Annotated in this window: 55 protein-coding genes and 1 riboswitch (1 of these 56 running past the window's edge); of the genes, 29 read left to right on the forward strand and 26 right to left on the reverse strand. The window is 71.2% G+C overall.

The window, feature by feature from the left end:
* Positions 1-339: biotin/lipoyl-containing protein (locus ACWCPW_RS25575; protein WP_449763937.1), on the reverse strand; the 339-nt coding region annotated here is incomplete at its 3' end.
* A 72-nt stretch (positions 340-411) separates the two neighbouring features.
* Entirely contained in the window at positions 412-1,800 is a 1,389-nt protein-coding gene (gene lpdA / locus ACWCPW_RS25580; RefSeq protein ID WP_449763938.1) for a dihydrolipoyl dehydrogenase, read from the reverse strand.
* Between the two features lie 275 nt (positions 1,801-2,075).
* On the opposite strand from lpdA, the gene ACWCPW_RS25585 reads away from it, so the two are divergent.
* A complete protein-coding gene (locus tag ACWCPW_RS25585) occupies positions 2,076-2,399 on the forward strand; it encodes a hypothetical protein (protein WP_449763939.1) in 324 nt (107 codons plus the stop codon).
* A 137-nt stretch (positions 2,400-2,536) separates the two neighbouring features.
* On the opposite strand, the gene ACWCPW_RS25590 is transcribed toward ACWCPW_RS25585, so the two are convergent.
* From ACWCPW_RS25590 to ACWCPW_RS25605, 4 genes are all read right to left on the reverse strand, one after another.
* Positions 2,537-4,042 carry a leucyl aminopeptidase gene (locus ACWCPW_RS25590; protein ID WP_449763940.1) on the reverse strand — a complete coding sequence of 502 codons (1,506 nt, stop codon included), beginning with the start codon at positions 4,040-4,042 and terminating at the stop codon, positions 2,537-2,539.
* 157 nt (positions 4,043-4,199) lie between these two features.
* Positions 4,200-4,982 carry an adenosylcobinamide-GDP ribazoletransferase gene (locus tag ACWCPW_RS25595; RefSeq protein WP_449763941.1) on the reverse strand — a complete coding sequence of 261 codons (783 nt, stop codon included), beginning with the start codon at positions 4,980-4,982 and terminating at the stop codon, positions 4,200-4,202.
* Entirely contained in the window at positions 4,979-6,019 is a 1,041-nt protein-coding gene (locus ACWCPW_RS25600; protein ID WP_449763942.1) for a nicotinate-nucleotide--dimethylbenzimidazole phosphoribosyltransferase, read from the reverse strand. The genes ACWCPW_RS25595 and ACWCPW_RS25600 overlap by 4 nt, the downstream gene beginning before the upstream one ends.
* 63 nt (positions 6,020-6,082) lie before the next feature.
* Positions 6,083-7,396 carry a bifunctional adenosylcobinamide kinase/adenosylcobinamide-phosphate guanylyltransferase gene (locus ACWCPW_RS25605; RefSeq protein WP_449763943.1) on the reverse strand — a complete coding sequence of 438 codons (1,314 nt, stop codon included), beginning with the start codon at positions 7,394-7,396 and terminating at the stop codon, positions 6,083-6,085.
* A gap of 93 nt (positions 7,397-7,489) precedes the next feature.
* Here ACWCPW_RS25605 and ACWCPW_RS25610 point away from each other — a divergent pair, with 93 nt between their 5' ends.
* Entirely contained in the window at positions 7,490-7,696 is a 207-nt protein-coding gene (locus ACWCPW_RS25610; RefSeq protein WP_406295881.1) for a hypothetical protein, read from the forward strand.
* 65 nt (positions 7,697-7,761) lie between these two features.
* Here the strand turns inward: ACWCPW_RS25610 and ACWCPW_RS25615 are convergent, their stop codons facing one another.
* From ACWCPW_RS25615 to ACWCPW_RS25625, 3 genes are all read right to left on the reverse strand, one after another.
* Positions 7,762-8,760, reverse strand: a complete 999-nt coding sequence (locus tag ACWCPW_RS25615) for an aldo/keto reductase family protein (protein WP_449763944.1) — start codon at positions 8,758-8,760, stop codon at positions 7,762-7,764.
* Positions 8,761-8,844: 84 nt separating this feature from the next.
* Complete coding sequence (locus tag ACWCPW_RS25620) at positions 8,845-9,615, reverse strand: class I SAM-dependent methyltransferase (RefSeq protein ID WP_449763945.1); 771 nt, start codon at positions 9,613-9,615, stop codon at positions 8,845-8,847.
* Positions 9,612-10,217 (reverse strand): DUF3043 domain-containing protein, encoded by a 606-nt coding sequence (locus ACWCPW_RS25625; RefSeq protein ID WP_449763946.1) that lies wholly within the window; start codon positions 10,215-10,217, stop codon positions 9,612-9,614. Before ACWCPW_RS25625 ends, ACWCPW_RS25620 begins: the two co-directional genes overlap by 4 nt.
* 187 nt (positions 10,218-10,404) lie before the next feature.
* Between ACWCPW_RS25625 and ACWCPW_RS25630 the strand changes: the two genes are divergently transcribed.
* A complete protein-coding gene (locus ACWCPW_RS25630; RefSeq protein WP_079026675.1) occupies positions 10,405-11,178 on the forward strand; it encodes a PspA/IM30 family protein in 774 nt (257 codons plus the stop codon).
* Positions 11,175-11,453 (forward strand): PspA-associated protein PspAA, encoded by a 279-nt coding sequence (pspAA, locus tag ACWCPW_RS25635; protein ID WP_395862286.1) that lies wholly within the window; start codon positions 11,175-11,177, stop codon positions 11,451-11,453. Before ACWCPW_RS25630 ends, pspAA begins: the two co-directional genes overlap by 4 nt.
* Positions 11,454-11,528: 75 nt before the next feature.
* Here pspAA and nadA read toward each other — a convergent pair whose 3' ends face one another.
* Complete coding sequence (gene nadA / locus ACWCPW_RS25640) at positions 11,529-12,764, reverse strand: quinolinate synthase NadA (RefSeq protein ID WP_449763947.1); 1,236 nt, start codon at positions 12,762-12,764, stop codon at positions 11,529-11,531.
* Positions 12,765-12,908: 144 nt separating this feature from the next.
* On the opposite strand from nadA, the gene ACWCPW_RS25645 reads away from it, so the two are divergent.
* Entirely contained in the window at positions 12,909-13,262 is a 354-nt protein-coding gene (locus ACWCPW_RS25645) for a HesB/IscA family protein (protein WP_395862290.1), read from the forward strand.
* A gap of 109 nt (positions 13,263-13,371) precedes the next feature.
* Here the strand turns inward: ACWCPW_RS25645 and ACWCPW_RS25650 are convergent, their stop codons facing one another.
* Positions 13,372-14,058 carry a hypothetical protein gene (locus ACWCPW_RS25650; protein WP_449763948.1) on the reverse strand — a complete coding sequence of 229 codons (687 nt, stop codon included), beginning with the start codon at positions 14,056-14,058 and terminating at the stop codon, positions 13,372-13,374.
* Positions 14,059-14,103: 45 nt separating this feature from the next.
* Positions 14,104-14,316, reverse strand: coding sequence for a hypothetical protein (locus ACWCPW_RS25655; protein WP_449763949.1), 213 nt, complete (start codon positions 14,314-14,316; stop codon positions 14,104-14,106).
* A gap of 181 nt (positions 14,317-14,497) precedes the next feature.
* Between ACWCPW_RS25655 and ACWCPW_RS25660 the strand changes: the two genes are divergently transcribed.
* The gene (locus ACWCPW_RS25660; protein ID WP_449763950.1) at positions 14,498-15,475 is read left to right on the forward strand and encodes a carbohydrate kinase family protein; all 978 of its coding nucleotides are present in this window, start codon (positions 14,498-14,500) and stop codon (positions 15,473-15,475) included.
* Positions 15,476-15,575: 100 nt separating this feature from the next.
* On the opposite strand, the gene ACWCPW_RS25665 is transcribed toward ACWCPW_RS25660, so the two are convergent.
* Entirely contained in the window at positions 15,576-16,970 is a 1,395-nt protein-coding gene (locus ACWCPW_RS25665; RefSeq protein WP_449763951.1) for an aminotransferase class V-fold PLP-dependent enzyme, read from the reverse strand.
* A 235-nt stretch (positions 16,971-17,205) separates the two neighbouring features.
* On the opposite strand from ACWCPW_RS25665, the gene ctaC reads away from it, so the two are divergent.
* The 5 genes from ctaC to ACWCPW_RS25690 all read left to right on the forward strand — a co-directional run bounded on the left by ctaC (position 17,206) and on the right by ACWCPW_RS25690 (position 23,100).
* Positions 17,206-18,069 carry an aa3-type cytochrome oxidase subunit II gene (ctaC, locus tag ACWCPW_RS25670; protein ID WP_449763952.1) on the forward strand — a complete coding sequence of 288 codons (864 nt, stop codon included), beginning with the start codon at positions 17,206-17,208 and terminating at the stop codon, positions 18,067-18,069.
* A 3-nt stretch (positions 18,070-18,072) separates the two neighbouring features.
* On the forward strand, positions 18,073-19,791 hold the full coding sequence (gene ctaD / locus ACWCPW_RS25675; RefSeq protein ID WP_449763953.1) for an aa3-type cytochrome oxidase subunit I: 1,719 nt from the start codon (positions 18,073-18,075) through the stop codon (positions 19,789-19,791).
* Entirely contained in the window at positions 19,788-20,186 is a 399-nt protein-coding gene (locus ACWCPW_RS25680) for a cytochrome c oxidase subunit 4 (protein WP_395862304.1), read from the forward strand. Before ctaD ends, ACWCPW_RS25680 begins: the two co-directional genes overlap by 4 nt.
* A 208-nt stretch (positions 20,187-20,394) precedes the next feature.
* A complete protein-coding gene (locus ACWCPW_RS25685; protein ID WP_449763954.1) occupies positions 20,395-21,678 on the forward strand; it encodes an Ig-like domain-containing protein in 1,284 nt (427 codons plus the stop codon).
* 195 nt (positions 21,679-21,873) lie between these two features.
* Positions 21,874-23,100, forward strand: coding sequence for an Ig-like domain-containing protein (locus ACWCPW_RS25690; protein ID WP_449763955.1), 1,227 nt, complete (start codon positions 21,874-21,876; stop codon positions 23,098-23,100).
* Positions 23,101-23,283: 183 nt separating this feature from the next.
* Here ACWCPW_RS25690 and qcrB read toward each other — a convergent pair whose 3' ends face one another.
* From qcrB to ctaE, 4 genes are read right to left on the reverse strand one after another with little or no spacing between them, the layout of a single operon-like run.
* Complete coding sequence (qcrB, locus tag ACWCPW_RS25695; RefSeq protein WP_449763956.1) at positions 23,284-24,927, reverse strand: cytochrome bc1 complex cytochrome b subunit; 1,644 nt, start codon at positions 24,925-24,927, stop codon at positions 23,284-23,286.
* The gene (qcrA, locus tag ACWCPW_RS25700; RefSeq protein WP_449763957.1) at positions 24,927-26,012 is read right to left on the reverse strand and encodes a cytochrome bc1 complex Rieske iron-sulfur subunit; all 1,086 of its coding nucleotides are present in this window, start codon (positions 26,010-26,012) and stop codon (positions 24,927-24,929) included. The genes qcrB and qcrA overlap by 1 nt, the downstream gene beginning before the upstream one ends.
* Positions 26,009-26,809, reverse strand: coding sequence for a cytochrome bc1 complex diheme cytochrome c subunit (qcrC, locus tag ACWCPW_RS25705; protein ID WP_395862313.1), 801 nt, complete (start codon positions 26,807-26,809; stop codon positions 26,009-26,011). Before qcrC ends, qcrA begins: the two co-directional genes overlap by 4 nt.
* Positions 26,810-26,855: 46 nt before the next feature.
* The gene (gene ctaE / locus ACWCPW_RS25710; protein WP_360304941.1) at positions 26,856-27,485 is read right to left on the reverse strand and encodes an aa3-type cytochrome oxidase subunit III; all 630 of its coding nucleotides are present in this window, start codon (positions 27,483-27,485) and stop codon (positions 26,856-26,858) included.
* 75 nt (positions 27,486-27,560) lie between these two features.
* Between ctaE and ACWCPW_RS25715 the strand changes: the two genes are divergently transcribed.
* From ACWCPW_RS25715 to ACWCPW_RS25735, 5 genes are all read left to right on the forward strand, one after another.
* A complete protein-coding gene (locus ACWCPW_RS25715; protein ID WP_449763958.1) occupies positions 27,561-28,676 on the forward strand; it encodes a cytochrome c oxidase assembly protein in 1,116 nt (371 codons plus the stop codon).
* 9 nt (positions 28,677-28,685) lie between these two features.
* On the forward strand, positions 28,686-29,096 hold the full coding sequence (locus ACWCPW_RS25720; RefSeq protein WP_406295853.1) for a hypothetical protein: 411 nt from the start codon (positions 28,686-28,688) through the stop codon (positions 29,094-29,096).
* A 204-nt stretch (positions 29,097-29,300) separates the two neighbouring features.
* Complete coding sequence (locus ACWCPW_RS25725; protein WP_020552994.1) at positions 29,301-29,714, forward strand: response regulator; 414 nt, start codon at positions 29,301-29,303, stop codon at positions 29,712-29,714.
* 64 nt (positions 29,715-29,778) lie between these two features.
* Positions 29,779-30,882, forward strand: coding sequence for an anthranilate phosphoribosyltransferase (trpD, locus tag ACWCPW_RS25730; RefSeq protein ID WP_449763959.1), 1,104 nt, complete (start codon positions 29,779-29,781; stop codon positions 30,880-30,882).
* A gap of 128 nt (positions 30,883-31,010) precedes the next feature.
* Positions 31,011-31,127, forward strand: a riboswitch (SAM riboswitch).
* 234 nt (positions 31,128-31,361) lie between these two features.
* Positions 31,362-32,765: an aminotransferase class V-fold PLP-dependent enzyme gene (locus ACWCPW_RS25735; protein WP_449763960.1), complete on the forward strand. Its 1,404-nt coding sequence runs from the start codon at positions 31,362-31,364 to the stop codon at positions 32,763-32,765.
* Between the two features lie 257 nt (positions 32,766-33,022).
* On the opposite strand, the gene ACWCPW_RS25740 is transcribed toward ACWCPW_RS25735, so the two are convergent.
* The gene (locus tag ACWCPW_RS25740; protein ID WP_078977541.1) at positions 33,023-33,301 is read right to left on the reverse strand and encodes an Lrp/AsnC ligand binding domain-containing protein; all 279 of its coding nucleotides are present in this window, start codon (positions 33,299-33,301) and stop codon (positions 33,023-33,025) included.
* Between the two features lie 86 nt (positions 33,302-33,387).
* On the reverse strand, positions 33,388-34,026 hold the full coding sequence (locus ACWCPW_RS25745) for an exonuclease domain-containing protein (protein WP_395862323.1): 639 nt from the start codon (positions 34,024-34,026) through the stop codon (positions 33,388-33,390).
* A gap of 255 nt (positions 34,027-34,281) precedes the next feature.
* Here ACWCPW_RS25745 and ACWCPW_RS25750 point away from each other — a divergent pair, with 255 nt between their 5' ends.
* The 6 genes from ACWCPW_RS25750 to ACWCPW_RS25775 all read left to right on the forward strand — a co-directional run bounded on the left by ACWCPW_RS25750 (position 34,282) and on the right by ACWCPW_RS25775 (position 40,818).
* A complete protein-coding gene (locus ACWCPW_RS25750; RefSeq protein ID WP_020552989.1) occupies positions 34,282-34,518 on the forward strand; it encodes a hypothetical protein in 237 nt (78 codons plus the stop codon).
* Between the two features lie 575 nt (positions 34,519-35,093).
* Complete coding sequence (locus ACWCPW_RS25755) at positions 35,094-36,395, forward strand: NYN domain-containing protein (RefSeq protein WP_449764060.1); 1,302 nt, start codon at positions 35,094-35,096, stop codon at positions 36,393-36,395.
* Between the two features lie 87 nt (positions 36,396-36,482).
* The gene (locus ACWCPW_RS25760; protein ID WP_395862326.1) at positions 36,483-36,806 is read left to right on the forward strand and encodes a hypothetical protein; all 324 of its coding nucleotides are present in this window, start codon (positions 36,483-36,485) and stop codon (positions 36,804-36,806) included.
* A 165-nt stretch (positions 36,807-36,971) separates the two neighbouring features.
* Entirely contained in the window at positions 36,972-38,054 is a 1,083-nt protein-coding gene (locus ACWCPW_RS25765) for an NlpC/P60 family protein (RefSeq protein WP_449763961.1), read from the forward strand.
* A gap of 90 nt (positions 38,055-38,144) precedes the next feature.
* Positions 38,145-39,533 carry a hypothetical protein gene (locus ACWCPW_RS25770; protein WP_449763962.1) on the forward strand — a complete coding sequence of 463 codons (1,389 nt, stop codon included), beginning with the start codon at positions 38,145-38,147 and terminating at the stop codon, positions 39,531-39,533.
* A gap of 16 nt (positions 39,534-39,549) precedes the next feature.
* Positions 39,550-40,818, forward strand: coding sequence for a M48 family metallopeptidase (locus ACWCPW_RS25775; protein WP_449763963.1), 1,269 nt, complete (start codon positions 39,550-39,552; stop codon positions 40,816-40,818).
* Between the two features lie 62 nt (positions 40,819-40,880).
* Here the strand turns inward: ACWCPW_RS25775 and ACWCPW_RS25780 are convergent, their stop codons facing one another.
* The 3 genes from ACWCPW_RS25780 to ACWCPW_RS25790 form a co-directional block, all read right to left on the reverse strand.
* Positions 40,881-42,065, reverse strand: a complete 1,185-nt coding sequence (locus ACWCPW_RS25780) for an ArsA family ATPase (RefSeq protein WP_449763964.1) — start codon at positions 42,063-42,065, stop codon at positions 40,881-40,883.
* A gap of 7 nt (positions 42,066-42,072) precedes the next feature.
* The gene (locus ACWCPW_RS25785; protein WP_449763965.1) at positions 42,073-42,507 is read right to left on the reverse strand and encodes an SRPBCC family protein; all 435 of its coding nucleotides are present in this window, start codon (positions 42,505-42,507) and stop codon (positions 42,073-42,075) included.
* Positions 42,508-42,633: 126 nt separating this feature from the next.
* Positions 42,634-43,401 (reverse strand): metallophosphoesterase family protein, encoded by a 768-nt coding sequence (locus ACWCPW_RS25790; protein ID WP_395862334.1) that lies wholly within the window; start codon positions 43,399-43,401, stop codon positions 42,634-42,636.
* A gap of 416 nt (positions 43,402-43,817) precedes the next feature.
* Between ACWCPW_RS25790 and ACWCPW_RS25795 the strand changes: the two genes are divergently transcribed.
* The gene (locus tag ACWCPW_RS25795) at positions 43,818-45,623 is read left to right on the forward strand and encodes an AMP-dependent synthetase/ligase (RefSeq protein WP_449763966.1); all 1,806 of its coding nucleotides are present in this window, start codon (positions 43,818-43,820) and stop codon (positions 45,621-45,623) included.
* 97 nt (positions 45,624-45,720) lie between these two features.
* Here ACWCPW_RS25795 and ACWCPW_RS25800 read toward each other — a convergent pair whose 3' ends face one another.
* Positions 45,721-46,869: a glycosyltransferase family 4 protein gene (locus ACWCPW_RS25800; RefSeq protein WP_449763967.1), complete on the reverse strand. Its 1,149-nt coding sequence runs from the start codon at positions 46,867-46,869 to the stop codon at positions 45,721-45,723.
* 262 nt (positions 46,870-47,131) lie between these two features.
* On the opposite strand from ACWCPW_RS25800, the gene ACWCPW_RS25805 reads away from it, so the two are divergent.
* From ACWCPW_RS25805 to ACWCPW_RS25820, 4 genes are all read left to right on the forward strand, one after another.
* Entirely contained in the window at positions 47,132-48,433 is a 1,302-nt protein-coding gene (locus ACWCPW_RS25805; RefSeq protein WP_449763968.1) for a glycosyltransferase 87 family protein, read from the forward strand.
* Positions 48,434-48,630: 197 nt separating this feature from the next.
* Positions 48,631-49,089, forward strand: a complete 459-nt coding sequence (locus ACWCPW_RS25810; protein ID WP_449763969.1) for a DUF5304 family protein — start codon at positions 48,631-48,633, stop codon at positions 49,087-49,089.
* A 165-nt stretch (positions 49,090-49,254) separates the two neighbouring features.
* Positions 49,255-50,193, forward strand: a complete 939-nt coding sequence (locus tag ACWCPW_RS25815) for an ROK family glucokinase (RefSeq protein WP_449763970.1) — start codon at positions 49,255-49,257, stop codon at positions 50,191-50,193.
* A gap of 132 nt (positions 50,194-50,325) precedes the next feature.
* On the forward strand, positions 50,326-51,036 hold the full coding sequence (locus ACWCPW_RS25820; protein WP_449763971.1) for an endonuclease/exonuclease/phosphatase family protein: 711 nt from the start codon (positions 50,326-50,328) through the stop codon (positions 51,034-51,036).
* A gap of 63 nt (positions 51,037-51,099) precedes the next feature.
* Here the strand turns inward: ACWCPW_RS25820 and ACWCPW_RS25825 are convergent, their stop codons facing one another.
* The 3 genes from ACWCPW_RS25825 to ACWCPW_RS25835 form a co-directional block, all read right to left on the reverse strand.
* Entirely contained in the window at positions 51,100-52,917 is a 1,818-nt protein-coding gene (locus ACWCPW_RS25825) for a serine/threonine-protein kinase (RefSeq protein ID WP_449763972.1), read from the reverse strand.
* A gap of 84 nt (positions 52,918-53,001) precedes the next feature.
* The gene (locus tag ACWCPW_RS25830) at positions 53,002-53,844 is read right to left on the reverse strand and encodes a hypothetical protein (RefSeq protein WP_449763973.1); all 843 of its coding nucleotides are present in this window, start codon (positions 53,842-53,844) and stop codon (positions 53,002-53,004) included.
* Positions 53,845-53,851: 7 nt separating this feature from the next.
* Entirely contained in the window at positions 53,852-54,631 is a 780-nt protein-coding gene (locus ACWCPW_RS25835) for an alpha/beta hydrolase (RefSeq protein WP_449763974.1), read from the reverse strand.
* Positions 54,632-55,003: 372 nt separating this feature from the next.
* On the opposite strand from ACWCPW_RS25835, the gene ACWCPW_RS25840 reads away from it, so the two are divergent.
* Positions 55,004-55,813 (forward strand): lysophospholipid acyltransferase family protein, encoded by an 810-nt coding sequence (locus ACWCPW_RS25840; protein ID WP_449763975.1) that lies wholly within the window; start codon positions 55,004-55,006, stop codon positions 55,811-55,813.
* Between the two features lie 32 nt (positions 55,814-55,845).
* Positions 55,846-55,961, forward strand: the beginning of a protein-coding gene (gene macS / locus ACWCPW_RS25845) for a MacS family sensor histidine kinase (RefSeq protein WP_449763976.1). Its footprint extends 1,033 nt past the window's final position; the window shows 116 of its 1,149 coding nt (coding positions 1-116); it begins with the start codon at positions 55,846-55,848; its stop codon lies off the right edge, out of view.

Here is a 55,961-nt window from a genome sequence, read left to right on the forward strand (position 1 = left end):
GACGTGTGCTCTCCCGATCTCCGGCGCGGCGTGGGGGGGGGCGCCCGCCGCCGCCGCCTCCTGCGCCGGCGCGGCGGCCGGAGCCGGCGCCGCGGCACCGGTGCCGTCGTCGATCACGGCCAGCTCGGCGCCGACGTCGACCGTGTCGTCTTCCTGGGCCTTGATGGACACCAGAATGCCGGCGGCGGGGGAGGGGATCTCGGTGTCGACCTTGTCGGTCGAGACCTCGAGCAGGGGCTCGTCCAGCTCGACGCGCTCACCCTCCTGCTTGAGCCAGCGGGTGATGGTGCCCTCCTGCACGCTCTCGCCGAGCGCGGGCAGTGTTACGGAGACCGGCATGGGTCAATGACTCCTTCTCAACGCTTCAAGGCGTGTGTCTTGGATGACGGGGCGCGATTTCGGGGCGCGTCGTCAGTCGTGGACGTGCAGGGGCTTGCCCGCCAACGCGAGGTGGGCCTCGCCAAGCGCCTCGGACTGCGTCGGGTGCGGGTGGATGAGCTGGGCGACCTCGGCCGGCAGGGCCTCCCAGTTGTAGATCAGCTGGGCTTCCGAGGTCAGTTCGCCCATGCGGGCGCCGACCATGTGGATGCCGACGACCGGGCCGTCCTTGACCGAGACGACCTTGACCTGGCCGGTCGTCTTGAGGATCTGGCTCTTGCCGTTGCCGCCGAGGCTGTAGCTGATCGTGGCGAGCTTGTCCGAGCCGTAGCGCTCGACCGCCTGCGCCTCGGTGAGGCCGACCGAGGCCACCTCCGGGTCGCAGTAGGTCACGCGCGGCACGCCCGCGTAGTCGATCGGCACCGGGTTCAGCCCGGCGATCCGCTCGGCGACCAGAATGCCCTCGCCGAAACCGACGTGGGCGAGCTGAAGGGTGGGGATGAGGTCGCCCACGGCGGAGATGGTCGGCACGTTGGTGGCGCAGTACTCGTCCACCAGGACGTAACCGCGATCCATCGCGACGCCGGCCTCCTCGTAGCCCAGACCCGCCGAGACCGGGCCGCGACCGACGGCGACGAGCAGCAGCTCGGCCTCGATCTGCTTGCCGTTCTCCAGCGAGACCCGCACGCCCGCGTCGGTGTACTCGACACCGGCGAAGCGCGCGCCGAGCTCGAACTTGATGCCGCGGCGGCGGAAGGCACGCTCCAGGAGCTTGCTGCTCGCCTCGTCCTCCAGCGCCACCAGGTGCGGCAGCGCCTCGACGATGGTCACGTCCACGCCGAAGGACTTCCAGGCGCTGGCGAACTCGACGCCGATCACACCGCCGCCCAGGACCACCGCGGACCGCGGGACCCGGTCGAGCACGAGCGCGTGGTCGCTGTTGATCACGCGGTTGCCGTCGATCTCCAGGCCCGGCAGCGACTTGGGCACCGAGCCGGTCGCGAGTACCACGTGTCGACCCTCGTAGCGCTGCCCGTTCACCTCGACCGCGGTCGGCGACACGAGCTTGCCGGCGCCTTCGACGACGGTGATGTTGCGGCTCTTGATCAGTCCGGTCAAGCCCTTGAACAGGCGCGAGATGACGCCGTCCTTGTAAGCGTGCACGGCCGCGATGTCGATGCCGTCGAACGTCGACTTGACGCCGAACTGCTCGCTCTCACGAGTCTGGTCCGCGACCTCGCCCGCGTGCAGCAGGGCCTTGGTCGGGATGCAGCCGTTGTGCAGACACGTGCCGCCGAGCTTGCCCTTTTCGATGAGGACGACCCGCATACCGAGTTCGGCCGCGCGGAGGGCGCACGCATAGCCGCCGCTCCCGCCTCCGAGAATGACTACATCGAAAACGGCTCCGGCGTCGTTCGCCACGTCACGTCCTCCTGTGATTGCGATGCCCACCCGCGCGGGACGCGGCGGGGAGCACCCCCTTCTTGTGGAAGGTCTCAAGTGCCGGTACAACATCCTCCCACTTGTCGGGAGCGGCCGAGCACTCCGCCCCGGTGTTGCCTGTCCCACAAGGGCGGGGCGGAAATGGCGGACCGGGGGCACAACGTGCCGTTGCGACTCGTTGTTCCGACACGAACGCGACCGCCGCACCCCGGACGGACGCGATGACACGCGCGTACGACAGGAAGGAAATCCCCGTGGGGTTGTTCCGACGCAAACGCGGTGCCGGCGTGGACGCGCCCGACCGCAAGCAGGCCGCGGCAGCGGCCGCGCACCTGAGCGAGTTCGCGCGCGGCCGCAAGGGAGTCGAGGCGTACATCGAACCGGTGACCACCCTGAGCGGGACGACGGTGGTGTTCATCGCCGACACCGGGGAGTGGACCCGACGCCGGGTCGTCGACGCCGGCGCCGCGCGCACGCTCGCGCGCAAGCTCGGCATCCCGGTGTACGAGGCGGCGCTGGTGGGCTACCCGAAGCGGATGCGCGAGTGGACCCGCCGGCAGTCCGGCGAGGGATCCTGAGCGATCGGGGTCCGAGCGATCCGGGTCCACCCGGATCGGGTTCGGCCGGGGCGCCTGCGTGCCCCGGCCGAACCGGTCGAACCGGGATCGAGCCGGATCGAACCCACCGGACCGAACCATCCCCGGTGGGCGCGGAATCAGATCCGGTTGTCCGCGACGTCCTGCGCGACCTGGAGCAGCGAGCGCACCGCGACACCGGTGCCGCCCTTGGGCCGGTAGCCGCCGGCCTCGCCCTCGTGGAACGCGGGCCCGGCGATGTCCAGGTGCGCCCAACTGACGCCCTCGGCCACGAACTCCTGGAGGAAGAGACCGGCCACCAGGCCGCCGCCCATCCGCGAGCCCATGTTCTTGATGTCGGCGATCGGGGAGTCCATCGACTTGCGCAGCTCGGTCGGCAGCGGCATCGGCCAGGCCGGCTCGCCCGCGCGCGTCGCGGCGTCGTGCACGGCGCCGCGGAACGTGTCGTCGTTCGACATGATCCCGTACATGTCGTTGCCCAGCGCGACCATCATCGCGCCGGTCAGCGTCGCGACGTCGATCAGCATCTGCGGCGACTCCTCGCACGCGCGCGTGATCGCGTCGGCGAGCACCAGGCGGCCCTCGGCGTCGGTGTTGAGCACCTCGACCGTGCGACCGCCGTACATGCGCAGCACGTCGCCGGGACGGGTCGCGGTGCCGGAGGGCATGTTCTCGGCCAGCGCGAGCCAGCCGGTCACGTTGACCTCCAGGCCCAGCCGGGCCACCGCCGCGACCGCGCCCAGCACGGCCGCCGCGCCGCCCATGTCCATCTTCATGGTCTCGTTGGCGCCGGCCGGCTTGAGCGAGATGCCGCCCGAGTCGTAGGTGATGCCCTTGCCGACCAGCGCGATGGTGCGCTTGGCCTTGGGGTGCGTGTAGCCCATGCGGACCAGGCGCGGCTTGCTGGCCGAGCCCTGACCGACGCCCAGGATGCCGCCGAAGCCGCCCTTGGCGAGCGCCTTGTCGTCGAGCACCTCGACCTTGAAGCCGGCGTTCTTGCCGGTGTCCACCGCGATCGCGGCGAAGTCCTTCGGGTTGAGGTCGTTCGGCGGGGTGTTCACCAGGTCACGGGCCTGGTTGACGCTCTGCGCGGTGATCGCGGCGCGCTCGACGGCGGCCTTGGCGGCCTTGTCCCGGCCCTTGACGCCGAGCAGCACGACGTCCTTGACCGCGTCCTTGCGGCCCTCGCGGGACTTCTCCCGGTAGGTCTCGAACGAGTAGGCGCCGAGCAGCACGCCCTCCCCGAACGCACCGATCGCCTCCGCACCGGCGAGCGGCAGGGCGACGCCCGCCTTCTTGACGCCGGCGAGCGCCCGGGCGACGTTGCCGCCGGCGCGGCGCAGCGCGTCGTGGGTGAAACCGTCGGCGGGCTGCTCGCCCAGGCCGACCACGAGCACCAGCGGGGCCTTGGCCGCGCCGAAGGTCGGTACGCGGTGTAGTTCGCCCTCGGCGCCGGTGGCGTCGAGCGCGGACAGGGTGTCGGTGAGCCGGCCGTCGAAAGCCGCGGCGACGCTTTCGGCGCCCGCGGCGAGGACGGCGCCGTCCTCGCCCTTGACGGTGCCGATCACGAGCACGTCGGCGCGCAGGGAAAGGGCCGCGGTGGAGCCGATACTCAGTGTGGTCACGAGGATCCTGTCTCTCATCTCTCGGGGGTGCTGAGTGCCCGCACGATCGGTGGGGCACCGACGCGGCGATCCTTGCTCGGGATGCCTCGTCGAGCGGTGACGAGCCGTATGGAAGATACGTTCGCCTTCAGCATTTCACGCCTTCCCGGCAAACATCTCAGCCAGTGGACACGACCACCAGGACGACGCACCCGCAGACCTCCACGACCGCGCCCAGGACATCGCCGGTGATCCCGCCGAATCGGCGGGTGGTGTGCCGCAACAGCAGTGCGCCGGCGGCGAGTCCGGCGGCCGCCGCGCCGAACGCGCGCAGCCCCTCGAGCGGGCCCTGGAGCACGCCGTACGACCCGGCCGCGCCGAGCAGGACCAGCGACCACGCGAGCAGCACCCCGCGCCCGACCGTGCCCGCGACCATCGCGCCGAGCCCCTCCGGCCGCGCGGACGGTACGCCGGGGCCGCACGCGATGGACAGCGCCACGCGGCCGGTCACCGCGGCCAGCACCAGACCGGCCGCGGCCGGCCCGGGGCCGTGGTGCTGGAGGCGGACCAGCGCGCCGGTCTCGACGAGCACCAGGAACAGCAGGCTCAGTACGCCGAAGGGGCCGATGTCGGACGCCTTCATGATCCGCAGCGCGTCCGGCGCGGGCTTGGCCGAGCCGAGGCCGTCGGCGGTGTCGGCCAGGCCGTCCAGGTGCAGGCCGCGGGTGAGCAGCGCCAGGGTGCCGACCGCGAGCGCCGCCGCGGTGAGCGCACCGGTGCCCGCCCGTTCGGCGAGCACCAGCACGCCCGCCGCGAGGCCGCCCAGGACCAGGCCGACCAGCGGCGCGCACGCCATCGCGCGGCCCGCCACCGGGCCGTCCACCCGCTCCACCCGGACCGGGATCACCGACAACATGCCGAACGCCAGGCGCAGTCCGGCCGAGGTGGTGCCCGGGCTCACGGGGTGGGGTGCACCCGGGCCACCAGGTCGACCGCCGCGCGCAGCACCGGCAGCGCGAGCAGTGCGCCGACCGCCTCGCCGCCGCGCACCCGGTAGTCCAGCACCGGTTCCAGCGCGAGCCGGTCCAGCGCCTTGACGTGGCCCGGCTCGGGGGTGACGTGGCCGGCCAGCCACCAGTCGGGGGAGCGGTACGAGATCCGCTGGGCGACCAGCGCGGACGCGGCGGTGGCCACGTCGTCCAGCAGCACGGGAGTGCGCCGGATCGAGCACTGGAGCAGGAACCCGGTCATCGCCGCGAAGTCGGCCCCGCCGGACACGCCGAGCAGCCGCATCGGGTCGCCCAGCACCGGCCGCGCCCGACGCAGCGCGTCGCGGATCGTGGCGCACTTGCGGATCCAGGTCGCGTCGTCGATGCCGGAGCCGCGACCGATCACGGCCGCGGCGTCCATGCCGGTCAGCGCGCCGATCAGGACCGCCGCCGGAGTGGAGGCGGCGGCGCCCAACGAGCCGAGCAGCACCATGTCGGCGCCCGAGTCGATCTCCGCGTCGGCGGTGGCCATGCCGACCGCGAACGCGCGCTCGACCTCGCCGGGGGCGAGCGCGTCGGCGGTGTCCACGGGCGCGGACGCCCGGCGGATCCGGTCCCGCGAGACCTGCTCGGGGAACGCGTCGGGCTCGGCGTCGACGGCGATGTCGACGATCCGGATAGGCGCGTCCAGGCCGGCCGCGAACGTGGCCGCGGTCGAGGTGCCCTCCAACGTGGCCCGGACCTGGCGCGCGGTCCAGCCGGGGCGGCGCACCGACACGTCGTGGGCGGCGACGCCGTGGTCGGCGGCGAAGAGCACGACCCGGGGGGCGGCGATCGGCGCGGTGGTCTTGCCGCCTCGGACCGAGGCGAACCAGATCGCGAGGTCTTCGAGTCGGCCGTAGGCGTTCGGCGCGCCCGCGACGGCGACGAGGTGTTCGCGTACGCGGGCGCGGGCGTCGTCGTCGGGGCGCTCCACCTGTGCGGCCAGGGAGTCGAGGTCGATTGTCACCAGGTCAGGGTAGTTGTGCGGGCCCGGGCCCGTGGCGCGGGCGGGCCCGGTGGCCTCGGCCGGTCAGGACGCCGCGTGCCTCGCGCGGCGCGGGAGGCCGCGCAGGGTGAGCACCTGGCCGGCCACCACGAGCAGGACCTCGTCGGATTCGCCGGCGACGACGGCGTTGAGTCGGCCCAGTTCGTCCCGGAAGCGGCGGCCGGCCGGGGTGGGCGGGACCACGCCGCTGCCGACCTCGTTGCTGACGCCGACCACCGGGACGCGGCACGCGCGCCACGCGGCGGCCAGCGCGGCGACGTCGGCGCGCACCGCCTCGCGCGCGCCCGCCGCCCACCGGGCGTCGTCCCACGCGTCGTGCGCGTCCATCACGGCGGTCAACCACAGCGACAGGCAGTCCACCAGCAGCGGCTGCCGGGCCTCGGCGAGCAGCCGGGTCAGCTCGACCGACTCGGCGGTGCGCCAGGTGTCCGGGCGTCGTTCGCGGTGCAGGGCGACCCGTTCGGCCCATTCGGCGTCACCCTCGCGGGTACCGCCGGTGGCCACGTAGAGCACGTCCGGGCAGGCCGCCAGGCGCCGTTCGGCCTCGGCCGACTTGCCCGACCGGGCGCCGCCCAGGACCAGCGTGCGATGCGGGCGCGGGGTCGGTGAGGGATCCGCGCCGACCCGGACCAGACCGCCGTCCGGCACCGCGCGAGCCCCCCACGCGGCGAGCCGGCGGTGCAACTCCTCGCCGGGCGGCGACTCGTGCGACAGGTGCACCGCGAGCACGTCGGTGTCCTCGGTGACCGCGCCGTCGCGGCGCAGCGTGGCCAGCCGCTCCGGCCACGAGACCACGTCCAGGAGCACCACGTCGTAGTGCCCGCCCTCGCGTGTCCAGGCCCGGGTGGCCTCCGCCTCGGGCGGCAGCGTCGAGGGCGGCGCGTACAGCAGTCGCGTCCCGTCCGCGCCGGTCACCTCGTACGCGACCCGCCCGGGGGTGCCGCCGGGAAGGACGCGTATTCGGTGTCCGTCCAGCTCGAAGGCGTCCCCCTCGGCCACCTGTCGCCAGTGCGGTCCGCCCGCCGACGGCGCGGGCAGCCAGGCCGGCGGCGCGGACGGCGCGGCCACCTCGGCCAGCCCGGCGGCGGGCAGCCAGGCCAGCGGCGCGGACTCGGCCGGTCCGCTCAACAGCAGCCGGCGCACCCCGGTGAGCGGGTGTCCGGCCCGGGCGGCCGCGTGCGCGGGCTCGGGGCCGCAGTCCAGCAGCAGCGTGCCGTCCAGCAGCACGCACGCCGGTCCGCGCACCACGGGACCGGTGCAGCCCAGACACGAGGCACAGGTGCAGAACGGCTGGGGCCAGCCCTTGGGACCGGCCGTGCCGAGCAGCGTCAGCTCCATGGGTGTCGTCGTGCTCCTGGCTATGAGGTGGTCGGGCTTGATCTACTGTGCAGGTCTTTTGACGGTCCGAGATCCCGAGGTGAGGAGCCCGACATGTCGTGGGTGTGGCGGTATGAGGACGCGGACGGTGCCCCGGTCGACGGACCACAGGCGGAGGACTTCACCAACCAGTCGGACGCGGAGAGCTGGCTCGGCGAGATCTGGAAGGACCTGCTGGCGGCGGGCATCGAACAGGTGAGCCTGCTCGAGGACGATGCCGTCGTGTACGAGCACATGAGCCTGCGCGCCGCCGAGGGCTGAGCCGGCGCGGTCGAACGGATCGGGGGCGCGGCCGACGCCGCGCCCCCGATCGTGGCGAGCGGGTGCTACGGACGCGTCGCCGGGCTCACGGTGAGCGCCGGATCGCGGCTGACCACCGGGTCCAGGATCACGTCGATCCTGGTCAGCAGACCCTCGTCCAGGGTGACGCCGGCCGCCTTGACGTTCTCGTGCACCTGCTCCGGCCGGGACGCGCCGATGATCGCGGCGGACACGTTCGGGTTCTGCAGCACCCACGCGACGGCGAGCTGGGCGAGCGACAGGCCCGCCTCGTCGGCCAGCGGGCGCAGTTGCTGCACCCGGGTGAGCACGTCGTCGGTGAGCATCCGGGAGACGAAGTCCTGGCCGCCCTTGTCGTCGGTGGCGCGCGACCCGGCCGGCGGCGGCTGCCCCGGCAGGTACTTGCCGGTGAGCACGCCCTGGGCGATCGGCGACCAGACGATCTGGCCGAGCCCGAGCTCCTCGGAGGTCGGCACCACCTCGGCCTCGATCACCCGCCACAACATCGAGTACTGCGGCTGGTTCGAGATCAGCGGCACACGCAGCTCACGGGCGAGTTCGGCACCCGCGCGGATCTGCTCGGCGTTCCACTCCGAGACGCCGATGTACAGCGCCTTGCCGGCCCGGACCACGTCCGCGAAGGCCAGCATCGTCTCTTCCAGCGGCGTCTCGTGGTCGAACCGGTGCGCCTGGTACAGGTCGACGTAGTCGGTGCCCAGCCGGGACAGCGAACCGTCGATCGACTCCATGATGTGCTTGCGCGACAGACCCCGGTCGTTGCGGCCGGGGCCGGTGGGCCAGTACACCTTGGTGAAGATCTCCAGGCCCTCGCGGCGCTCACCCTCGAGTGCGCGACCCAGCACCGACTCCGCACGCGTCTCCGCGTACACGTCGGCGGTGTCGAACGTGGTGATCCCGCAGTCGAGCGCGGCCCGCACACACGCGAGCGCGGCGTCCTCTTCCACCTGGGAGCCGTGGGTGAGCCAGTTGCCGTACGCGATCTCGCTGATGACGAGACCGCTGCGGCCGAGGTGTCGGAAGTCCATGCGAACACCCTATGTCGGACACCCGCACGATGATCGGCCGCACCACCGCCCCCATCGGCCACAGGTGTCCGGGGCGTGCTCGCCCTAGCGCACCGTCTTCTCGCCGACCAGGTGCAGGACCGGCGCGATCAGCCGGTACGGGTCGCGCCGGGACGCGTCCTCCTCGCAGGCCAGCAGGTTCGTCCAGGCCTTCTGGCCGCGCGGCGGCTCGGCGTCGTCGGGCTGGAGGCCGCTGAAGACGCCCACGCCGTACCAGTCGAGCACCGGCGCGCCCAGGTCCGCGAGCACCGTGCACAGGCCCTCGACGGTGTCCGCGCGCAACGTGCCGCCGGCGGGGTTGGGGTACGTGGTCGCGGACAGGCCCTTGAGCGTCGCCGTCCACTGGGCCGCCGCGCCCGCGCGCATCGCCAGCGAGCCGGCGTTGCGCGAGGTGACCGAGATCAGACCGCCCTGGGTCATCATCCGGGCCAGCGCGGCGAGCATGCCGTCCGGCTCGGGCTGCGCCTCCAGCACGTCGTGGCACAGCGCCAGGTCGAAGCTGCCCGGCGGGAAGTGCCGGCCGGCCTCGGCGCCGTCGCCCTCCACCAGCCGGATCCGCCCCTGCACGTCGGCCGACTCCTGGGCCAGGTCCTCGTGCAGTCTGGTGAGCACATCGGTGTCGGTGTTCACCGAGGTGACGATGTGTCCGGCGCGGGCGAGCAGTATGCCGGGCGACGCGGGCCCGCAGCCGACGTCGAGCACCCGCAGCGGGCCCCGGTCGCGCAGCCGTGTCATGTGCTCGGCCAGTTGGCGGGCCACCAATTCGCGACGCACCTGCGTGTGCAGGTCGCCGGTCAGCCCGGTGATCGTGGTCATGCCACCTTCTCGCCTCGTTTGACCTGCGGCTTGGGCAGCCGCAGCCGACGGAGCTGGAGAGAGCGCATCAGCGCGTAGGGCGTGAGGCCCTTGAGGTTCTCCTTGGGGAACTTCGCCCGCAGCGCCTTCTTCATGCCCAGGTTGACTCGGATGGAGTCGAGGATGATCAGCAGGATCACCGCGATCCACAGGAACAGGGAGAAGTTCTTCACCGCCAGGCTGGGCAGGATGCTCAGGATCAGGATGATCACGGCCGAGGGCAGGAAGAACTCGCCGACCGTGTAGCGCGCGTCGACGTAGTCACGGGCGAACCGGCGCAGCGGTCCGCGGTCCCGGGCGGGCAGCGCCCGCTCGTCGCCGGTCAGCAGCGCCTGGCGCTGGGCCTCGCGTTCCTCGCGCATCCGCATCCGGGCCTGCTTGCGGGCCTGCTTGGGGTCCTTGGCGATGGACACCTTGGTCTTGCGGTTGGCCTGGGCGTCGCTGCGCTTGGGCGTGGGCCGGCCCTTGGGCGCCTGGGGGTCACGGACGGCCTGCTCACCCTGGGAACGCTCCAGGGACTGCTCGGCGGTCTCGGGCTCTGCGTGGGAACGTCGTCGGAACACCCTCAAAGCCTACGTGTTCGGGGTCGCCGGCATTTCAAGGCTCCCCGGATCCGGTGCGACGGGGATGCGGAACTCTCGCGGGCGGGAACACGTCAAGTGAGGCAAAGCCCTGCTGCCACAAGGTCGCTTGGGCATTTAGGCTTCAGGGAGCAGCACGGGTTGCCTACGAAGGGGGCACGCGAGGCCCATGAGCGGTGTAATGAAGCGAATGGCGATGATCTTCCGCGCGAAGGCCAACAAGGCCCTCGACAAGGCCGAGGATCCACGCGAGATGCTCGACTACTCGTACCAGAAACAACTTGAGCTGTTGCAGAAGGTACGTCGGGGCGTGGCCGATGTGGCGACCTCCCGCAAGCGGCTCGAGTTGCAGATGACCGGTCTGCAGCAGCAGTCGGGCAAGCTCGAGGACCAGGGCCGCAAGGCGCTGGCACTCGGTCGCGAGGATCTGGCCCGCGAGGCGCTCATGCGCCGCTCGGGTGTGCAGCAGCAGATCTCGGACCTCGGTACCCAGCACCAGAACCTCCAGGCGGAGGAGGAGAAGCTCGTCCTGGCCTCGCAGCGGCTGCAGGCCAAGGTGGACGCGTTCCGTACCCGCAAGGAGACGATCAAGGCGACCTACACGGCCGCCGAGGCCCAGGCGCGGATCGGTGGCGCGGTCGCGGGCATCTCCGAGGAGATGGGCGACGTCGGGCTCGCGATCCAGCGGGCCGAGGACAAGACCGCGCAGATGCAGGCCCGGGCGGGCGCGATCGACGAGCTGCTCGCCTCGGGCGCGCTCGACGACCCGACCGGGATGGCGAAGGACGACATCACCGCGGAGCTGGAGCGTTTGTCCAGCACGTCGGACGTGGAACTGGAGCTGGAGCGGATGAAGGCCGAGCTCTCCGGTGGCACCCCGCCGCCGGCGATCGGCCCCGGACAGCCCCGGCCGCGTTTCGACAAGCAGGGAGACGGCACATGATCGTTCGGATCGTGGGTGAGGGCCAGCTCGACGTCGCGGCGGAGCACCTGGATGTGCTCAATCGCTTCGACGACGAGCTTCAGGCCGCGATCGACGGCGGCGACGACGCCGCCTTCCGCGCGGCGCTGACGGCGCTCCTGTCCAAGGTCCGAGAGGTCGGCACCGCGGTGCCGGATGACGAGATCGTGCCCTCGGACCTGCTGTTGCCGGCCGAGGACGCCCATGTGGACGAGGTCAGGAAGATGCTGAGCGCGGACGGTCTGATCCCGGGCTGACGCGACTACCGCTCCTTCGTGCTGCGTGTGGGCGGTGTGCCCCGGGGACTCCCGGGCACACCGCCCGCTCACGTGTTACGGCAGTGCCAGCATGCGGTCGAGCGCGACCTTCGCGAACTTCTCGGTCTCCGCGTCCACCCGGATCCGGTTGACCACGTTGCCCTCGACCAGCGACTCCAGGGTCCACACCAGGTGGGGCAGGTCGATCCGGTTCATCGTCGAGCAGAAGCACACCGTCTTGTCCAGGAAGACGACCTGCTTGTCGGGATGCGCCGCGGCCACCCGGCGGACCAGGTTGAGCTCGGTCCCGATCGCCCACGCCGAACCCGGCTCGGCCGCGTCCAGCGTGTTGATGATGTATTCGGTCGAGCCGACGTAGTCGGCCGCGGTCACCACCTCGTGCCGGCACTCCGGGTGCACGAGCACGTTGACCCCGGGGATCCGGGCCCGTACGTCCTCGACCGAGCCCACGTCGAACCGCCCGTGCACCGAGCAGTGCCCGCGCCACAGGATCATCTTGGCCGCGCGCAGCTGCTCGCGGGTCAGGCCGCCGTTGGGCTTGTGCGGGTTGTACAGCACGCAGTCCTCGAGGCTCAGCCCCAGCTCCAGCACCGCGGTGTTGCGGCCCAGGTGCTGGTCGGGCAGGAACAGCACCTTCTCGCCCTGTTCGAAGGCCCAGTCCAGGGCGCGCCGGGCGTTGGAGGACGTGCATATCGTGCCGCCGTTGCGGCCGGTGAACGCCTTGATGTCGGCCGACGAGTTCATGTACGAGACCGGCACGGTCACATCCGCGATGCCCGCGTCGGCGAGCACGTCCCAGCACTCCTCGACCTGCTCCGACGTGGCCATGTCGGCCATCGAGCAGCCCGCGGCCAGGTCCGGCAGGATCACCTGCTGCTCGTCGGAGGTGAGGATGTCCGCGCTCTCGGCCATGAAGTGCACACCGCAGAAGACGATGTACGGCGCGTCCGGACGGGCCGCGGCCTCACGCGCGAGCTTGAACGAGTCGCCGGTCACGTCGGCGAACTCGATCACCTCGTCGCGCTGGTAGTGGTGGCCCAGGATGAACACCCGGTCGCCGAGCCGCTCCTTGGCCGCGCGGGCCCTGGCCACCAGGTTCGGGTCGGACGGCGACGGCAGGTCGCCGGGACACTCGACGCCCCGTTCGCTGCGCGGGTCGGCGGCGCGCCCGAGCATGAGCAGCGCGAGCGGCGTCGGCTGCACCCCCGGCGGCAGGTCCAGATCGTGTGTCGCGGTCACGGCGCGCACCTCTTCTCGTCTACTTGACACTAATAATCCTATCCTGTTCATGTCAGGTTGACGAGAGTGGGGGTGTGCGACCATGAATAAAACGCGAGGCCCCGAAGCATGATGTGGGAATAGGGCCGAGCCACCATCGGTTGCCGACGGTGGAAGTGGCGTACGAATGTCGAACCACCACGTGGGAGCTTGCAGATGACTGTCCAGGACGAGACCACCAAGACCGGTGGCATCCTCCTCAGCGATGAGGCGGCGGCCAAGGTCAAGACTCTGCTGGAGCAAGAGGGTCGCGACGATCTCGCGCTGCGCGTGGCCGTCCAGCCCGGCGGTTGTTCCGGCATGCGGTACCAGCTGTTCTTCGACGAGCGCTCGCTCGACGGCGACGTGGTGGCCGACTTCGGCGGCGTCTCGGTCGTCACCGACCGGATGAGCTCGCCGTACCTGAGCGGCGCGACCATCGACTTCGTCGACACGATCGAGAAGCAGGGCTTCACGATCGACAACCCGAACGCGGCCGGCTCCTGCGCGTGCGGCGACTCGTTCCACTGACGCCTCGCGACTGATCGGTCGCGACGCACTCCGCATACGACGACGCCGCGTCGACCCCTTCCGGGTCGGCGCGGCGTCGTCGTGTGCGGGGGGCGGAGGGGGTCTCGGGTCAGCCGGTGGAGAAGGGCTTGCCACCCGGCGTGACGGGCGCGCCGGTCTCGGCGTCGACGAGCGTGCGGGTGCCCAGCGGTGTGGGAAGGGTCACGTTCGCCTTGATCTCCACGGCCATCTCCGTGCAGACGTCGCCGGTGCGGGTGGTCTCCATGCGAACGGCGACCTGTGTCGCCGACTCGCTCGCGACCACGAGGCGGTTGGTCTCGCACTGGCCGCCCCACGACCACGCGGTCAGCGTGCGGCCGTCCGGGGCCACCGTGTAGCGGCTGAACCGGGTGTTGTCCTGGGCGGGGTAGTAGGTGTGCGGGGCGCCCGTGGGCAGGTTGGGCGAGGACGTGGAGGTGTCCGGGCCGGCGGCGTTGTCGCCGGCGGCGGGGGCGCCCGGTCGGGCCTGTGCGGCTCCGCCGGGTTGTACGGCTCCGCCGGGCTGTGTGGCCCCGCCCGGTTGTTGCGCGGCCGCGCCCGGATGGGTGGCTCCGCCGGTCGGGGCGCCGGGCTCGATCGGCGCGGCGGCGCCGGAGTCGGCGGTGGTCGAGCGGGGCGACTCCTCGCCGCCGAGTACCGCCCAGGTGCCGCCGCCTACGCCGAGCACCGCGACGATCGCGAGCCCGACGATCAACGGCCGCCGGCGTTCGGTGGGTTCGGGTCGAATTCCTTCGTCGTGCTCACCGTGGATAGGCATGGCGATTCGACGCGGCCGGCGCCGGGGCGGTTCCCCGGCCGGCGGTCAGTCGCCGTATTCGGACATGCCCGCGACCAGCGTCGCGCCGTGCGCGGGGACGTCGGTGGCGGGAGCGTGCGAACCGGCGGGCGCGGCCTTGATCGGCGTGCGCTCCGGGCCCGGGGTGGTCCACGACGCGTCGATGTGACGGCAGTCACCGCGCAGGTCATCGAGCGTCTCGGGCTCGGCCTGCGACGGCATCACGGGCATCGGGGACATTTCACGACTCCTTGTGCTGGGGATCCCCAGAGTAGGTCGCACGGAGCGTGACGGCACGGTGTACCGACCGGTAGTTTTCACAGGGCCGCCAGAGCGCGGTGGGATAACGTGTGCGAGTTTCCCCCCTCTCGTACACCCCGTACGTCACCCCTCCCCGTACTCCACCTAGGAGACACGCGCCATGCGCATTGCCGTGACCGGGTCGATCGCCACCGACCATCTGATGACGTTCCCGGGTCGGTTCTCCGACCAGCTCGTCTCGGACAAGCTGCACGTGGTCTCGCTGTCCTTCCTCGTCGACAAGCTGGACATCCGGCGCGGCGGCGTGGCGCCGAACATCTGCTTCGGGATGGGGTGTCTGGGACTGTCGCCGATCCTGGTCGGCGCCGCCGGGGCCGACTTCGTCGACTACCGGTCGTGGTTGGACCGGCACCACGTGGACACCGAGTCGGTGCACATCTCGCCGACGCACCACACCGCGCGGTTCGTCTGCACGACGGACGAGGAGCACAACCAGATCGCCTCCTTCTATACGGGTGCGATGAGCGAGGCGCGGGAGATCGAACTTCGGCCGGTGGCCGACCGCGTCGGCGGCCTGGACCTGGTCGTGATCGGCGCGAACGACCCCGAGGCGATGTTGCGGCACAGCGACGAGTGCCGGGACCGGGGCTATCCGTTCGCGGCGGACCCCTCGCAGCAGTTGGCCCGGATGGACGGCGAGGACATCCGGCGGCTCATCGACGGTGCGGCGTACCTGCTCACCAACGAGTACGAGAGCGCGCTGATCGTGCAGAAGAGCGGTTGGTCCGAGGCGGACATCCTGAAGAAGGTCGGCGTCCGGGTCACCACGCTCGGTCCGAGCGGGGTCAAGGTCGAGCAGGCGGGCGAGGAGACCATCGTCGTGCCTTGTCCCGTGGAGGACGCCAAGGTCGACCCGACGGGTGTGGGGGACGGGTTCCGGGCCGGGTTCCTGTCGGGGATCTCGTGGGGGTTGTCGCTGGAGCGGGCGGCGCAGGTGGGGAACATGGTGGCGACGTTGGTGATCGAGACGGTCGGCACGCAGGAGTACACGTTGCGGCGGGCCTCGTTCCTGGGCCGGTTCGCTGCCGCGTATGGGGATGTGGCCGCGGCTGAGGTTTCGGCGCACGTTCCGATCTGAACTCGGCTTCCGGGTGGCGGTGGCCTCATGCGCCGGCCGGGCCGGGTGGTGGCTCGGCCGGGCCAGGGTGGGATTTGGAGTCGGTGGGGTGGGGTTGGGGTCAGGAGTGGCGGCGGACCACGTAGGCGGTGCCTGGGGGGTGGGGGGTGGCGTGGAGGAATTCGTGGCCGGTCATTTCGCACCAGGCGGGGATGTCCAGGGCCGAGGCCTCGTCGTCGGAGAGGACGGTGACCAGGGTGCCGTCCTCGACGTCGAGGATGCGCTTGGCCAGTTCGATCACGGGGATGGGGCAGCGGCGACCGAGGGCGTTGACGATCACGCCTTCCGGTGGCGTCGGCGTGGGGGTGGGGGTGTGGGCCACCACCGCGCGGAGGTTCGAGACCAGGCCGGGGAGCAGCGCCAGGAAGCGGTCGACCTCGGCCTCGGGGACGCCGCGGGGCAGTGAGACGCGGATGTTGCCCTGGGACAACACGCCCATCGCCTCCAGGACATGGCTGGGGGTCAGCGTCGAGGACGTGCACGAGGAGCCCGAGGACACCGCGAAGCCGGCCTTGTCCAACTCGGTCAGCAGGGCCTCGCCGTCGACGTACAGGCAGGAGAAGGTGACGATGTGCGGGAGGCGGTCGACCGGATCGCCGACCACCTCGACGTCGGGCACCGTTTCGCGAACGCGGGTGCGAATGCGGTCGATCAGCCCGGACAGTCGGCGATCCTCGTCGGCCGACTCGGTGCTCACCGCGCCCAGCGCCACCGCCGCCGCGACGATCGCCGGGACGTTCTCGAAGCCGGGCACGCGGCGCGCCTCGCGCTCGTCGTAGGGCAGGGCCGACGTGTACCGGGTGCCCTTGCGCACCACGAGCAGGCCGACCCCCGCCGGTCCACCCCATTTGTGCGCGCTCGCGGTCAGCACCGACCAGCCGTCCGGCACCGACTGCCGGCCCACCGACTGCGCGGCGTCCACGAGCAGGGGCACACCCGCCGCCTGACACGCCGTCACCACCTCGGCGATCGGCTGGACCGTGCCCACTTCGTGGTTGGCGCTCTGCACGCACGCGAGCGCGGTGTCCGAACGAAGCGCCGACGCGAACGCCGCCATGTCGAGTCGGCCCGTACGGTCCACCCCCGTCCGGGTGATTTCCGCGACCGTTCCGAGCTGCTCCGAACGGGCCGCGTGGGTGTCGGCGGTGTGCAGAACGGAGGAGTGTTCGACCGCGCCGAGGACCACGTGCGCGCCCACTCGGCGCCGGCCGGCGAGCACGCCGAGCATGCCCAACTGGACCGCCTGTGTCCCGGATGTGGTGAATGACACTTCATCAGGTCGGGCGCCCAGAACGGACGCCACCGTCTCGCGCGCCGCGTCGAGCAGCATGCGGGCGCGCCTGCCGTCGTAATATCCGCGCGCGGGATCGGCCCAGCCCTCGTCGAGAGTGCTCAGGAAGGCCGCTTTCGCGGCCGGGTGCAGCGGTTCGGTGGAGGCCGCGTCGAAATACGCCATGCGTCGGACGTTAGCCAATATCCGAATCCCGGACGCGTTCGGGCCGTTCGCCCGAACGGACGCACCGGCACATCTACCCGGCCCGCCACACCAGACCTCCGCGCGCGACCCGAATAGGGCTGGAGTAGGGTTTGGCCCGCAGAAACATCCATACCTGTCCGCGCAACGGGTCGTCAGGGAAGAAAAGTTCCCCACCGTGACTCGCGCGCGGGCGAGACATTCGGGAAGGCGCTACGTGAGTCCCTACGGCTCCGACCGCTCGCCGCGGCGCTGGATGCGGCGCAGGGTGCCGCAGCTGCTGGCTCTGGGCCTCGTCACCGCGACCGCCACCGGCTGCTCCGTCGATTCCAAGGACCTGCCGAGACTCGGCCTGCCCAACCCTGTCACCGAGCAGGGTCCGCGAGTCCTGTCGCTCTGGCAGGGCGCCTGGATTGCAGCGCTGATCGTCGGGGCCGTGGTGTGGGGGCTCATCCTGTGGAGCGTCGCGTTCCACCGCCGGTCGCGTACCAAGATCGAGATCCCGCCGCAGACGCGCTACAACCTCCCCATCGAGGTTTTGTACACGGTCATCCCCGGCATCATGATCGCGGTCTTCTTCTACTTCACCGCGCGTGACGAGACCAAGCTCGAAGAACTCTCCAAGAACCCCGACAACACGATCAACGTGGTCGGCGTGCAGTGGAGCTGGTCCTTCAACTATCAGGGCGACCCGGCCGACGGCACGGTCGACGTCTACGAGCAGGGCACGCCCGGCAAGCCGCCGACGCTGTACCTGCCGGTGAAGGAGTCGGTGCGGTTCGATCTGACCTCGCCGGACGTCATCCACTCGTTCTGGGTCCCGAACTTCTTGTACAAGAAGGACATCATCCCGGGCCGCACGAACAAGTTCGAGGTCGTTCCGACGAAGAAGGGCACGTACGGCGGCAAGTGCGCCGAACTGTGCGGCGTGGACCACTCGCGCATGCTCTTCAACGTGAAGATCGTGGACAAGGCCGTTTACGTCCAGCACCTGAAGGACCTGGCCGCGAAGGGCCAGACCGGCTGGCTGCGCAGCAAGATCAACGAGCCTGCCCCCGTTGAAGCGCACGGGAAGAAGTGACGAGTGACAATCCTCAGTGAGCCACAGACCGTGGCCCCGGACGGACCTGCGCCGGTCCGGCGCAAGGAGCCCGGGAACATCGTCATCAAGTGGATGACGACCACGGACCACAAGACGATCGGGTCGATGTACCTGATCACCTCCTTCGTCTTCTTCTGCATCGGTGGTGTGCTCGCGCTGGTCATGCGCGCGGAGCTGGCCCGCCCCGGTACGCAGTTCATCTCGAACGAGCAGTTCAACCAGTCGTTCACGATGCACGGCACGATCATGCTGCTGATGTTCGCGACGCCGCTGTTCGCGGGCTTCACGAACTGGATCATGCCGCTGCAGATCGGCGCCCCCGACGTCGCGTTCCCGCGCTTGAACATGTTCGCCTACTGGCTCTACCTGTTCGGCTCGATCATCGCGGTGGCCGGCTTCATCACCCCGCAGGGTGCCGCCGACTTCGGCTGGTTCGCGTACGCGCCGCTGTCCGACGCGGTGCGCTCGCCGGGCATCGGCGGCGACATGTGGATCATGGGTCTGGCGATGTCGGGCTTCGGCACCATCCTGGGTGCCGTCAACTTCATCACCACGATCATCTGCATGCGCGCGCCCGGTCTGACCATGTTCCGGATGTCGATCTTCTGCTGGAACGTGCTGCTGACCTCGGTCCTGGTCCTGATGGCGTTCCCGGTCCTGGCCGCCGCGCTGTTCGCGCTGGAGGCCGACCGCAAGTTCGGCACACACATCTTCGATCCGGCCAACGGCGGACCGATCCTGTGGCAGCACCTCTTCTGGTTCTTCGGCCATCCCGAGGTGTACATCATCGCGTTGCCGTTCTTCGGCATCGTGTCGGAGATCATCCCGGTCTTCGCGCGCAAGCCGATGTTCGGTTACAAGAGCCTGATCGCCGCGACCATCTCGATCGCGGGCCTGTCGGTCACCGTGTGGGCGCACCACATGTTCCCGACCGGCGCGGTCATGCTGCCGTTCTTCTCCTTCATGACGTTCCTGATCGCCGTACCGACCGGCGTCAAGTTCTTCAACTGGATCGGCACCATGTGGCGCGGCTCGTTGTCCTTCGAGACACCGATGTTGTGGACCGTGGGCTTCCTGGTGACCTTCGCCTTCGGTGGTCTCACCGGCGTCATCCTCGCGTCGCCGCCGCTGGACTTCCACGTCTCGGACACCTACTTCGTGGTGGCGCACTTCCACTACGTGGTGTTCGGCACCGTGGTGTTCGCGATGTTCGCGGGCTTCCACTTCTGGTGGCCCAAGTTCACCGGCAAGATGCTCGACGAGCGGCTGGGCAAGATCACCTTCTGGACGCTGTTCATCGGCTTCCACACCACGTTCCTGGTGCAGCACTGGCTGGGTGCCGAGGGCATGGCCCGTCGGTACGCGGACTACCTGGCCAAGGAAGGCTTCACCACGCTCAACACGATCTCGACCCTGGGCTCGTTCCTGCTGGGTCTGTCGATCCTGCCGTTCTTCTACAACATCTGGAAGACGCACAAGTACGGCAAGAAGATCACCGTGGACGACCCGTGGGGCTACGGCCGTTCGCTGGAGTGGGCGACCTCCTGCCCGCCGCCGCGGCACAACTTCACGAGCATTCCGCGGATCCGTTCCGAGGCTCCCGCGTTCGACCTCCACCACCCGGAGATCGCCGCGCTGGAGTACCTCACCGACGAGCGTTCCGAGGCGTCGCCCGAGCTGGCGAAGGGAGCCGAGAAGTGAAGTTCAACGGTGTCCTGTTCGCAGTCCTGGCCGTGTTCCTGCTGCCGGTGACGATCATCTACTGGTTGTTGTCCGAGGACCCGACCGGTACGACCGCCTTGGCGCTGACGTTCGGCCTGGCGCTGATGATCGGGTTCTACCTGATCTTCACCGCGCGCCGGATGGACCTGCTCGCGCAGGACAACGAAGAGGGCGAGATCGCCGACGACGCCGGCGAGCTGGGCTTCTTCGCTCCGCACAGCTGGCAGCCGCTGCTGTTGGCGACCGGTTCGGCGCTGCTGTTCCTGGGCGTCATCTTCGGCTGGTGGCTGGCGATGTTCGCCGCGCCGTTCGTCGCGATCGGCGTCTTCGGCTGGGTCTTCGAGTTCTACCGGGGTGCGGACCAGCGCTACTAGCGCCACCGATTCGCAACCTTCGCAACACGGTTTTGCCACAAGGCCGATCACCCTGATGGGTGGTCGGCCTTGTGTGATATCTACAGAGGACTCCCTGACGCCCCCGAATGTCACCGGTGTGTGACCGTTCGGCGGTTGTAGCAACCCGAACCGGGGGTCGACGCGTCAAATGGACGCAAGGGAGTACCAGGACGAGGGAGGAACACGCGTGCCCCGGATACACGGAGCATCGCGCACGGGGGCAGCGGGCGGCGGCATACGCCTCTTCGCGGGACTCATGGTGGCGCCGCTCATATTCATCGCAGGCTGCTCGTCCGACGGCGGCAAGACCGATCCCGGCGGCTCGACCGGTGGCAACTCCGGCGGCGCCGGCAGCGGTCCGAACAAGAAGGTCGCCGCGGCACCCGCCACGATCGCGATCACTCCCGCCGACGGCACCAAGAGTGTGGAGACCGACGGCGCGCTCAAGGTCGACGCGACCGGCGGCAAGCTCACCTCGGTCGTGGTCACCGACGCCAAGGGCAAGGCCGTCGACGGGCAGATCAGCCCGGACGGAATCGGCTGGAAGCCGGACGCCCCGTTGGCCAACGGCGGCGCCTACACGGTCGCGGCCAAGGCCGCCAACGCCGACGGCGCCGAGGTCACCGCGCAGAGCAAGTTCAACACCAAGGCCGCCGACGACACGTTCGTGGCCGACTTCAACATCGAGCCGGACAGCACGTGGGGCGTCGGCGCGATCATCTCGCTCAAGTTCAACGAGCCGATCAAGGACAAGGCCGCGATCGAGCGCAACCTCAAGGTCGTCTCGGAGCCCGCGGTGCAGGGCTCGTGGTCCTGGCTCAAGGACCTCGACGGCAACGACCGGATCGACTACCGCCCGGAGAAGTACTGGGCGAGCGGTACGAAGGTCAACCTCAAGGCCAACCTGACCGGCGCGAAGGCGGCGCCGGGTGTCTACGGCAAGCAGACCAAGGACATCAAGTTCACCATCGGCCGCTCGCTGGTGGCCACCGCGGACCTCAAGTCCAAGCACATGGTGATCACCAAGGACGGGGCCCAGATCGAGAACCTGCCGATCTCGGCGGGCGGCCCCAGCTTCCCGACCTGGGGCGGCACGATGGTCGTGCTCGACAAGGTCGACGGCATCACGATGGACTCCGAGACGGTCGGCCTGGGCGACGCGTACAACATGAAGAACGTGCGGCACGCGGTGCACCTGACCGCGTCCGGCACGTACGCGCACGGCGCGCCCTGGAACGAGGGCAAGTTCGGCCGACAGAACGACAGCCACGGGTGTATCGGGCTGAGCGCGTCCAACGCCAAGACGTTCTTCGACCTGGTCACCCAGGGCGACCCGGTGGAGATCCTCAACAGCACCGACAAGACGGTCAAGGCCGGCAACGGGCTCGGCGGCTGGAGCGTCGACTGGGCGACCTGGCTCAAGGGCAGCGCGCTCACCGGGGGCGGCGCGGCCGGCACCCCGGCGGCGTAGCAAGTCTCACACGGTAGGGCGAACCGCCCGATCGCGCGACCCGGCCGGCGGCCGGAGTCAGGCGATCGGGCGGTTTGTGTTTTTATCCGAATGAACCGGGTCGTTCCCGGCCACTCTCGATGCACCAACTCCGCGTCATCCGCGCTCGGCGAGCACGGATGTACGGTGATCGGCCGGCACGGCTGGAGGTCATGAGTGAATCGGGACAGAGCTGTTCGCGTCCGCCGGCTCGGCTGGGTCCTCGCGTCGGCGCTGCCACTCGTGTTCGTGGCCGGATGCGGGACGTGGGAGAAGCAGCGCACCGCCGAGATCGACCGACCCGCCAAGAGCGTGGCCCGCGTCGCGGTGGACGTGCGCACCGATCGGCCCGCCCAGCCGGGCCGGCCGATCACCGTCACCGCCGGCGACGGGCGGCTGTACGCGGTGAGCCTGGTGGGCCCGGACGGCAAGCCGGTGCCGGGCGGCAACACGGCCGGCGACACGACGTGGTCCAACTCCGAACCGCTGGCCTACGGCAGCAGGTACACGCTGACCGCGTCCGCCGTCGACGCGTACGGGCTGACCTCGACCCGGACCGAGTCGTTCACCACGCTCACGCCGGACGCCGAGACGCACGTGGACTCGGTGCTGCCGGAGGCCGACTCGACGGTGGGCGTGGGCATGCCGATCACGGTCACCCTGGAGCGGCCGGTCACCGACCCGGCACGGCGTGCCGAGGTGGAGCGGCGACTCCAGGTGTCCGCGTCCACGCCGGTCGAGGGCGCGTGGGGCTGGGTGGACGACACGACCGTGCGCTATCGGCCCAAGGACTACTGGCCGGTGAACACCAGGGTCTCGGTGGCCACCAGTCTGATCGGCGTCGACTTCGGGAACGGCGTCTACGGCGGCCCCGGCAAGGTGGTGGACTTCGAGGTCGGCGACGCCGTGGTCGCGACCGTGGACTCCGCGGCGCACACGCTGACCTTCGAGCGCAACGGCGTCGACGTCAAGACGATGCCGGTGACCACCGGCAAGCCCGGTTTCACCACCCGGTCGGGCATCAAGGTGGTGCTCGGCAAGTCGCCGCACGTGTTGATGGACGGCACCACGGTGGGCATCTCCGCGGACAGCAGCGACGGCTACCGGCTGGACGTCTTCTGGGCCACCCGGGTCACCTGGAGCGGCGAGTTCGTGCACGCGGCCCCGTGGTCGGTGAGTTCGCAGGGCCGGGAGAACGTGAGCCACGGCTGCGTCGGGATGAGCGACGAGAACGCCAAGTGGTTCTACGACCAGATCAAGGTCGGCGACGTGGTCACCGTGGTGAACACCGGTGACGCCAAGGCCATGGAGCCGATCGGCAACGGCTACGGCGAGTGGAACCTGGACTGGTCGCAGTGGCTGACCCACAGCACGACCGGCCCGGCCACCACCCGGAAGCTCTGACGCGGCGTCCGACACCTTCGAGCCCGCCGCCCGCCGCCCGGTGCCCCGGTGAAGGGGCTGTACGGCCGTCTGCGGGGCGCGACGCGAAGGGCCCCACCGGGAAGATCCGGTGGGGCCCTTCGTCGTTCCTGCGCGTCCTACGGGTCGTGCCGATGTGGCGTCAGCAGCCCGGCCCCGGTCGCGTCAGTGGTGACCGTGTCCGCTGGTCAGTTCCTTGTACTCCTCGGCCGTCGGCTTCTCGATCGGCTCGGCGAAGTACCAGTGCGACATCCTCGAGCGCAGCTTCTGCGAACGCTTGACCTTGCGGGCCACACCGTTCTCGTCCTCGGCCGGCTCGAGCTCGTACGGCTTGGGCTGCTCGTGCGCGGTGAGGGTGTGCAGCACCCCGGCGTCCAGCGGCTCGTGGATCTCCACGAACTCGCCGTGCGGGAGCTTCTTGATCACACCGGTCTCGCGACCGTGCAGGACCTTGTCCCGGTCGCGCCGTTGCAGACCCTTGCAGATCCGCACCGTGGCCAGGTAGGCCAGCACGGGCGCGACGAAGAACGCGATGCGGCCGATCCAGGTGATCGTGTTGATCGACATGTGGAAGTGGGTGGCGATGATGTCGTTGCCACCACAGACCCACAACACGCCGTAGCAGATGATCCAGGCGACACCCAGGCCGGTGCGCACCGGCATGTTGCGCGGGCGGTCGAGCAGGTGGTGCTCGCGCTTGTCGCCGGTGATCCAGCCTTCGATCCACGGGTACATCGCCAGGAACGTGAACAGCACGCCGGGCAGGACCAGGGACGGGATCAGCACGTTGAAGCTGAGCGTGTGGCCCCAGATGTTCCACTCCCAGTTCGGCATGATGCGCAGGGATCCCTCGAGGAACCCGATGTACCAGTCCGGTTGGGAGCCCGCCGTGATCTGACCCGGGTTGTATGGGCCGTAGGCCCAGATCGGGTTGATCTGCACCATGCCGCCGAGGGCGGCGGTGATGCCGAACACGATGAAGAAGAAGCCACCGGCCTTGGCCGCGTAGACCGGCAGCAGCGGCAGGCCGACCACGTTCTTCTCGGTCTTGCCCGGGCCGGGGAACTGGGTGTGCTTCTGGTAGAAGACCAGGATCAGGTGCACGGTCACCAGACCGACCATGATCGCCGGGATCAGCAGCACGTGGATGGTGAACAGGCGGGGCACGATGTCCTCGCCCGGGAACTCCCCGCCGAACAGGAAGAACTGCACGTACGTGCCGACCAGCGGGATGGCCAGGACCACGCCCTCGGCGATCCGCAGACCCGTACCGGAGAGCAGGTCGTCCGGGAGCGAGTAGCCGGTGAAGCCGTTGACCATGGCCAGGATCAGCAGCAGGAAGCCGAACAGCCAGTTTATTTCGCGCGGCTTGCGGAACGCCCCGGTGAAGAAGATCCGGAACATGTGCACGAACAGCGACGACACGAAGATCAGCGCGGCCCAGTGGTGGATCTGACGCATCGCCAGACCACCGCGGATGTCGAAGCTGATGTCCAGCGTCGAGGCGTACGCCTGGGACATGTGAATGCCCTGGAGCGGCACGTAGGAGCCGTCGTAGACGACCTCCTGCATGCTCGGCTTGAAGAACAGCGTCAGGAAGACACCGGTCAGCAGCAGCACGATGAAGCTGTACAGCGCCACTTCACCGAGCATGAAGGACCAGTGGTCCGGAAAGACCTTGCGCAGGTTCTTCTTCGCCGCGCCGTAGATGCCCAGCCGGCTGTCCAGCGCGTCGGCCGCGCGAACGGCCGCGTTGTTCGGGATCGGGGTGCTCTTGTTGGCCCCGCCCTTGGGTTGTTCGCTCGACATCAGCCACGCTCCCAGAAGCTCGCGCCGACCGGCTCGGCGAAGTCCTGCGTCGCGGCGAGGTTACCCGCCTCGTTCACATGGATCTTCAGCTGCGGCAGCGAGCGAGCGGCCGGGCCGAACACGACCTTGCCGTCGTCCGCCAGATCGAAGGTGGACTGGTGGCACGGGCACAGCAGGTGGTGCGTCTGCTGCTCGTACAGGCCGATCGGGCAACCCACGTGGGTGCAGATCTTCGAGTACGCCACGATGCCCTCGTAGCCCCAGTCCAGTTCCTTCTTGGACTTGATGTCCTCCGGCTCCAGCCGGACCACCAGGACCGCGGACATGCCCGCCTTCTCCAGCCAGCCGTGCGAGAGCTCTTCCTTCTCGCCGGCCGGGCCGTACTTCTTGACCAGGCCGTCGGGCAGCACCATGGTCAGCGAACCCTTGACGATGTCGTCCGGCTTGATCGGCAGACCGGTCGCCTCGTTGATCAGCTCGACGCCCGGCTTCCAATCGGTGTGCCGCAGCTTGGTGCCCGGCAGCGGACCGAGGTCGCGCAGCAGCACGACGCCGGACAGCGGCACCAGGGCCATCGCGCCGATCATCGTGCGCCGGATCAGCGGGCGGCGACCGATCACCGAGTCCGCGGCACCCTGGGTGAACTCCCGGATCGCGTATTCGCGGGTCTCCGGGTCCGAGGTGAACTCGTGCCGCTCCTGGACGATCTCCTCGTCCGTCATCAACGTGCGCGCCCAGTGGATCGCGCCGGCGCCGATGCAGAACAGCGCGAGGCCGAGGAAGCCGCCGAGCGCGAGGTTCTGGGCACCGATCTTCCCGAAGAAGAAGATGTCGATGATGCGGTACTTGTCGATGCCGACGTACGCCCAGATGAAACCGATCGTGGACAACATCGAGATCACGAAGAGGAACGCGACCTGACGCTCGGCGCGCTTGGCGGCCCGCTCGTCGATGTCGGTGACGCGCGGCTCGTGGGCCGGCAGGCCGGGGTCGGCGAACGGGTCGCCTTCCGCCGGAACATGTGCCGAGGCGTGGACCTCGGGCAGGTGCTCTTCAGGCACTTCAGACTTGTCCTGGCTACTCATTTGGTCCTGGCCTTGGGGGTCCGGGCGGCAATCCAGATCGCACATCCGATGAGCAGACCGAGCGCGATGATCCAGCCGAACAGACCCTCGGAGACCGGGCCGAGCCGGCCGAGACCCAGGCCGCCGGGGTTCGGCTCCTTCTTGGTCGTCTCGTTGACGTACGTGACGATGTCCTTCTTCTGCTGCTCGGGCATCGTGCTGTCCGGGAACGAAGGCATGTTCTGCGGGCCGGTGAGCATGGCCTCGTACATGTGCTTCGGGTCCACGTTCTTCAGCGGCGGCGCGAACTTGCCCTCGGTCAGGGCGCCGCCCTCACCGGAGAAGTTGTGGCACTGCGAGCAGTTCGTGCGGAACAGCTCGGCGCCGTTGACGATGTCGCCGTCGGGGGCGTACATGTTCGCCGTCGGGACCTTGGGTCCGACGCCGAGGGAGGCCACGTACGCGGAGAGCTGGTCGATCTGCGCCTGGGTGTAGACCTCGGGCTTGCGCGGCGCCTGGGCACCGGGCTGCTGAAGCGGCATCCGGCCGGTCGCCACCTGGAAGTCGACGGCGGCCGCGCCGACGCCGATCAGGGACGGGCCGTCGGTGGAGCCCTGGGCGTCGAGCCCGTGGCAGGTCGAACAACCGCTCAGGTAGAGCTTCTTGCCCGCCTCGACCGCGATGGAGGCGGAATCGTCGGCCTCCGCCTTCTTGGCAGGCGCGAACGCGGCGTACAGACCCCCCGTGGCCGCGAGCGCGAAGATGAGTACGACGATCGCCGCCAAGGGGTGGCGTCGCCGCGCGGAGAGCTTTTTCACGGAAAACCCCGGTCCAATGTCGTCTGCGTAGTAAGTGTCGGGACGTCTACCTGATGACGTAGATCGTGAAGAACAGACCGATCCAGACCACGTCGACGAAATGCCAGTAGTACGAGACGACGATTGCGGCCGTGGCCTGCTCGTGCGTGAACCGTCGGGCCGCGTAGGTGCGTCCGAGGATCAGCAGGAAGGCGATCAGACCGCCTGTCACGTGCATGCCGTGGAAGCCGGTGGTCAGGTAGAAGACCGAACCGTAAGCCGACGACGAGAGAGTCGTGCCCTCCTTGACCAGCTCCGTGTACTCCATCACCTGGCCGCCGACGAAGACGGCGCCCATCACGAAGGTGATGACGAACCACATTCTGAGCTTCTTGACGTCACCGCGTTCGGCCGCGAAGACGCCGAGCTGGCAGGTGAGCGAGGACAGCACGAGGATCGTCGTGTTGCCCGTCGAGAACGGGATGTTCAGCTCACTGGCGTGCTCACGCCAAGCGTCCGCGCCGGTGACGGAGCGGATCGTGAAATACATCGCGAACAAGGCCGCGAAGAACATCAGCTCGGACGCCAACCAGACGATCGTGCCGATGCTGACCAAGTTGGGACGGTTGAGCGTCCCGTGTGTCCCGTGTGAGGGGGGCCCGGTTTCTAGTGAAGTTGCTGTCGCCACGGCGGCCATTATTGCGGTCGCCGGATCTGCCCACACTTCGGGGGGCAACCTTTGTACAACGTGTCCGGGTTAGGCTCTGGTTCCGTGAGTGGCTCTGCAGGCGACGCCGGGGTGTTTCTGGCGCACGCGACCCCTGGGAACGTACCGCCGGAACTGACCCCCATTCGGCTCCTGACCGGGTGGGTGTTCGAGCCGATCCCGATCCTGGTCGCGATGCTCTTCGGCGGCCTCTATCTGTACGGGGTGCACAAGCTCAGGGCCCGTGGGGACTCGTGGTCGCGGTGGCGGAGCTTCTCCTTCCTGGGACTGGGGCTGGGCACGTTCCTGCTCGCGACCGAGTCGGCGCTGGCCGCGTACGACACCGTGTTGCTGAGTGTGCACATGGTCCAGCACATGGTGCTGGCGATGATCACGCCGATCTTCCTGGCGCTCGGGGCGCCGATCACACTCGCGCTGCGCACCCTGCCGACCAAGTGGCGCAATCGACTCAACGCGCTGCTGCACAGCAGATACGCGAAGGTGGTCACCTTCCCGGCCTTCGCCGGGTTCGTCTTCGTGCTCAACCCGTTCGCCCTGTACTTCACCCCTTGGTACGAGCTGACGTTGCGGAACACCTTCATGCACGACATGAATCACGTGCATTTCGTGATCATCGGCTGCATGTGGTTCTGGCCGTTGCTGGGTCTGGACCCGATGCCGCGCGCGAGTTATCCGATGCGGCTGCTCGCGGTGTTCGCGACGCTGCCGTTCCACGCGTGGCTGGGTATCGCGATCATGAGTTCGTCCAATGTCCTGGCCGGTGACTGGTACAACGACCTCGGCCGCGACTGGGGCGCGAGTCCGCTCTCCGACCAGGGCACGGCGGGCGGAATCCTGTGGGGCAGCGGCGACATCATCGGACTGCTCGTCTTCCTGGTGCTGTTCGTGCAGTGGGCCCGGGCGTCCGAGCGCGAGGCGGTCCGGGAGGACCGCCGGCTGGATCGACTCGAACTGATCGAGGCCGGCCGCAAGGCGCGCGAGGAGCGATTGGCGCGCGAGGCGGCCGAGGCTGGCGGCGGTGCGGAGCAGGGCTTGGACGGCGCCGGAAAACCCGTGCCGAAGAGCACTCGTCCGGGTGACTCTGCCCGAACGGATGAGGCCGACTCGGCCGTCCGGGTGGCCCGCGGGCCCGAGCCGAGGGTGGCCGACGCGGCCGAGTAGCGTCGCCGCATGATCCTGGAACGTTTCCTGCGCCGGCGGCGACCGGAACCCGCTCCCGTGCTCGTCGACGACGGCACGCTCGTCGTGGTCGGGTCCTGCTTCGATCCCTCGCGCGCCGATTCGGCGGTGGTCGCGCAGATGCGGGCGGCCGGAGTCGCGGTGGAGACCGGCCCGTTCGTGATGCGGCACGTGCTGACCCTGCCGGACCTGGCGGCGGCCGACGAGGCGGCCCGGATCCTGACGCCGGACGGCTGGCGGGTGGTGGCGCCGGCCCCGGACGAGCGGCCGCTGCGGGTGCTGATCTCCCGACAGCAGGTGATCACCGGCCTGGAGCCGGCCCGGGAGCGGACCCGGATGGCGGGCCTGGCCCAGCGCCTGGGCGGCGACGCCGAGGGCTACGAGGTGCTCGCGCGCGGGTGATTCGGGGCGCGTCGGGGGTGCGGTCGGTGCCGCCGGGGCCGGACCGGGGCCGGCCGGGGGCGGGACGAGCGCGTGACGAGGCACACATTTTCGTGCGGAAAAGCGCTAACATCCGGGTCGATCCGAGTGTTGTCCGTACCGAACACGCACGGCCTGAACATACGCAGCCCTGAACACACGCAGCCCAGACACAGGCAGGTGGACATGACGCGCGGCGAGACCATGACCGTCCTCGTGTACAGCGACGACCGCAACACCCGACGGAAGGTCACCCTCGCCCTCGGGCGCAGGCCCGCCGTCGACGTGCCGTTCGTGGAATACCTGGAGTGCGCCACCGAGCCCGCCGTGATCGAGGCGATGGACAAGGGCGGCATCGATCTGGTGATCCTGGACGGGGAGACCGCTCCGGCCGGTGGCATGGGTGTGTGTCGTCAGCTCAAGGACGAGATCTACAACTGCCCGCCGGTGCTGACCCTGGTCGGCCGTCCGCAGGACGCGTGGCTGGCCACGTGGTGCCGGGCGGACGCGGTGGTCGCCCACCCGCTGGATCCGCGCACGCTCGCGGACGCGGCCGCCGACCTGATCCGGGGCCGGATCGCGGGACGCCAGCCGGCCTGACCGCATCCCGGATAACCACCCGGCCGCGCCAGGCGCGGTGGGTACGCTGTCGCGGACTTATCCGATGACACAGCGGGAGCGGACCATGGGCGCCTCGGCCTCTACGAACAAGAGCGGCGGCAACCCGGCGGCCCGTTCCTGGCGGGACCTCCTGGCGACGCTCATGCGTGGCGACGACCTGCCGGCCGACGCGACCGCGTGGGCGATGGACCACATCATGACCGGCGAGGCGACGCCGGTGCAGGTGGCCGGGTTCGTGATCGCGCTGCGGGCCAAGGGCGAGACCGTGGACGAGGTCTCGGGTCTGGTGCGGGCGATGTACGCGCACGCGTCGACGATCGAGGTGCCCGGTCGTACGGTCGACATCGTCGGCACCGGTGGCGACCTCGCGCGGACGGTGAACATCTCGACGATGTCCGCGATCGTGGTCGCGGGCACGGGCGAGACCGTGGTCAAGCACGGCAATCGGGCGGCGTCCTCGTCCAGCGGTGCCGCCGACGTGCTCGAGGCGCTCGGTGTGGTGCTGGACCTGACCCCGGAGCAGGTGGCCCGGACGGCCGAGGAGGCGGGCATCACGCTGTGCTTCGCCCAGCGCTTCCACCCGTCGTTGCGGCACGCGGCGCAGGCGCGGCGCGAGTTGGGCGTGCCGACCACGTTCAACTTCCTGGGGCCGTTGACCAATCCGGCCCGGGTCCGGTTCCACGCGATCGGGGTCGCGGATCTGCGGATGGCGCCGATCGTGGCCGGTGTGCTGGCCGATCGGGGCGCGACCGCGCTGGTGTTCCGGGGCGACGACGGGCTGGACGAGTTGACCGTCACGACCACGTCGCAGGTGTGGATCGTGCGGGACGGCGATGTGCGCGAGGACCGGGTGGACCCGCGGGACCTGGGCATCCCGCTGAACGGGATCGAGTCGTTGCGCGGCGGCGACGCGGCGTTCAACGCCGAGGTGGCCCGGAAGTTGTTCGCGGGCGGGCAGGGCGCGGTGCGCGACGCGGTGTTGTTGAACTCGGCGGCGGCGCTGGCCGCGTTGGGCCCGGGAGAGGGATCGCTGACCCAGCAGTTGGCGGCCGGGATCGATCGGGCCGCCGAGGCGATCGACTCGGGCGCGGCGCAGGCCGCGCTGGATCGTTGGGTGGCCACGACCCGGTCGTTCGCGCGGGGATAGCGGGTTCGGGCGGGGGATCGCGCGCCGGGTGGGTCGAGGTCGACCCGCCCGGCGTCGTGCCGTCCAGGATGTGGGAATGATGGGGCCGTCGTTGCGCGGGGCGTTCCGTCCGGTAATAATTCTGCGCAGGTCACGAGTGACAGTGGAAAGCCCCGGCTTGCTGTCCGGCAACCCTCGCTCCGCGGTGGGGTGCCCCGGGTGATGACACGGCCGGGCGTCGTAAGGCGCCCCGGCAAGCGCGGACCCCTTGCATGACGGCAGGCAATTGCTCCATGTGACCCGGGGGTCCTGTACCTGGGGAGCATGTGATGGCGTGAAATCTCTTTCTCGAAACGGGCGAATCGCCCTGATCCGTACGCGCTGAGTCGTCGCGCGTCGCTTTTTTGAGACCACATTTCACCAGCGGACCACCCGGTGCGTTTTGATGTCGATTTAGCGACATCCGCTGGGGCGTTCCGTGCCTGCCGAGGAGTTTCGCCATGACCGTCGACACCGCTTCCGCCGCCGCCGCTTCCGCCTTCGACTGTGACGTCGCGATCGCCGCGCCGCTGCCCGTGGTCGGGCGGGACGTGCTCGTTCCGCTGGTCACCGGTGGCGAGGTCGAGTACGCCGCGCTCGACTACGGGGCGAGCGCGCCGTGTCTACAGCGGGTGTGGGACGACGTGTCCACATACCTGCCCTACTACGGCAGCGTGCACCGCGGTGCCGGCTACCTGTCCCAGTTGTCCACCGACCTGTACGAGCAGAGCCGGGCCACGGTCGCGAGCTTCCTGGGGCTGCGGGCCGACGACACGCTGCTGTTCACCCGCGGGACCACCGACTCGCTCAACCTGCTCGCGTCGGTACTGCCGCGCGGCACCCGGGTGTTCGTCTTCGAGACCGAGCACCACGCCGCGCTGCTGCCGTGGCGCCGGCACGCCGGGGTGACCCAGTTGGCCGCGCCTTCCTCGCCGGCGCAGGCCGTCGCGACGCTGGAGGCGGCGCTCGCCGGGTCCGGGGACGGCCCCCGGCTGGTGTGCGTGACCGGCGCCTCGAACGTGACCGGTGAGCTCTTCCCGGTCGCCGAACTGGCCGAGGTCGCGCACCGGCACGGCGCGCGGATCGTGCTGGACGCCGCGCAACTGGCGCCGCACCACCCGGTGTCGGTGGCCGACCTCGACGTGGACTGGATCGCGCTGTCGGCGCACAAGCTGTACGCGCCGTTCGGCTCCGGCGTGTTGGCCGGGCGGGGCGACTGGCTGGACGCGGCCGAGCCGTACCTGGCCGGTGGCGGGGCGAGCAAGGCGGTCAGCCGGGACCACGTGGAGTGGCAGCGCGGTGCGGCCCGGCACGAGGCGGGGTCGCCGAACGTGATCGGCGCCTACGCGTTGGCGTCCGCGTGCCGGGCGATCACCGAGGCGGGGCCGGCGGCGCTGGTCGCCCGCGAGGAGGCGCTGCTCGCGCGCCTTCGGGCGCAACTGGCGCGGATTCCGGCGGTGCGGACGCTGGAGCTGTTCGGGCCGGAGTCGGCGCGCGTGGGGGTGCTCTCGTTCGTGGTCGAGGGGTGGAACAGCTCGCGGTTCGCCGCGGTGTTGTCGGCGGAGTACGGGATCGGCGTGCGGGACGGGTTGTTCTGCGCTCATCCGCTGGTGCGGCACCTGTTGGGCGGGCGGGCCGACCAGCCGACCGAGTGCGGGTCGCCGGACGCGCCCGAGGGCGAGCAGAACCTCAACGCGATCCGGGTCAGCTTCGGTCTGGGGACGCCCGTCGAGCACCTGGACCGCTTCGCGGGGGCGGTGCGGGAGATCGTGGAGCGCGGGGCGTTGTGGAGCTACACGGTCGATGGGGGGCGCTGCGTTCCGGACGCGGACCCGCGCTCCGTGCGGCAATTGCCTGCGGCGTAGGGGGTTTTGGCCTCGCCGGCCGGGCGTCCTCGAGCGCCGGACGGGCTGGGTGGCCCCCGCCGGGGGTGTCCTCGAGCGCCGGACGGGCTGGATGTGGTGTCGTCAGGCGGTGGGGCTTGGGTCTTGATTGCGCCGGGGCAGGTGTTCTCGAGCGCCGGGCGGGCTGGACTCGGCCCGGGGTGGGGTGGCCTCGCCGGGGGTGTGTCGCGTGTTGGGCGGGGTGGGTCCGGGCGCTTTTGGGGCGCCCGGACGTGGGGTTATTCCAGGCCGATGGCGAAGGCGGCTTCGAGGTCGTGTTGGGAGTAGGTGCGGAAGGCGATGTGGGTTGTGGTGGCCTCCACACCGGGGACCTTGTTGAGGCGGCCGGGGATGACGTCGGCCAGGTCGTCGTGGGCGCGGACGCGCACCATGGCGATCAGGTCGAATTCTCCGGTCACCGAGTAGACCTCGCTCACGCCCTCGATCGCGGCGATCGCCTCCGCGATTTCCGGGGTCTGGTCCACACGCGTCTTGACCTGCACGATCGCGGTGATCACGGATAGTCCTCCGGCTCTCGACGACAAGGTGCCCGAGCTTAGTCGGCGCACGCGCGCCGGGTGGTGTCGGTGGCGCGACTGCTGCTTCACCCGATCGGAGTGGTTTGCTCCGGCCACACCCTGGGTGCGGCCGGCCGGCCGAGGGTGAGCAGGTCGGACAGTTCGTGCCGGCCGCTCGCGTGCATTCGGCCGATGAAGGCGCGCAGGACGTGCGCGGTCGCCCGGGCGTCGGCCAGCGCTCGGTGGGTCGGGTCGGTGGGCGCCTCGAAGTACCGCGCGAGCGTGCCCAGGCGCATGTTCGGCACCGTCCCGGGCGGCAGCAGCGCGCGGGCCAGCGCGAGCGTGTCCACGACCCGCAGATCGGGCCACGGCGCGTCGCAGGCGAGGCTCGCCGCACGCAGAAAGCCCACGTCGAAGGGGGCGTTGTGGGCGACCAGGATGGCGTCCTCGGCGAACCGGGTGAACGCCGGCAACACCAGCCGCAGCGGTGGCGCGTCGGCCACCAGGTCGTCGGATATCCCGGTCAGGTCGGTGATGAACTCCGGGATCGGTACGCCGGGCGCGACCAGGGTCGCGAACTCGCCCAGACGGTCCGATCCGCGCAGGCGTACGGCGGCGATCTCGGTGATCCGCGCCTCCTGCGGATCCAGGCCGGTCGTCTCCAGATCGACGACCGTGAACACCTGGCGCTCCACCTCGTCACGAATCGCTCGGGACCCGGGCATGGTTCGCAACTCGTGGCCCGGGGCGATACTGTCCGGCGGGCGGGAACGCCGCGGCCGGTCGGCCGCCGGCAAGCCCTGATTCGCCGAACCTCGTGACCGGCAATCCCGGTGCGCGGTGCTGCTCATGTACCGGACGGTACGTTTCCGGCCCGACACGGCCGCGCCCAGGTACCTCTCGCCGCCCGGCATCATGGGTGTACGCGGGCCGCTCGCGGACCGGCAGACGCTCGCAGACCAGACAGGAAGGGAACACGCATGTCGATCCAGGCCCCCACCGAGGACACCCGGTGGCGTTGCTCGCTGTGCGGCAACCTGACCCGGTTCGACGTGACGCGGACCACCAAGGCGGTCGAGTTCACCCACCTCGACCTCGCGGGCGTCGCCCGGGTCGAGGAGCGCGAGATCGTTTCCGACGAGATCGAGTCGGTGCGCTGCCGCTGGTGCAACGCGACCGACTCCGTCGAACTGGTGGCGCGACCCGACGCGAGCTGAGCGCCGAGACCGTGCGGCGACAATGGGACTGTGCATCGTTTCGGCATCGGGGCGGCCCGGCGCGGCCGTCCCCGCTCCGGAACACGCCATGATCAAGGCGTCGGCGTCCCGGCAACGGTGACGCGGGGAGGGGCCTCAAGGGAACGGGAAGGACCGGAGGAGCAGTGAGCGGACCGGATACCCGCGCGGACGAGGTCACGCCTGCGCACGCCGCCGAGGCCGCCGAGGCGGTGCCGGCCGCCGAGCCCGACCTCGACGCGCAACCCCGGGCCGAGGCGGAGACCGACCCGGTGTCCGTCGCCTCCGAGGCCGCCCCGGAGGCACCCGTCGACCACGCGGTCGATCCGGAGCCGCACGGGACCGCCGCCCCCGCGGCCCACGCGCACCCGGCCGGGCCGGCGAGCGCCGAGGCCGCTCCGAACCCCACCACCGCTCCGAACCCCACCACCGCTCCGAACCCCACCACCGAACCCGATGTCGCCGCCGGCGCGGAGGCCGACGCCCGCGCCGAGCCCGGAGCCGTCGGGGCCGACGACCCCGAGCGTGGCGATCCGCAGGCCGTCGAGCCCGAGGCGTTGTCCGGGCCGTTGCCCGAGGCGGTTCGGGTGCGGGTGATCTCGGTGGCCGCGGACGCGCTCGGCACGATGACCGCGGACGAGGTGCCCGGCCCGCTGCGCCGGTTCGCCCGGTTCACCCACCAGCGCCGGGCCAAGTTCGCCGCGACGCCGCTGGCCGCCGCGCTGGAGAACGACCCGGTGTTCCGGCAGCGCATAGCGGAGCGCTTTCGCAAGGGATTGCCGGAGATCTCCGAGGCGCTCGAGGCCGGCAACGTGCCCGCCGCGGCCGACCCGCTCGACGTGGCCGCCGCCGCGTACCTGCTGCGCCCGCGCGGCTGGGTCCGCCTGATCGAGACCGCCGGCGACGCGGCCAAGGAGGCCGCCGCCGATCGCGCCGAGGCCGAGGCCGCCGAGACGTTGTCCCGCCTCGAGCACGAGGTCGGCGTACTGCGCGCGGCCTCCAAGACCGAGCACGAGCGGCTGCGCGCGGAGCTGGAGACGGCCCGCAAGGAGGCCGACCACCTGCGCCGCCAGGTACGTGGCCTCCAGGGCAGCGCCAAGCACGAGGAGAAGGAGGCCCGCCGGGCCCGCTCCGAGCTGGACGCCGTGCGGGTCGAGGCGCAGGCCGCGGTCGCCGCCGCGGAGAAGGAGGCGCGCCGGCTGCGCGGTCGCGTCGCCGAGGTCGAATCGGCCCTGGAGGCCAGCCGTCGGGCGGCCCGCGAGGGACGCAGCATGGAGGACACCCGGGTCCGGCTGCTCCTGGACACCGTCCTGGAGGCCGCCCAGGGGCTGCGCCGCGAGCTCGCGCTGCCGCCGGTGGGCATCCGGCCCGCCGACATGGTGGACGCGGTGGTGCCGGGCGCGTCCGGGATAAAGGACATCGCGCAGCGCGCGCTGGAGGGCGACGACCCGGCGCTGCTCGACCAGTTGCTCGCGCTGCCGCAGGCGCACCTGGTGATCGACGGCTACAACGTGACCAAGACCGGCTATCCCACGCTCGCGCTGAACAAGCAGCGCGACCGGCTGGTCGGCGGCCTGACCGGGCTCGCCGCGCAGACCGGCTGCGAGGTGACGTGCGTGTTCGACGGCGCGCAGTTGGACGCGCCGGTGCTGCTGGCCCCCGCGCGCGGGGTGCGGGTGATGTTCAGCAAGCCGGGCGAGACGGCCGACGAGTTGATTCGCCGGCTGGTCCGGGCCGAGCCGCCGGGCCGCCCGGTCGTGGTGGTCTCCACCGACCGCGAGGTGGCCGAGGGCGTGCGCAAGGCCGGTGCCCGCCCGGTGCCCTCCACCATGCTGCTGCGCAGGCTCACCCGCGGCTGACCCCGGGCGCACGGGCGCCGTTCGCACCGCGTGTCGGTGCCGCTCCCTACCGTTGACGAGGAAAGTCGACGAAAGGGGAGAAGCCACATGCGCATCGCCTGTCGTACGCACCGAGGCCGAGGGCGCGCCGGCGCCGGCTGCGCGATTCCGGCCTCGATCGGGCCGGCGTTGATCAGCGTTCGATCGATCGACTCCGGTATATCGTCCGAATTATCATTTGTTTCGCAATACGCCGACTCCGGGGAGTACGGCGAGCACGCCGATCAGCTCGACTACGCCGAGTTGGACGAGGAAACCCTCACCGCGCTGCGGCTGTTCGCGGCCGAGGGGATGCTCGCGGCGGCGGGTGCGCAATTGCGCGACAACGGCGAGATGCCGAGCGTTCGTCGATCGGTCGAGCGCGAGAGGTGACCGCCGAGTGTCCTTTTTTGGGGAATTGGCGGAGAGCGACACGGAATTGGCCGATTGATTTGAAGTGATCATGTTTGGGTCACTAAGGTCGCCGGTCGAGCGCCCGAGCACTCGACCGTCCGGCCCGGACGGCGGGTAGCCGGGCCCGGAGAAGGAGCCCACTCCGTGGCGTCCCATCGCAGGCCGAGCAGGGCCGGCAAGACCCGGGTCACCGTGTTGACCGCCACCGCTTTCACGGCGGTCGCGTTCGCCTCGAACGTTTCGTACGCCGACCCGGCGCCCTCCCGGGAGCAGGTGCGGCAGCGGATCGGCGAGCTGTATCACCAGGCCGAGGCGACCACCGAGGAGTACAACGGCCTCGCCGAGCGGCAGGAGCGGTTGCGCGAGCAGGTGGCTCGCACGCAGGGCCGGATCGCCGACGCGCAGGCCGAGCTGGTGGTCCTCCGGGGCGATCTGGGCTCGATGGCGGCGGCGCGGTACCGGGGCGGTGGCGTGGATCCCACGCTCGCGCTGCTGATGTCCGAGAAACCCGACGAGTACCTGTCCCGGGCATCCACCCTGGACCGGCTCGCCGAGCGGCAGCGGAACGCGATCGTCCGTGCCGGGTCCACCCGGCGCACGCTGGACCAGGAGCGTCGCGAGGCCGCCGACACGCTCGCCGCGCTGGAGGCGGGCCGCAGGGATCTCGCGGCCAAGCGGGCCGAGGCCGAGAGCAGGCTGATCCGGGCCCGGGAGCTGCTGAACACGCTCGACGCGTCGGATCGGGCCCGGTTCCTGGCCGCCGACGGACCGGCCGAGGGGTCCGCGGGCGGGTTCGCCGACGGCACCGACCCGAACCGCGCCTCGCGCGAGGCGGCCCGGCCGGGGTCGGCGCACGATGCCCGGACGGCCCCGATCGACGGCCGTGCGGCGATCGCGGTGGCCGCCGCGACGAGGGCGCTGGGCAAGCCGTACGTCTGGGGCGCCGGCGGCCCCGACTCGTTCGACTGCTCCGGTCTGACCGGCTGGGCGTGGCGGCAGGCCGGCGTCGTGCTGCCGCGCACGTCGCAGGCGCAGGCCGGCGCGGGCCGCGCGATCCCGATCGCCGAGATCCGACCCGGTGACCTGGTCGTCTACTTCGGCGGATACACCCACGTGGGCGTCTACGTCGGCGCCGGGCGGATCATCCACGCCCCCAAGCCCGGGACGAACGTGCGCTACGCGCCGCTGAGGTCGATGCCGATCGCCAAGGTCGTCCGGCCCGCCTGACCCGGCCCCGGTCCGTCGGGGCACCCGTTCGCCGCGGGCCCGGTCCCGGCGCGGACCGGGCGCCGGTCGCGCCCACGTTACGATCGACCGGTGGATGACCCGAATCGGGCCGCGCGCCGGATCCGCAGCCTGCTGCCGGTCCTGATCGTGGTGTGTGCGCTCGCCCAGCTCGGGGCCGTCCTCGGGGTCACCCGGTTCATCGCGGACACGGTGACCGACGCGCCCCCGCGCGCCCACTCCGAGGCCTCGAAAACCCCGGGCCGGACCACCGCGGACGGCGACGAACAACACGCGAACGCGCGCCGGATAGCGATCGGGGCGCTGCTGGAGCGGCGATCCAGCGCGGTCCTGTCCCGAGACCGCGAGGCGTTCACGAACACCCTGGACCCGCAGAACGCCGAGTTCCGGCAGTCCCAGACCGGCGTCTTCGACAACATCGCCGAGGTGCCGTTCGCCGGGTGGGAGTACGAGGTCGTCACCCCCGACGCGTTCGAGCTCTCCGCCACGCGCGAGAGCGCGCTGGGCGCCCCCGTGCTCACCGCGCACGTCGACCTCCTCTACCGGATCACCGGACACGACGTGGCTCCCGTGCGGGTGCCGCAATACCTGACCTTCGTGCTGCGCGCGGGCACGTGGTACCTGGCGGCCGACACCGACGGCGCCGCGACCGGGATGCGCACCCCGGCCCAGGTGTGGGACCTGGGGCCGGTCACGGTCGTGCAGGGCGCGCACAGCACGGTGCTCGGGATCGGTACGCGCGACGTGATGCGCGAGTTCGCCGACATCGCGGACAAGGCGGTCCCCCGGGTCAGCGCGGTCTGGGGAGAGTCCTGGCCCGGGCGTACGGTCGTCGTGGTGCCCGGCACCCAGGCGCAGATGGCCCGACTGCTGGGCGCCGAACCGGGCAAGTACGCCAAGATCGCGGCGGTGACCACCGGTGAACGCGGCGCGGCGGCGGACGCGGCGGCCGCGGACCGGGTGATCGTCAATCCGGACGCGTTCCGCGAGCTGGGCGACCTGGAGCGCCGGGTGGTGATGACGCACGAGATCACCCACGTGGCGAGCCGCGCGTTCACTCGGGCCTGGACGCCGACCTGGCTCTCCGAGGGCTTCGCGGACTACGTCGGCTACCTCGACTCGGCGCAGACGATGCGCACGGCGGCTCCCGAACTGCGCCGCGACGTCAAGGCGGGCAAGATGCCCGTGCGGCTGCCTGCCGACGCGAGCTTCGAGACCACGCAGGAGGACCTGCCCCAGGCGTACGAGATGGGCTGGCTGGCGTGCAAACTGATCGCGGAGCGGTGGGGCGAGGCCAAGCTGGTCGACCTGTACCGTACGGTCGGCGCCGAACGGCCGCCCGGGGTCGACGCGCCCGACTCGGCCTCGGCGCTCGCGTCGGCGATGGTGTCCGTCCTGGGCACCAACCCCGACTCCTTCACCAGGACGTGGCTCGACTACCTGCGGACGCAGGCCGGATGACGGGGGCGTGGCGGGCATGTCGGTCCAGCGCTTGTTGCTGATCTGCCTGGTGTGCACCGGCGTGGTGCTGCTGGTGGCGATCGTGGTGACCACGCCGTGGCGCCCGCTGGCCGAGCCGCCCGGCGGCTTCACCCACCCGGACGCGGCCCGGGACTTCACCGCCGCCGAGATCGCCCGGGGCCGCTCGCTGGCCCGGGCCGCGCGCCCGCCCGCCTACCTGTCCATGGCGCTGTCGCTGGTGGTCTCCCTCGTGCTCGGACTCACCCCCGCCGGCGCGCGGATCATCGAGGCGGTCGCCCGCCCGCTCGGCGGCGGATGGGCGTGGCGGATCCTGCTCGGCGGCCTGGTGCTGGTCCTGATCGGCCGGCTGGCGACGTTGCCGTTCGCGGCCCGCCTGGAGGTGGTCCGGCGCCGATACGGGCTGTCCGTGCAGTCGTGGGGGAGCTGGTGGCTGGACCTGGCCAAGGGCTTCGCGATGTCCACCGGGCTGCTGCTGGTGGTCGTGCTCGGGCTGTACGCGCTGATCCGCGCGCTGCCTCGGGCCGGCTGGCTGCTCGCGGCGGGCGCCGGCGCGCTGCTCGTGGTGGCGATCTCGTTCCTGTACCCGCTGGTGGTGGAACCGGCGTTCAACAAGTTCCACTCGATGCCGGACGGAGAGCTGCGCACGTCGCTGATGCAACTGGCCGAGCGGGACGGGGTGCCGGTACGCGACGTGCTGGTCGCGGACGCGTCGAAGCGGACCACCGCGCTCAACGCGTACGTGTCCGGATTCGGCTCGACCCGGCGGATCGTGGTCTACGACACGACCGTGCGGGACGCGGATCCGCGCGAGGTGGAGCTGATCGCCGCGCACGAGTTGGGGCACGCCAAGCGCAACGACGTGCTGCACGGCACGCTGATCGGCGCGGCGGCGCTCGCGGCGGGCGTCTGCGCGCTCGGCCTGCTGATGACGTGCGCGCCGCTGCTGCGCCGGGCGGGCGCGGACGACGCGGGCGATCCGCGCTCGCTGGCCCTGCTGCTCGCGGCGGTCGCGGTGATCGGCACGCTGGCCGGACCCGGCGAGATGTTGATCAGCCGTCGCCTGGAGGCCCGCGCCGACGTGCACGCGCTCGACCTGACCCGCGACCCGGAGGCCTTCATCCGGATGCAACACAGCCTGGCGGTGGCCAACCGCTCCAACGTCACCCCGAATCCGATCCTGCAGTTCCTGTTCGCCTCACACCCGTCCGCTCCCGAGCGCATCGCGCTCGCGCGCGACTGGGAACGGCTGCACGGGAAGGGATAGGTCGGCTGCGGCCGGCCCGGGATCCGCCCGGATCGGCACGGGCGCCGGCGTCCTCGTCGCCGCTACGACGACGAGCGCATCCACACCGCCGGGTCCGGGACGAAGCGCACGCGCAGCATGCCGTCCCGCAGGCCCGCGCCCTCGATGACACAGCGTCGCAGCGCCGACGGAAGCTTGATCAGGCGGCGGTTCGGGCCCACCGTGATCACCAGTTCGTCGCCGCGCCGGAGCAGGTCCAGGTCGTCGCGATCGGTGCCCGGCAGCGGCAGCAGCAGCGACAGCCGCTCGCCGTCGCGCTCGATCAGGTGCTCGTCCTCGGCCGGGCCGCTCGGGCGTACCGGGCCGAAGTGGGCTGCCAGGTCCGCGAGTTCGGCCGCGCCCAGCGGCTCGGCGGCCAGCGCCGGGATCTGCGCCAACGGCACCCGCGGGAACAGCGCGCACAGCGCGTCCACCGTCTCCCGGGCCACCTCGGCCCGCGAACGCACCGCCGGATCGGGCGAGTCGGCGGCGCCCACCCCGTTCACGATCACGTCCTCGATCCGGTGCCCGTACAGCGCGAGCGCCGAGGCGGCCCGGCGCGCCGCCGCCAGCGCGACCGTCCCGGGGCGCAGCACCACGCGCACCGTGGTCGTCGGCGCGGCCACCAGCGAGCGCAGCACCTCCAACTCGGCGGTCACCCGCCGGGCCGTGTCGTAGACCCAGTCCTCGGGCATCGGCACACCGGCGACCGCCGCCAGCACCGGCCGCAGCGCCCGTGCCGCCTGCCGCTCCACCGGCAACAGGCGATCCAGGTAGCGGGCCAGCCCCTCCGGCAGCGCCAGCGCCGGCACCGCGCGCTCGACGGCCGGCAGGTCGACCACGATCAGCTCGTGGCGCCGCGCGCCGACCGCCCGCGCGAGCACCCGCAGCGCCAGCACATCGCCGGCCCCGGGCAGCACGGTGATCTCCTCGGGATCCAGCGGATCCACCCCGACCACCGCGAGGGCCGCGCCCAACTGGCCCTGGACCAGCAGGAACTCGCGTTCGAACTCGGCTCGCGCGCCGACCCGCCGCACGGTCAGGTTCGGCAGCACGTCGTACGCGTCGGTGCCCACCGGCACGTCCAGGACCGCGTCCACGTCCCGCGTGCCGTCGGCGGCGAGCAGCAGCGTGCGTCGCCCGGCCCGTGCCGAGGCGACCGCCGTCGCCGCCGCGACGGTCGTGCGTCCGGCTCCCGGCAGGCCGGTGACCAACAGGACCCGCGTCACCGCCGGGTCAGCTCTCGACGCGCTTCTTGAGCCCGGTCAGGGCGCGATCGATGATGACCTTCTCCGCCTTGCGCTTGAGCATGCCCAACATCGGGATCTTGACGTCCACGGTCAGTTCGTAGGTGACGTCGGTGCCGCCGCTGATCGGGCGCAGCGCGTAGCGACCGTCGAGCGCCTTGAGCATCTGGCTGGTCACCAGGGTCCAGCGCACCTCGCGGTCGTCGTCCCACGTGTAGCCGAGCACGTGTTCGTCGCTGATCACGCCCGCGTCGAGCTTGAACCGCACGCGCACCGCGCGCCCGCTCGCCTCGTCGATCTCGAGGACCTCGGTCTCCTTGACCTCGCCGGTCCACTCGGGATAGCCCTCGAACCCCGCGATGACGGCCATGACCTCGGCCGGCGTGGCGTCGATCGTGATGGTCGAGCTGGTCCGTTCAGCCATCGTGAGGAGTCCTCCGGAAGCTCGCGTAGCCGTTGTGGCTGTCCCGGACAAACATCACCGGATGCTTGGGTACAGCCGATCCGCTCGAAGGCTATCGTGCCCGACCTGCGCGTACGTGGCACCGGCTCACCAGGTGAGGACGTACGGTTTCCCGGTGGCCTGGAAATGCCCCACGTTGACGCATTCGGTACGCCCGATCCGCATCCGCGCCCGCAGCGGCTGGTGCACGTGACCGAACAACACCAGGTCCGGTCCGGTCTCGTGGATGGCCCGCAGCACCGCCTCGCTGCCGCGTTCGAACCGGCGCGCGACCACGTCGTAGGTCAGGTCCGGGACCGCGGGCGGGATGTGGCAGCACAACACGTCGACCCGACCGACCGCGGCGACCTTGGCCGCGTACTCCTCGTCGGAGATCTCGTACGGCGTGTGCATCGGGGTGCGCAGCCCGCCGCCGACGAAGCCGAAGGTGCGACCGCCGATCTCGACCACCTGGCCGTCCAGCACGGTCACGCCCTCCCGCGCGTAGTCCGGCCACAGGTCGGGCACGTCGACGTTGCCGTAGGTCACGTACGTGGGCGTCGGGAAGGCCGCGAACAGCGCGGCGTACTGCCGGCGCACCGCCTCCTCGATCGCCGCGCGGGCCCCGCCCGGCACGCCCGCCCACAACGCCCCGGAGAACTCCCGGGCCTCGGTGAACCGGCGGGCGTTGCGCAGCGCGAGCAGCCTGCGGGTGTTCTCCACGCCGAACAGGTCGGTGAAGATGCCCCGGTCCAGATCGTGGTAGTCGAGGAAGAGCACCAGGTCGCCCAGGCACACCAGGGCGTCGGCGCCGTCGCCCGCGTGGGCGAGTGCCTCGGCAGCGCCGTGGACGTCGCTCACCACGTGGACCCGCATGCCGGTCACTGTACTGACGGGCCGGAACCGAAACCGACGGCGCGGCGGGGTTGCCTCCGTCACACCCGTCGTCGGCGATGAATCGATACTCTCGACATGCACGACCGAATCGGGACGGATGGGCACCGGGCGTCCGCACGGGATCCGAGTCGATCCGGGCGTGGGCTTGTCCGCGGCGTGAGACGGGGCACAGGATCATCGGGACCTCTGTCCCCCGGACCTACTTGCCAGTAACGTCTGCTCCCCGTCAACGAAACGGCAAGAGCCACCGACGAGCCGCACCGACGAGACCCACCGAAGAGACGGACCGGAGACGGACCGGCGAGACCCACCGGCGAGTACGACCCGCCGGCGACACAGACAACGGCAAACGGCAGCGCCGAACCCCGGCGCCGAGACCGCAACGAGGAGCATCAGTGCGCGAGTGCAGCGTCCCGGCCCTGGCCGAGGTTCCCGCCGAGGGAAACCTGACCGACCTCATCAAGCGCAATGCCGCGGAGGCACCGGATGCCGCGGCGCTCGCCCGCAAGGTGGGCGGACGCTGGACCGATGTGACCTCGACCCGGTTCCTGGCCGAGGTGTACGAGGTCGCCAAGGGCCTGATCGCGGCGGGCATCGAGCCCGGCGACCGGATCGGCCTGATGTCGCGCACACGCTACGAGTGGACGCTGATCGACTTCGCCATCTGGTGCGCGGGCGCGATCTCGGTCCCGATCTACGAGACCTCCTCGGCCGAACAACTCGAGTGGATCCTGTCCGACTCGGGCGCGCGTGCGGTGATCGTGGAGAACACGGCGCACGAGGGCGCGGTCGAGCGGGCGCGCGAGCGGCTGCCCGAGCTCAAGCACGTCTGGCGGATCGACGAGGGCGACGGCGAGGCCGCGGTGGCCGCGCTCACCGCCGGCGGGCGCGATGTGGCCGACGCCGTGGTCGAGGAGCGCAGCGCGACGCTGCGCGCCGACTCGGTCGCGACCATCATCTACACCTCCGGGACCACCGGGCGGCCCAAGGGCTGCATCCTCACCCACGGCAATTTCCAGGCCGAGCTGGGCAACGTGGTCGCGCTGCTCGAGCAACTGTTCATTCCGGAGAAGTCGAGCTGCCTGCTGTTCCTGCCGCTCGCGCACGTGCTCGGCCGGATCCTGGAGATCGGCTGCGTGATGGCACGCGTACGGGTCGGGCACTGTCCGGACGTCAAGGAGCTGACCACGGAACTGGCGTCCTTCCGGCCGACCTTCGTGCTCGCGGTGCCCCGCGTGTTCGAGAAGGTCTACAACGCGGCCTCGGCCAAGGCGCAGGCCGACGGCAAGGGCAAGATCTTCGACATGGCCGCCGAGACGGCGATCGCCTACAGCGAGGGCATGGACGCGGCGAGCATCAGCCTGGGCCTCAAGCTCAAGCACAAGGTGTTCGACAAGCTGGTCTACGGCAAGCTGCGCGCGGCGCTGGGCGGCCAGGCCACCCACGCGATCTCCGGCGGCGCACCCCTGGGCACCCGCCTCGGGCACTTCTTCCGCGGCATCGGCTTCACCGTCCTGGAGGGCTACGGCCTGACCGAGACGTGCGCGGCGCACACGGTCAACCCGGCCGTCGGGATCCGGATCGGCTCGGTCGGCCGGCCGGTGCCCGGTTCGGCGGTACGGATCGCCGAGGACGGCGAGATCCTGGCCAAGGGCCCGAACGTGTTCACCGGCTACTGGAAGAACGAGGCGGCCACCGCCGACGTGTTCGAGGGCGACTGGTTCCGCACCGGCGACATCGGCGTGCTCGACGACGACGGCTTCCTGACCGTGACCGGACGCAAGAAGGAGATCCTGGTCACCGCGGGCGGCAAGAACATCGCGCCGGCCGTGATCGAGGACCGGATCCGCGCGCACCCGCTGATCAGCGAGTGCATGGTGGTCGGCGACCGCCGGCCGTTCGTCGGCGCGCTGATCACCATCGACCCGGAGGCCTTCCCGACCTGGAAGGAGCAGCACGGCAAGCCCGCCGACGCGACGGTCGCCGACCTCGCCGAGGACCCGGACCTGCTGGCCGCCGTCCAGGACGCGATCGACGAGGGCAACAAGGCCGTCTCGCGGGCCGAGGGCGTGCGCAAGTTCCGCGTGCTGACCATCAACTTCACCGAGGAGAGCGGCCACGTGACGCCGTCCCTCAAGCTCAAGCGCAACCTCGTGCTGCGGGACTTCGAGCAGGACATCGAGAAGATCTACGAGGGCTGAGCCCCGAGCCCGCTCGACCTCGCCGACAGGCGCTCGCGACATCGAAGGCGGGCGGCCCGGGGAAATCCCGGGCCGCCCGCCTTCGGCGTGTCGCGGCTCAGCCCGCCCGGTCCGGGTCCAGCAGCCCGCGCAGCCGCCCCGACAGCAGGTCCCAGCGCCATTCCCGCTCGACCCAGCGCCGTCCCGCCGCGCCCATCCGGGCCGCCTCGGCCGGGTCGGCCAGCAGGCCCGCCACCTTGTCGGCGACCGCGGCGGGCGAGCGGCCGTTCACCACGTAACCGGTCTCGCCGTCCAGGACCGCGTCCGGCGCGCCGCCCGAGTCGCCCGCGACCACCGGCCGACCCACCGCGGACGCCTCCAGGTAGACGATGCCCAGGCCCTCGACGTCCAGCCCCCCGCGCCGGGTCCGGCACGGCATCGCGAACACGTCGCCGGCCTCGTGGTGCGCGGGCAGCTCGGCCCACGGGACCGCGCCGGTGAACACCACCGAGTCGCGCATCCCGACCTCGTCGACCATCGCCTCCAGCCGGTCCCGGTACGGCCCGGCGCCCACGATCAGCAGCGCGGCGTCCGGCACCCGGCGCCGGATCCGGGGCAGCGCCTGGATCAGTACGTCCTGGCCCTTGCGCGGGACCAGCCGCGACACGCACACCACCACGGGACGATCGCCCAGCCCGTGCCGGGCCCGCACCTCGGCCCCGCCGACGTCGGGGCGAAAGACCTTCTCGTCCACGCCGGGCGGCAGTTGCACCATCCGGGCGGCCGCCGCGGGGGTGAGCGCGGGCGCGATCTTTCCGCGCGTGTACTCGCCCAGGTAGGTGACCGTGTCCACCCCCTCGCCGATCCGCCGCAACAATTGCCGCGCGCCCGGGAGCACCGCCCAGCCGGCCTCGTGCCCGTGTGTGGTGGCCACCAGTCGCTCGACGCCGACCGCGCGCAGCCGGGGCGCCATCAGGCCCAGCGGCGCCGCCGCGCCGAACCACGCGGTGTCGCAGCCCTCGGCGCGGGCGATCTCGCGGGCCCGGCGGACCGCGCCGGGCGTGGGCACCAGCATCGGAGTGCGGTCGCGCACCACCGGGAAGGGCTGCTCAGCGTCGAACGCGGCCATCTCCGCCCGGTCCTTCCACGACGACGTGTAGACCACGACGCCGTCCGCCGGCAGCCGCAGGGCCATGGAGTGCACGAAGGACTGGATGCCGCCGGGGCGCGGCGGGAAGTCGTTGGTGACGATCAAGGTCTTCATCACGAACGAGGATCCCAGACGGGGAATCCTCGCCGCGGATCGCACGATCGGGGATCCCGGTCGCACGATCGGGGATCCCGGGCCGCACGATCGAGGCCGGCGGGCCCGCGCGATCGGAGGGCCTCGGATCGCACGATGAAGGGGTGGGGACGGCACGACCGAGAAACCGGGACGGCATGATCGGGGCGCCCGGACCGCGACGCGCGGACCCGGCCGCGTCGCCGATACGCCCGGATCGACCCGGGCGCCTCGATACGATCCGACGGTGAGCCCTCCGCAGTCGCACCGTGTCCGGAACGCGCTTCGGACCCCGTCGGGTGCCCCGTGGACGCTCGCGCTCGTCTGGGCGGTGACCCGAATCCCGCTGCTGCTGACCGCGATGGACGTGCTGCCCAACCCGTGGCCGTTCGTGACCGGCGACGCGCGGGCCATCTATCGCGAGTGGTTCCACGTGCTGCGCTCGGGGACCTTCCCGGTGGACGACGTGCGCTGGCAGTACCCGCCGGGCGCGGCGGGAGTGCTGCTGCTGCCCGGATTGTTGCCGTTCGACTACGCGACATCGGTCTACCTGCTGATGGTCGCCGCCGACGCGGTGGTGTTGTGGCTGCTGGCCCGGACGATCCCGCGCGGCGGCTCGCCGTACGGCGCGGCCCTGTGGGTGGTGGCGGTGCCGCTGCTGGGGCCGATAGTCCTGGCCCGCTACGACCTCGCGGTGACCGCGCCGACGGTGGCCGCGCTGCTGCTGATCGGCGGGCGGCGCACCGACCGCAACCGGCTCGCGGGCCTGCTCGCGGGCGTCGCGGCGGCGATAAAGGTATGGCCGGTGCTGATCTTCGTCGGACTGCGCGGGCGGGGCCGGACGGCCCGGGTGTACGGCTGGACCCTGCTCGGCGGCGCGGCCGTGGTGCTCGGTTTCGCCGTCGCGCTGCCCGGCGCCTTCGCGTTCCTGGGCTACCAGCGCGAACGCGGCATCGAGGTCGAGTCGGTGTTCGCGCTGCCCTTCCACGTCGCGGCCCGGCTCGGCTGGAGCGGCCGGGTCCAGGAGAGCTACGGCTCGCTGGAGTTCCACGGCCCGTACGTCTCGGCGGTCGGCCGGCTCAGCCTGGTCGCCACCGTGCTCGGCTTCGGCTGGTTGCTGCTGTGGCGGGTGCGGGCCCGCCGGTTCACCGACACGACGGCGTGCGACGCGGCGCTGTGCGCGGTGCTGATCTTCGTGGTGACCAGCCGGGTGATCAGCCCGCAGTACCTGGTGTGGCTGATCGGCCTGGCGGCGGTGTGCCTGGTGCGGCCGGACACCACGCAGCGTCCGGTAGCCGTCCTGCTGCTCTGCGCGATGCCGCTGACCGTGCTCGAATTCCCGATCTGGTTCGGCGAGTTGATCGGCTCCCAGCCGCACGCGGTGCTGGCCCTGGGGCTGCGCAACGCGCTGCTGGTGGCGGCGACGGTGGTGTCGGGACGGCGGTTGTGGCGGGCGGGTCGGGCCGTCGAGGACGCGGTCGTGGCCCGGGCCCCGGATCCGGCCGCGACGGTCGGTGCCGGTCGGCGGCCGGCGGAGAGCTCGGTCTAGGAAGGTTCGGCACGGGGGAGCCGCGGCCGTCCCGAAGCTCGTTTCCCGGCTCGACTCCCGGGCTCGATTCCGCTGATCGATTCCGTGCCTCGCGGGGGTGCGCGGGTTCGGTGACGGTCTGGTTGGGCTTGCGGTCTCGGATCGTTCGCGCGGGGTTCTGTTCGCGTTGGGGTGCGCGAGCGCGGACAATGCGTCGGATGGACCGAGACGAGCGGGTGACGGGCAAGGGCGCGGCCGGGGACGGTGCGGACGCGTGGGCGGACAACACGGACCGGGTGCCGCCGGCCGAGGCGGATGCCGGCTCCGCCGACGCAGGGGCGCACACGGAGCGTGACGGTGGCGAGCGGGTCGATCCCTGGGCGCGGCTCGGGGAGGAGGCCCGCAGGCTCGCCGAGTCGTTGAGCGGGGCCGACAAGGGGGACGACGCGCCCGCCGCGCGGTTGGCGGAGGAGGCGCGCAGGTTGGCCGAGACGCTCGTGGAGCAGGCCGGGGCGGTACGCGAGCAGGTGGTGCGCAGGCATCCCGAGGTCGCCGCGCACCTGGCCGCGGCCGGTTCCGAGCTGGCCTCCGCGTACCGGGCCTTCGTGGGTGACCGGGAGCGCCGGTGGGCCGCGCGGCCGGCGGAGAGCGAGCGGATTCGGCTCGACGACGAATAACCGGCCCCACGCGCCGGGCCGCGTCCCCGGCGCCGCGGGCCCCCGGTCGACCGCCCGTTTCCGGGTATCCCCACCATGACCTGCGGGCGTACGGGTGGGGTGGGCCCGGGGAAGGGACCAGTACGATCCGTTGCGGGCAATGCACGCGAACGAGCTTGGGACGACATGGGACTCACGATCGGTGTCGACATCGGTGGCACCAAAATCCTCGCGGGCGTGGTCGACGCCGACGGGGTGATCCTCGATCGGCTCAAGATCGCGACCCCCAAGGACGCCGATGGCACCGCGCGGGTGATCGCCGAGGCGGTCAACACCCTGCGCCGGAACCACGTCGTGGAGGCGGTCGGGCTCGGCGCGGCCGGATTCATCGGCGCGGACCGATCGACCGTACTGTTCTCGGCCAATGTCGGCGCGTGGGTCGGCGAGCCGCTGCGCGACCGGATGGAGGCGCTGATCGGCCTCCCGGTCGTGGTGGAGAACGACGCCAACGCCGCCGCGTGGGGCGAGGTGCGCTTCGGCGCGGCCGCGGGCCACACCAACGTGATGTGTGTGACCGTCGGTACCGGCATCGGCGGCGCGATCGTGTTCGGCGGCGAGTTGTACCGGGGCGGCGGCGGGATAGCGGGTGAGCCCGGACACATGCGGGTGGTCCCGAACGGCCTCGCCTGCCCGTGCGGCAACTACGGCTGCTGGGAGCAGTACGCCAGCGGCAGCGCGCTGACCCGCTACGCGCGCGACCGCGCGGCGGGCATCCCCGAGGCGGCGGAGAAGCTGCTCGCGCTCGGCAACGGCACGCCCGCCGGGATCCAGGGCCCGCACGTCACCCAGGCCGCGCTGCTCGGCGACCCGGTCGCGCTCGCCGCCTTCCGCGAACTCGGCACCTGGCTGGGTCAGGGCCTGGCCGATCTGTCCGCCGTGCTGGACCCCGCCGCGTTCGTCATCGGCGGCGGCGTCTCCGACGCGGGCGACCTGCTGCTGGTCCCGGCTCTGGAGACCTATCGCAGCGTGTTGCGCCGAGGGCACCGGTTGGGTGCCGAGGTCGTGGTGGCCACGCTGGGCAGCGACGCGGGACTGGTCGGCGCGGCGGACCTGGCCCGCCGCTGACCGGTGTCGCGGCGACGCGCGGTACCGGGACCGCGCCCGCGCGCGGACAATCGCCGCCCGACGAGCGGGCGGACGCATGGCTGGTCGATCGTGGTTCGGGCCGGGCGGTCCGAGCCGGGCAAGGGGGCTCCAGTGTCTGTCGGTACCGGTGAGATCCGGGTCATGTCGTACAACGTGCGCTCGTTGCGCGACGATCGCGAGGCCCTCGTGCGGATCGTCCGACACTGCGCGCCCGACCTGCTCTGCGTCCAGGAGGCGCCCCGGTTCCTGCGTTGGCGGCACGCCGTGGCCCGATTCGCGCGCGAGTGCGGCCTGGTGGTGATCACCGGCGGCGGCACCGCGTCCGGCCCGCTGCTGCTCGGCGGCCTGCGGGTGCGCGTACGCCGGGCGAACGACGTGCTGTTGCCGCGGACACCCGGACTGCATCAGCGTGGCATGGCCACCGCCGTGGTCGAGGTCGGCGGCGCCGAGTTCGCGGTGGCCAGTACACATCTGAGCCTGGACGCCGCCGAGCGGCTCGAACAGGCCGAACTGGTGCTTCGCCGACTGGCCGGCCTCGGCGTCGAACACCGGGTGCTGGCCGGGGACTTCAACGAGTCGGCCGGCCGGCCCGGGTGGGACCGGCTGGCCGAGGAGTTGCAGGACGGCTACGCGACCGCGCCCAGCGGCTCGGAGTTCACCTCGCCGCGCCGCGATCCCGGTCGCCGGTTGGACGGTGTGTTCGTGTCCAAGGGCATCGAGGTGCTCGGGTGCGGCGTCCCCGACGACGTCACGGACGCCGACTACACCGCGGCCTCCGACCACCGCCCGGTGCTGGCCGACCTGCGGGTGCCCATCGCCTGACGGCGGACGGGGCGGCGCGGGTGGGCCGGAGCCGGGCCGGGCCGCTCGGATCGCGCGGGCGGGTCAGGGCTGGAAGCTCGCCTTGAAGCCGGCCAGCAACTCCTGGGTGGCGGGGTCGTTCCAGACCGCGTCCGGGGTGTCCAGGTACAGCGAATAGCCGCGCCCGGACGGGACCGTGAAGCCGAGGTTGAGCACGTGGTGCTTGACGGTGCTGCCGTAGGTGAAGTGCCAGGCGGCGGCGCGGTAGTCGCGGTAGTCGGCCTTCTCGATGCTCAGCCGCTGGTAGTTCGGGAAATTGCCGCGGACGTCGGGTTCCAGGTTCTTCCAGTCCTCGACCGGGTCGGTCGGTGAACTGGCGACGGTGTCCACGTTGAGCTTGAGCGTGCGCTCCGCGTTGGCGAAGAACTCCTGCGAGCCCTCGGTCTTGACCTTGCTCCATCCCGGCGGCAGCCCGATCCGGTAGGCCGTGGTCGAGCCGGTGTACGAAGTCCAGCCCGCCGGCAGGCCGTTCGGCTCGACCGGCGGCTGCTGCTGTGGTGTGGTCTGCGGCGTGGTCCGTGCCGGCGTGCCGCTCGGGTCGCTTCGCTCGGGCTCGGTGCTCGGCGGCTGGGTGAGATTGGCCGCGGCCGGGGCGGACGCGGCGCCGCTCGGCGACGCCGGTGGGGAGGGAGTGGTCCGCGGACCGGCCGAGTCGGTGCTGCCGGCTTTCGCGTTGGGCTTCTTGTCGTCGGCCGGGACGATCAGGAAGAGGATCAGGCCCACCGCGACGCCGAAGACCACCAGGGCCGCGATCGCGGCGGGCAGCGGCAACCACGGGAACGCGCGCGCCGGGCGGTCCTCGCGGACCGGATCGGCGGGTTTCGCGGGTGGGGCGACGAGTGGCGATGCCATCTCCACCTCGCCCCGGGGTATTTCGTCCGAATCCGGGTCGGTGACGCGCGCCGCGGGCACCACCGCGGGTATCGACTCCGCCTTCGGGTCCGCCGCCGGCGCGGGCCGGGGCGGCGGCGGTGCGGGCGGCATCGGCAGCGCCCGGGTCGCCGCGTTCTCCTCCCGGATCTCGCGCAGCGCGTCGCGCAGCATCGCCTCGGCCTCCGCCGCGTCCGGCCGCTCCTGCGGCTCGCGGGCCAACAGCGCGCGCAACACCGGGTCGAGCGCGCCCGCGTGCTTGGCGGGCGCCGGGTCCTCGCTGACGATCGCGGTCAGCGTCGCGAGCGGCGTCGAGCGCTCGAACGGCGCCTTGCCCTCGACCGCCGCGTACAGCGTCGCGCCGAGCGACCACAGGTCCGAAGCCGCCGTCGGACTCAGGCCCTTGGCCCGCTCCGGCGGGATGTACGCCGGCGCGCCGAGCACCACGCCCGACTGGGTGACCGACGAGTCGCCCTCGACCACCGCGATGCCGAAGTCGCTGAGCACGGCCCGGTCGTCGAGCGTGATCAGCACGTTGCCGGGCTTGACGTCGCGGTGCAGGATCCCGGCCGCGTGCGCGGTGCGCAGCGCGTCGATCATGGTCAGTCCGATCTCGGCGACCCGGTCGGCGGCCATCGGGCCGTCGCCGCGGATCACCTCGGCCAGCGAGCGCGAGGGGACCAACTCCATGACGATCCACGGCCGATCGTCCTCCTCGACCACGTCGTAGACGCGCACCACCGAGGGATGGCTCAGCCGCGCGGCGGCCCGGGCCTCCCGCGCCGCACGCTCGCGCAGCCGGGCCCGGTCGGCCTCGTCCGCGCCGGGCTGCGGCAACATCTCCTTCACCGCGACCTCGCGCCCCAGGACCTCGTCCCGAGCTCGCCAGACCGCACCCATGCCGCCTCGCCCGAGTCGGTCGGCGAGCAGGTAGCGCCCGCCGATCAGGCGTCCCTCGTTATCCGCGTCCACGCAAGGAAGGTACCCGGACCGGGACCCCGAATGCGGGATGACGTCCCGTCAGAACCGGTCGCGAACAAGCCACATGAGGTCGAATCAGACCACGGCGCCGTCGTCCGGGTCGTCCTCGTCCCGATCTCGCCGCATCCGGGCCACCAACGCGACGAATCCGCCGGTGAACGCGGCGAACGCGGCGAACGAGGTCCACGGTCCGACCGCGCGGCCCAGCAGCACCGACACGAGCAGATACAGCGGACCGCCGACCAGCGCGATCCAGGCGATCTTGGTGGCCGCGTCGGTCTTGGGCAGCGGCGGAGGCGGAGGCGGCACGAAGTGCTCCTCCGGGTCCTCGTGCAACTCGTCGATCACCGGCGGCCCGGGCGGCGCGAGCGAGTAGTCGCGCGGTCCCGCGGCCGCGGGCAGCCCGACCCTGAACGATCCCTCGCCCGGCTCGTCCCGGTCCGACCGCTCGCCGCCCAGGTCCTCGGCCACCGGCCAGCGCGGGACCGGGTCGGCCACGTCGTTGTCGAAGGACGCGACGATCTGCGCCCACACCTCGTCGTCGCCCGGCCGTTCGGCGGGCGACTCGGGTTCGCCCCGGTCGGTGCGTCCGCCCCGCTCGGCGCCTTCCGCGCGCGGTGGATCCACCTGCGGGATGTCCGCCGGTCCGGTCGCCGCCTCCTTGGCCCGGGTCCGGGGCGAGGACGGCTCGGTCAGCGAGCGCAGGATCGCCCGGGCCCGCGACGTCGCCGTCGCGTCCACCCACAGGCGCTCGATCTCCTCGGGCTCCTCGTCCGGATCCCGGGGTTCCAACGTCGAGACGTACGCCGCGACCCCCGCGTCCCGCAGGGCGACCAGCATCACGTCCGCCGCCTCGGGATCGAGGTCGGTCAGGGGCTTGAAGGACTCCGCGTCGAGTCCGTTGCCACGTCCGCGCACCGTTCGTTCAGTCCCTCTCGGCCGTCTCCGGGGCTCGCGCGTCCGGCGCGAGCCGGCGTACGAACTCCAGGCTGGATGCGAAGATCCGTTCCGCGTCGTGATCGAGCGTCGCCACGTGATAACTGTCGTTGAGCAGGACGTCGGTGACGTCCGTGGAGGAGATCCTGGCCAACACCGTCTCGGAGTTGGCCGGCGAGACCACGTGGTCGTGCGGACTGTGCAGGAGCAGCACCGGCTGGGTGACCTGCGGCAGATCGGCGGAGACCACGCGCCAGAAGCGGGACAGCGAATAGGCCGCCTTGACCGGCGTGCGCGGGTAGGCGAGCTCGACCGAGCCCTCCTTGCGGATGTCCGACGCGATGCCCGGCGCCGACGATATGACGTGGCGCAGCACCGGCAGCAGCTTGATCTTCGGGTCGTCGGCCTGCACGGACGGGTTCACCAGCACGAGGCCGGCCACCTTGTCGCCGTGCTGCTGGGCCAGCCGCAGGGCCAGGCCGCCGCCCATCGACAGGCCCATCACGAACACCGTGTCGCAGCGCTCGCGCAGTCGGTCGAACGCGCGGTCCACGGTCGCGTACCAGTCCTGCCACGTGGTCAGGTTCATGTCCTGCCAGCGGGTGCCGTGACCGGGCAGCAGCGGCAGCGACACGCTCAGTCCGGCCGCGCCCAGGTGTTCCGCCCACGGTCGCAGCGACTGCGGCGTGCCGGTGAAGCCGTGGCAGAGCAGGACGCCCACGGGACCGCCGTCGTGGTGGTGGGGCTCGGCACCGGGCAGGATCGACACCAACGGGCTCCTTCGGGTGACGGGCTTGGCGGGACCAGCCGGCCGGGTGGACACCACGCAGTTGTGGCGACCGGTGGACGACGGCGATACAGGTTCCATAACGGGGTCGACAGGCGAGTGGTTCCGCCTCTTACTCCGTAACACCTGGACGCCTCGGAATCGTCCCACGGGGTGCGCGATGCGTACAGCGCCGCCGCACGGCCGGCACCCGGCCCGGGAGGCCGCCCGCGCGGCGATCCGCGGATCCACCGCGAGCGGTCCTCGGCGCGGCTTCGGGGCGGGGCGCGGCGATTCGCCCGACCCGGCCGTACACCGCTCCCGCCCCGGACCCATGCTCTAGGGTTCGTCCTGCTGCCGAGGAGGAGGTCAGGGTTGTTCTACCGGCTGATGAAGATGATCGTCGGCCCCGTGTTGAGGCTCTTCTTCCGCCCCTGGGTGGAGGGCGAGGAGCACATCCCGGACCGGGGCCCGGCGATTCTGGCGAGCAACCATCTCTCGTTCTCGGACTCGTTCTTCCTGCCCGTGGTGGTCCCGCGCCGGATCACCTTCCTGGCGAAGTCGGACTACTTCACCGGACGCGGGGTCAAGGGCAGGCTCACCGCCGCGTTCTTCAAGGGCGTGGGCCAACTCCCGGTGGACCGCAGCGGTGGCCGGGCCAGTGAGGCCGCGCTCGACGCGGGCCTGAAGGTGCTGCGCGGGGACCACCTGTTCGGCATCTACCCCGAGGGCACCCGTTCGCCGGACGGTCGGCTGTACCGGGGCAAGACCGGGATCGCCCGGCTCGCGCTGGAGTCGCACGCCCCGGTGATCCCGGTGGCGATGATCGACACCGAGAAGATCCAGCCGCCCGGCAAGATCGTGCCCAAGGTGATGCGGGTGGGCATCAGGGTCGGCGAGCCGCTGGACTTCTCCCGCTACGAGGGCATGGAGGACGACCGCTTCATCCTGCGCGCGATCACCGACGAGATCATGTACGCGCTGATGGAGCTGTCCGGCCAGGAGTACGTGGACATGTACGCGGCCGACGCCAAGAAGCGGATCGACGAGGCGCGCAAGCAGGCGGCCAAGGCGGTCGACAAGCCGGTGGCCGACAAGCCGGTGGACCCGACGGACGCCGCCGACCCGGACGCCGCGCCGACCCCGAACGACGACTCGGGCGGCTCCGGCCGACCCGCCGCCTGACCGGGCGGCACCCGGCACACCTGGGGGTTCACGTGGGGGTCGAGCAGTCGCTGTGGCGGGCGCTCACGGTCTTTCGCACGCTCGCCCTCGTCTACGCGATCGTGCGGTACGCCCAGGTCGCGGACGAGTATCGGCACCCGGTCGGCGG

The organism is Embleya sp. NPDC001921, from assembly GCF_053594475.1.

What these genes read in the sequence shown, in the direction of transcription:
- ACWCPW_RS25605 (WP_449763943.1), bottom strand. Translation starts at nt 7,396, where the DNA reads ATGGAGCTGACGCTGCTCGGCACGGCCGGTCCCAAGGGCTGGCCCCAG.
- ACWCPW_RS25610 (WP_406295881.1), top strand. Translation starts at nt 7,490, where the DNA reads ATGTCGTGGGTGTGGCGGTATGAGGACGCGGACGGTGCCCCGGTCGAC.
- ACWCPW_RS25615 (WP_449763944.1), bottom strand. Translation starts at nt 8,760, where the DNA reads ATGGACTTCCGACACCTCGGCCGCAGCGGTCTCGTCATCAGCGAGATC.
- ACWCPW_RS25620 (WP_449763945.1), bottom strand. Translation starts at nt 9,615, where the DNA reads ATGACCACGATCACCGGGCTGACCGGCGACCTGCACACGCAGGTGCGT.
- ACWCPW_RS25630 (WP_079026675.1), top strand. Translation starts at nt 10,405, where the DNA reads ATGAGCGGTGTAATGAAGCGAATGGCGATGATCTTCCGCGCGAAGGCC.
- pspAA (WP_395862286.1), top strand. Translation starts at nt 11,175, where the DNA reads ATGATCGTTCGGATCGTGGGTGAGGGCCAGCTCGACGTCGCGGCGGAG.
- nadA (WP_449763947.1), bottom strand. Translation starts at nt 12,764, where the DNA reads ATGAACAGGATAGGATTATTAGTGTCAAGTAGACGAGAAGAGGTGCGC.
- ACWCPW_RS25645 (WP_395862290.1), top strand. Translation starts at nt 12,909, where the DNA reads ATGACTGTCCAGGACGAGACCACCAAGACCGGTGGCATCCTCCTCAGC.
- ACWCPW_RS25650 (WP_449763948.1), bottom strand. Translation starts at nt 14,058, where the DNA reads ATGCCTATCCACGGTGAGCACGACGAAGGAATTCGACCCGAACCCACC.
- ACWCPW_RS25655 (WP_449763949.1), bottom strand. Translation starts at nt 14,316, where the DNA reads ATGTCCCCGATGCCCGTGATGCCGTCGCAGGCCGAGCCCGAGACGCTC.
- ACWCPW_RS25660 (WP_449763950.1), top strand. Translation starts at nt 14,498, where the DNA reads ATGCGCATTGCCGTGACCGGGTCGATCGCCACCGACCATCTGATGACG.
- ACWCPW_RS25665 (WP_449763951.1), bottom strand. Translation starts at nt 16,970, where the DNA reads ATGGCGTATTTCGACGCGGCCTCCACCGAACCGCTGCACCCGGCCGCG.
- qcrB (WP_449763956.1), bottom strand. Translation starts at nt 24,927, where the DNA reads ATGTCGAGCGAACAACCCAAGGGCGGGGCCAACAAGAGCACCCCGATC.
- qcrA (WP_449763957.1), bottom strand. Translation starts at nt 26,012, where the DNA reads ATGAGTAGCCAGGACAAGTCTGAAGTGCCTGAAGAGCACCTGCCCGAG.
- ctaE (WP_360304941.1), bottom strand. Translation starts at nt 27,485, where the DNA reads ATGGCCGCCGTGGCGACAGCAACTTCACTAGAAACCGGGCCCCCCTCA.
- ACWCPW_RS25720 (WP_406295853.1), top strand. Translation starts at nt 28,686, where the DNA reads ATGATCCTGGAACGTTTCCTGCGCCGGCGGCGACCGGAACCCGCTCCC.
- ACWCPW_RS25725 (WP_020552994.1), top strand. Translation starts at nt 29,301, where the DNA reads ATGACGCGCGGCGAGACCATGACCGTCCTCGTGTACAGCGACGACCGC.
- trpD (WP_449763959.1), top strand. Translation starts at nt 29,779, where the DNA reads ATGACACAGCGGGAGCGGACCATGGGCGCCTCGGCCTCTACGAACAAG.
- ACWCPW_RS25735 (WP_449763960.1), top strand. Translation starts at nt 31,362, where the DNA reads ATGACCGTCGACACCGCTTCCGCCGCCGCCGCTTCCGCCTTCGACTGT.
- ACWCPW_RS25745 (WP_395862323.1), bottom strand. Translation starts at nt 34,026, where the DNA reads ATGCCCGGGTCCCGAGCGATTCGTGACGAGGTGGAGCGCCAGGTGTTC.
- ACWCPW_RS25750 (WP_020552989.1), top strand. Translation starts at nt 34,282, where the DNA reads ATGTCGATCCAGGCCCCCACCGAGGACACCCGGTGGCGTTGCTCGCTG.
- ACWCPW_RS25760 (WP_395862326.1), top strand. Translation starts at nt 36,483, where the DNA reads ATGCGCATCGCCTGTCGTACGCACCGAGGCCGAGGGCGCGCCGGCGCC.
- ACWCPW_RS25775 (WP_449763963.1), top strand. Translation starts at nt 39,550, where the DNA reads ATGTCGGTCCAGCGCTTGTTGCTGATCTGCCTGGTGTGCACCGGCGTG.
- ACWCPW_RS25785 (WP_449763965.1), bottom strand. Translation starts at nt 42,507, where the DNA reads ATGGCTGAACGGACCAGCTCGACCATCACGATCGACGCCACGCCGGCC.
- ACWCPW_RS25790 (WP_395862334.1), bottom strand. Translation starts at nt 43,401, where the DNA reads ATGCGGGTCCACGTGGTGAGCGACGTCCACGGCGCTGCCGAGGCACTC.
- ACWCPW_RS25810 (WP_449763969.1), top strand. Translation starts at nt 48,631, where the DNA reads ATGGACCGAGACGAGCGGGTGACGGGCAAGGGCGCGGCCGGGGACGGT.
- ACWCPW_RS25815 (WP_449763970.1), top strand. Translation starts at nt 49,255, where the DNA reads ATGGGACTCACGATCGGTGTCGACATCGGTGGCACCAAAATCCTCGCG.